Raw genomic sequence first — 54,092 nt, 5'->3', positions numbered from 1 at the left:
ATTTACCTGAAATTAGCCGACTAATAAAGTTCTCGATTATCGGCTGATATATTGGTGATAGGCACAACAAGGGGGCCGGCCGCTGCGCCGGCCTCTTCTTTTTTGCGGCGCCCGCGATAGCCGAAGGCGCCGGCCAATCGCCTCACAGGGGGAGGTTGGCTGATCGCCTACCTCTGCGCCAATCTCGCGCTTTCCACCGCGATGCCGAGCAGCGCCTGACGGGCCAGCGCCTCCGACAGGTCGGGCCGCTTGCGCGTCTGCAGCACAGCCGTCTGCAGCCGGTTCAGCGCGCGGCCGAGGGCTTCGCTGTTCCAGCGCTCGAGCGTCTTTTCCACCAGCTTGCGGCGCGAGAAGAAGACCGGCGGGCGCGCTCCCGCCACGACCGAGGCGGCATTGCGGCCGCCGGATTCCATCTGGCCGCGCATGACCTGGATCGCCTGCAATTGCCGCATCGCCGAGGACAGCACCAGGAAAGGATGGCCGCCGGACGCACAATGCCTGGTGAAGGCAATGTCGAAATCTCCGACCTTGCCGTCGAGCATCGCGTCGACCGCGCCGTCGAAGGAGGCGCCGGAGACATCGCCGGACAAGCCATTGACGTCGTCGAGGTCGATCTCCTTCTTGCCATGGGCGTAGAGCACCAGCTTGTCGATCTCGCCGCGCGAGGCCAGACGGTCGCCGCCGAGATTGCGGCGCAGCGCCTGGCGGGCGTCGAGCGTCATCGACATGCCGGCCTTGCGCAGCTCGTCGTCGATCACCGTGTCGAGATCGCGGGCCTCGTCGGCATAGCAGGGCAAGGCGATGGCGTTCCCGGCTGCCTCGACGATGGCCCGCAGGCCAGTGCCCTTCTTCAGGTCGCCCGCCTCGATGAGGATGAGAGCATCCGGCGCCGGCTCCGCCGTCAGCGCCTTGATGTCGTCGGCCAGCGCCTTCTGGCCGCTGGCGTTGCGGACCCAAAGCAGCCGCCGGTCGGAAAACATCGGCACGGTGCGCGCCTCGTCGAGCAGACGGCCTTCGTCGCGATCGACTTCCGCGCCATCCAGCTTGACCACTGAGAAAGGGTCGTCGAGCGGCAGCCCGGTCTTCAACGCGAAGGTCTTGGCCCGCTCGGCGACCAGGCCACGATCGGGGCCGTAAAGCAGGACGATGGCCATGGCCGGGTCCGGCCGCGCCAGCCACGAATCGACCTCGTATCCCTTCTTCTGTGCCATGCGGGGTGAGTTAGCATGAGGCGGAGACGGAGTGAACGGAGAAGCGGCCGGCCTCTCTTCATCCTCGGGCTTGACCCGAGGATCCATGCCGTGACTTTTGCCGGGGAGCGCCGGGGTGCAGAATATTCTCCAACCGCCGCAACGCGTCAACGTCGCGGCATGGATTCCAGGGTCTGCGCGCGTCGCTCCGCTCCTTGCTCCGCCCTGGAATGACGACCCTGAAGCAGAGTCTGTCACGCCCCTCTGCCCTGCCGAGCAACTCCCCACGAGGGTGGAGATTAGCTGCGTCGGCCGGCGCGCATGCCTTAATTGTCTTTTGTGGCGGCAAACGCTCCGCAAACTTCCGCCAAATTGCGCGACGCTTGCAAACATCGACAAGAAATTTCTGCGCCATATCTGCATCTTGTCGGCCATGTGCCGCATCGGCTCGACGAGGCTGATGACCGGGAGGACGGCCGCCATCTCGCCCGATGAAATGGCGGCGCGGATGTGCAAGTATCGCACCGGCAACATTGGAGGACGAAGGTCATGGCCGATGCTGGAATGTTGCGCTTTCATGTCCCCGAGCCCGAGGTTCGGCCGGGCGGCACGCCCGACTTCTCGAATGTGACCATTCCCAAAGCGGGGTCCGTGCCGCGGCCGGAGGTCGATGTCGATCCGCGCACCATCCGCGACATGGCCTTCTCCATCATCCGCGTACTTAACCGCGCCGGCGAAGCGGTCGGGCCATGGGCCGGGCTGCTCACCGACGAGGAGCTGCTCGAAGGCCTGCGCCATATGATGACGCTCAGGACCTTCGATGCGCGCATGCAGATGGCGCAGCGCCAAGGCAAGACCTCTTTCTACATGCAGCATCTGGGCGAAGAGGCGGTGAGCTGCGCCTTCCGCAAGGCACTCAAGCCTGGCGACATGAATTTCCCGACCTATCGGCAAGCCGGCCTGCTCATCGCCGACGGCTATCCGATGGTTGCGATGATGAACCAGATCTATTCCAACGAGGCCGATCCGCTGAAGGGCCGGCAGCTGCCGATCATGTACTCCTCGAAGGAGCACGGCTTCTTCTCGATCTCCGGCAATCTGGCGACGCAGTACATCCAGGCGGTCGGCTGGGCGATGGCCTCGGCGATCTCCAACGATTCCCGCATCGCCGCGGCCTGGATCGGCGACGGCTCGACCGCGGAGTCCGATTTCCATGCGGCGCTGGTCTTCGCCTCGACCTACAAGGCCCCGGTCGTGCTCAATGTCGTCAACAACCAGTGGGCCATCTCCACCTTCCAGGGCATTGCCCGCGGCGGCTCGGGCACTTTCGCCGCGCGCGGTCTCGGTTTCGGCATCCCGTCGCTGCGGGTCGACGGCAACGACTATCTCGCCGTCCATGCGGTAGCCAAATGGGCGATCGAGCGGGCGCGTCGCAATCTCGGGCCGACCCTGGTCGAATATGTCACCTATCGCGTCGGCGCGCATTCGAGCTCGGACGATCCGTCGGCCTACCGGCCGAAGGCGGAATCGGACGCCTGGCCGCTCGGCGACCCGATCATCCGGCTGAAGAACCATCTCATCCACAAGCAAGTCTGGACGGAACAGCGCCACATCCAGGCGGAAGCCGAGATCCTCGAAACCGTGATCGCGGCGCAGAAGGAAGCCGAAAGCCACGGCACGCTGCATGCCGGCGGCAAGCCGTCGACGCGCGACATGTTCGAGGGCGTCTATGCCGAAACACCGCCGCATCTCAGGCGTCAACGCCAGCAGGCGGGGGTCTGATCGATGCCCAGACGCACCATGATCGAGGCGATCCGCGACGCCATGGATGTCTCGATGGCGCGAGACGAGCGCGTCATCGTCTATGGCGAGGATGTCGGCTTCTTCGGCGGCGTGTTCCGCTGCACGCAGAGCCTGCAGGCCAAATACGGCAAGAACCGCTGCTTCGATGCGCCGATCAGCGAATCCGGCATTGTCGGCTCGGCCATCGGCATGGCCGCCTATGGGCTGCGGCCCTGCGTCGAGGTGCAGTTCGCCGACTATGTCTATCCGGCTTACGACCAGATCGTCTCGGAGGCGGCGCGGCTGCGCTATCGCTCCAACAACGATTTCACCTGCCCGATCGTCGTCAGGATGCCGACCGGCGGTGGCATCTTCGGCGGCCAGACGCACAGCCAGAGCCCGGAAGCGCTGTTCACGCATGTCTCCGGTCTCAAGACGGTGGTGCCGTCCAACCCGCATGACGCCAAGGGGCTATTGATCGCCGCGATTGAGGATCCGGACCCGGTGATCTTCCTGGAACCGAAGCGGCTCTACAACGGCCCCTTCGACGGCCATCACGACAACCCGGTGACGCCTTGGTCGAAGCACGAGCTTGGCGAGGTGGCGGATGGCCATTACACCATACCGCTCGGCAAGGCGGCGATCCGCCGGCAAGGCTCGGCGGTCACCGTGCTCGCCTACGGCACCATGGTCTATGTCGCGCAGGCCGCGGCCGCGGAAACCGGCATCGATGCCGAAATCATCGACCTGAGGACGCTCCTGCCGCTCGACCTCGACACGATCGTCACCTCGGTGAAGAAGACCGGGCGCTGCGTCGTCGTGCATGAGGCGACGCTGACCTCCGGCTTCGGCGCCGAGCTCGCGGCGCTGGTGCAGGAGAACTGCTTCTACCATCTGGAGGCGCCAGTGGCGCGGGTCGCCGGCTGGGACACGCCCTATCCGCATGCGCAGGAGTGGGAGTATTTCCCCGGCCCCGCGCGGGTCGGGCGCGCGCTCGTCGAGACCATGGAAGCCTGAGGGGGGCCGGACGATGGGCGAATATGTCATCAAGCTTCCCGATGTCGGCGAAGGCGTCGCCGAGGCCGAGCTTGTCGAATGGCATGTCAAGATCGGCGACCTGGTGCGCGAGGATGCGGTGCTGGCGGCCGTCATGACCGACAAGGCGACCGTCGAGATCCCCTCGCCGGTCGATGGCGAGATCCTCTGGCTCGGCGCCGAGATCGGCGACACGGTGGCGATCGGCTCGCCGATCGTGCGGCTTAAAATAGCCGGCGAAGGCAATGTGAAAGCAGGCAGCGGTGCCAAGGCCGCGCCGAAGGCAGAAGCGCCGGCCGAGCCCGTGGAGGCAAAGTCCCAACCGCTGTCGGACGCCTCGAAAGCGGCGCCGAAACCGGCACAGATCCCGGCCCAGCCTTCCGTCGCGGCACCGAAGGCTGGGCGCCCGGCGTCCGTCATCGGCGCGCCGCGCGCGGAAGGCGAAAAGCCGCTGGCTTCTCCTGCCGTCCGACTGCGCGCCAAGGAAGCCGGCATCGATCTGCGCCAGGTTGCAGGCAGCGGTCCGGCCGGGCGCATCAGCCATGAGGACATCGAGGCCTTCCTGGCGCGCGGCCCGCAGCTTGCCCGCGCCACCGGCCTTGCCCGCAAGGAGGGCATCGAGGACATCAAGGTCGTCGGGCTGCGGCGCAAGATCGCCGAGAAGATGGCGCTCGCAAAGTCGCACATTCCCCATATCACCTATGTCGAGGAGATCGACGTCACGGCGCTGGAAGAACTGCGCGCCGCGCTCAACAAAGAGAAGCGGCAAGACCGGCCGAAGCTGACGCTGCTGCCGTTCCTGATGCGGGCAATGGTCAAGGCGATCGCCGATCAGCCGAACCTCAACGCGCTGTTCGACGACGAGGCCGGCGTTATTCACCAACACGCGGGCATCCATGTCGGCATCGCCGCCCAGACGCCGACCGGGCTCGTCGTGCCGGTGGTCAAGCATGCCGAGGCGCGCGACCTCTGGGAAAGCGCCGCCGAGATCAACCGGCTTGCCGACGCGGCCAAGTCCGGCACGGCGACGCGCGATGAGCTTTCCGGCTCGACCATCACCATCACCTCGCTCGGGGCGATGGGCGGCGTGGCGACCACGCCGGTCATCAATTATCCGGAAGTGGCGATCGTCGGCGTCAACAAGATCATGGTTCGGCCGGTATGGGACGGCGCGCAGTTCCTTCCGCGCAAGATGATGAATCTGTCGTCCAGCTTCGACCATCGCGTCATCGACGGCTGGGACGCCGCGGTTTTCGTGCAGCGGATCAAGGCGTTGCTTGAGACGCCGGCGCTGATCTTCGTGGAATAGTCGTATGGATACGGACGACGTTGCCCCCTCGTCATCCTCGGGCTTGACCCGAGGATCCATGCCGCGACCTCGCCCGAAGGGCGCGGCGGACCAGAATTCTGGACCGTTGCAACGCCTTCACGTCACGGCATGGATCCTGGGGTCTACGCGCGTCACTACGCTCCTTGCTCCGCCCCAGGATGACGAGATTCCACGGATATCGGCCAATCGCCACGGTCTGCGTTCGCCAGGCCCTAACCCTCTGCCAAAATCCCCGTGCTCAGCAACGAGAAGCCCATGAAAGAGATCTCCTGCAAGCTGCTCGTCATCGGCGCCGGTCCGGGCGGCTATGTCTGCGCCATCCGCGCCGGGCAACTCGGCGTCGACACGGTGATCGTGGAGTTCGGCAAGCCGGGCGGCACCTGCCTCAATGTCGGCTGCATCCCGTCCAAGGCGCTCATTCACGCGGCGGAAGAGTTCGAGAAGGTCGCGCACATGGCCGGCGGCAAGGGGCCGCTCGGCATCGCGGTCGCCCCGCCGACGCTCGACCTGACCAAGACGGTCGCATGGAAGGACGGTATCGTTAGCCGGCTGAACAGCGGCGTCGCTGGGCTGCTGAAGAAAGCCAAGGTCAAGACAGTGCAGGGCTGGGCGACGTTCCGCGACGGCAAGACCGTCGAGGTCGAGACCGAGACGGGAAGCCAGGTGATCCGCGCCGAGGCGGTGGTGATCGCCAGCGGCTCGGTGCCGGCCGAACTGCCGTTCCTGCCCTTCGGCGGCCCGGTCATCTCGTCGACCGAAGCGCTGGCGCTGAGCGAGGTGCCGGACAAGCTCGCCGTCGTCGGCGGCGGCTATATCGGGCTCGAGCTCGGCATGGCCTTCGCCAAGATGGGCGCCAAGGTCGCCGTGGTCGAAGCCCTGCCGCGCGTGCTTGCGCAATATGATGCCGAGCTGACGCGGCCGGTGCTGAAGCGGCTCGGCGAGCTCGGCATCGAGGTGATGCTGGGTGCAAAGGCCAAGGGGCTGTCGACCAAGGGCGATGCGCTGCTGGTCGAGACGGCAGATGGCAAGAACGCCAAGATCGCCGCCGACAGGGTCCTGGTGACGGTGGGGCGCAAGCCGCTCACCGAGGGCTGGGGGCTGGAGCAGATCGACCTCGACATGGTCGGAAGATTCATCCGCATCGACGACCAGTGCCGCACCTCGATGCGGGGCATCTACGCTATCGGCGATGTCACCGGAGAGCCGATGCTGGCGCACCGGGCGATGGCGCAGGGCGAGATGGTGGCCGAGATCGTCGCCGGCCACAAGCGAGGCTGGGACAAGCGCGCGATCCCGGCGATCTGCTTCACCGATCCCGAGCTGGTCACCGCCGGCCTGTCGCCGGACGAGGCGAAGGCGCTCGCCGGCGAGATCAAGATCGGACATTTTCCGTTCGCCGCCAACGGCCGCGCCATGACCAGGCAAGGCGAGGACGGGTTCGTGCGCATCGTCGCCCGCGCGGACAACCATCTGGTGCTGGGCATCCAGGCGGTCGGGCAGGGCGTTTCGGAACTGGCCGCGGCCTTTGGCCTGGCGCTCGAAATGGGCGCGCGGCTGGAGGATATAGCAGGCACCATTCATGCGCATCCGACCCAGGGCGAGGGCTTCCAGGAAGCGGCGCTGAAGGCGCTCGGGCACGCGCTGCATGTTTAGAGGGAGCGTGATCTCCCCCCTTGAGGGGGAGATGGCCGGCAGGCCAGAGGGGGTCGCCGCGCGTGAAGCGCTGACTTCCTCTTTGGCTTTCACATGCGCTGCACTGGCTGAGAGGACCCCCCTCTGTCGCCTTCGGCGACATCTCCCCCTCAAGGGGGGAGATCACACAGCTCAGCCCGCCAGGCGGCTCGCCGTCTCGTGCTGGGCGTAGGCGCGGCCGAAGCGGTTGGCCAGAAATGCGTCGAGCGCGATGTCTTCCTGCCGGACGAAACCTTTCGCCGGCAGCGTGCCGTCGGCCAGCATGTCGAGCACGGCGCAGATGCCGGAGGCGGTGGTGATCTGGATGGCGCTGCGCACGACGTTGCCGACGCGGTGCGAATAGATCTTGTTGGCGTAGGTCTCCTGCAGCAGGCGGCCGTTGCGGCGGCCCGAGACGGTGACGAAGACGATGACGACATCCTGCAGCGTCGCCGGCAGGGCGCTCTCGAAAATGTCCTTCAGCACGTCGCGGCGGTGGCGCAGCCCGAGGTCGTTGAGCAGCGCCTTCATGATCGCGGCATGGCCGGGATAGCGGATGGTGCGGTAGTTCAGGGTCCGCACCTTGCCCTTCAGCGTCTCGGCCAGAGTGCCGAGACCGCCGGAGGTATTGAAAGCCTCATAAGTGACGCCGTCGAGCGAGAATTCCTCGCGCTCCTCCAGCGGCGGCACCTCGACCAGCTCGCCCTCGACGATCGCCTCGCAAGGCTCGCAATATTCGTTGATGACGCCGTCGGTGCTCCAGGTGAGATTGTAGTTCAACGCATTCGACGGATATTGCGGCAGCGCGCCGACGCGCATGCGCACGCTTTCCAGCGTGTCGAAGCGGCTGGCCAGATCGTTGGCGACGATCGAGATGAAGCCCGGCGCCAGGCCGCATTGCGGGATGAAGGCGCTCTTGCCCTCGCGCGCCAGCTCCTTGACCCGGCGGGTGCTGGCGACGTCCTCGGTGAGGTCGAGATAATGCACGCCCGCCTTCGCCGCAGCTTCGGCGATGCGGGTGGTGAGGTGGAAGGGCGCGGCGCTCAGCACGGCGAATTTGCCGGCAAGCGCTGCCTCAAGCGCGCCGGGCAGGGCGATGTCGAGCTCCTTGGTCTCGACGCCGGCCGGCAATTCGGCTGCGGCGAGCTGGGCCGCCGAGCGGTCGACCACCGTGACGCGATAGTCGCCCGTGGTGGTAAGCATTTCAGCGATGGTCGAGCCGATCTTGCCGGCGCCGACGACAACAATGTTTTTCATGACGATACCCCTGCCAGTTTGAATTGACAGGAATCATCGCAGCTTGCCTGTCGAAAGGAAGCTCGGAATCTGGCAAAATGAAACTCAGCATAGCGCAATTTGCCGAAGGGTTTCGTCGAAATGATCAGTGAAGCTGAACAGGCCCTGCTGACGCTGCTGCGCGCCAACGCGCGCGCCTCCACCGCCGAGCTGGCGAGAAAGCTCGGCGTGTCGCGCACCACGGTGCAGAGCCGGATCGAGCGGCTGGAGCAGCGCGGCATCATTACCGGCTACGGCGTCAGGCTGTCGCCCGACTATGAGCAGGGTCTGGTCAAGGCGCATGTGCTGCTCACCGTCACGCCGAAACTCGCCGACAAGGTGGTGCGTAGCCTGGAGGCGATGCCGCCGGTCCGGACGGTGCATTCGGTGAGCGGCAATTTCGACATGATCGTCATCGTCGACGCGCCGTCGATCCGCGATCTCGACGCGCTGCTCGATCAGATCGGGGCAATGGAGGGAGTGGAGCGGACGTCGTCGTCGATTATTTTGTCGACGCGGGTTGATCGGTGAGGGCAGCGAAACTAGTGATCTCCCCCCTTGCGGGGCAGGCCACAGGGGATCGCCTCGCGTGGAGCGCCAACCTCCATCTGCCGCAGCAGGCCGAGCCCAGTCGGACCGACCCCCCTCTGGCCGCTTTGCGGCCATCTCCTCCTCGAGGGGGGAGATTGGCGCTACGCCCTCCGTCTCTCCGGCCCGTTGTCCAGCCATTCCAGATCGTCCGGCGACAGGGCGATATCCAGCGCCTTGAGGCTGTCCTCCAGCTCGTCCAGCGTGCGCGGGCCGATCAGCGGAACGGACGGGAAGGGCTGCGCCAGGACATAGGCGAGCGCGACATGGATCGGGCTTTTGCCGAGCCTGCTTGCAAGTTCGATGGCGCGGTCGCGGCGGCCGAAGTTCTTTTCCGAATACCAGACCCGCACCAGCTCTTCATTGTCGGTGCGGTCGCGGCCGGCGCGGTCGGTGAAGAAGCCGCGGCCCTGGCTCGACCAGGCGAAGTTGGGCATCTGCCGCGCCGTCAGCCAAGCTTTCCAATCGTCGGTGGAAGAGGTGATGCAGCCGGCCCAGATCGGCTCCAGCATCTCGGCCAGCGAAAAATTGTTGGAAAGCGCGCCGGGCTTCTGCTTGCCGGTGCGTTCGGCATAGGCGATCGCCGCGTCCATACGCTCCATCGTCCAGTTGGAGCCGCCGAACAGGCCGCGGATGCGGCCGGCCTTGACCTCGCGGTCCATGGCATCGACGAACTCGCCGACCGGCACGTCCGGATTGTCGCGATGCATGAAATAAATGTCGACATGGTCGGTCTGCAGCCGGTCGAGCGTCTGGGCGAGCTGCTTGCCGATCACATCGGGATAGCAGAGCGGCGTGTGCGCGCCCTTGGCGATGATGACCGACTGCTGGCGCACGCCGCGATTGCTCAGCCATTGCCCAAGCAGCGTCTCGGTGTAGCCGGCGCCATAGACGAAGCCGGTGTCGAACAGGTTGCCGCCGGCTTCGAAATACGCGTCGAGCAGGATCGAGCCCGAGGAGAAGGTGCGGAAATCCTCGAAGCCGAGCGCCAGGCGCGAGACGGGCTTCGACAGGCCCGGAATCGCGCGTTTGCCGATGGCTGTGCCGTTGGCGCCGAGCGGCCGGCCGGAGATGGTGTTGACGCGCTTAGCCGGCCTTTCAATCTCGTATTCCAGCCCGACGGCGGCGCGCCATTTGTCGAGAACGCGCAACGTGCCCAGGCTGTCGGTCCAGCCCATGCCCGGCCAGGCGAATTCCTGGCGGCCGGCCAGGATCGCTTCGCCGGCGGCGTCAACCTCGAAGGAATAGAGGTGGCGGGTCTCGTTGACACTGATCACCTCGCGCATGCCGCCGGACCGGATCAGTTCGATCCGGCCCGGTCCGACATCGCGGTTGCCACCGGCGAACCAGAAGTCCGGCACCTCGATTTGGCCGTTGGTGCCGAAAATGCGCAGGACATTGTCCTGGTTGAGCGAGATGCTGCACGAGACCTCGGCGACGATGCCGCCGGGGAAATGGAGCAGCGCCGAGGCCCATTCATCGACGCCGGACTGGCCGAGATGGCCCGCACCGACGACCTTGTCCGGCTCGAGGAAAGGCTTTCCCGCCGCGGCGCCGGCAATCAGCCGCGCCATCGAGACCGGGTAGCCGCCGACGTCGAGGATGCCGCCGCCGGCCAGCTCGTTGGCGTAGAGCCGGTGCTCCGGCATGAAGCCCGGCATAGCGAAGCCGAAGCTCGACTTGATCATGCGGACCTCGCCGATGGCGCCCGATTTGATCAGCTCGACCAGCTGCAGCGTCTGCGGATGCAGCCGGTACATGAACGCTTCGCCCATGAAGGTGCCCGCTTTTCGCGCCGCATGCATCATGGCGTCGGCCTCGAAGGCGGTGAGCGCCAGCGGCTTTTCGCACAGCACATGCTTGCCGGCCTCTGCCGCCTTGATCGCCCATTCGGCATGGCCTGGATGCGGGATCGAAATATAGACCGCATCGACGTCCTCGTCGGCAAGCAGCGCGTCATAGCCGTCGAGGATGCGCGCGCCCGGAAAAGTCTCGGCAAGGCCCAGCTTGCCGGGATTGCGAGCGCCGAGCGCGACCAGCTCGCCGGTGCGCGACTGTGCCAGGCCGCCGGCAAAGGATTTGGCGATGCTGCCGGGTCCGAGAATGCCCCAGCGAATTTTTCCGGATGTCATGTCGAATTCTCCATGCGGTCGCCGCCACGCCTTCGCGATCGGGCAGAAAGGAAAGTCAGCGAATCCTCGAGCCTGTCTTGTCGAAGAGCAGCGAGCGCTCGGCCTTGATCGAGACGGTGAAGTGGTCGCTGCCGGCGCGCTGGCGCCTGGCCTCGCGCTCGATGATCAGCTCCTCCGGCCCGGCATCGGCGTAGACATAGCTGACCGAGCCCAGATGCTCGGCGACGTCGGCCTTCACCGGAATGTCGCAGTCGCCCTCGCCGGCCTCGAAGAAATGCTCCGGCCTGACGCCGAGCACGACCTCCGCGCCGGGCGCCGGCAAGGGGCCGCAGAGCGGCTTGCGCAGCCTGGCGCCGCCATGATTGACGAGCTCGACGGTCGCGGCGCTGTTGGACAAATCGACGACCTTCGCCGCGATGAAATTCATCTTCGGGGAACCGATGAAACCGGCGACGAAACGGTTGGCCGGATCGTCGTAAAGGTCGAGCGGGGCGCCGATCTGCTCGACATTGCCGGCCTTGAGCACGACGATGCGGTCGGCCAGCGTCATCGCCTCGGTCTGGTCGTGCGTCACATAGATCATGGTGACGCCGAGCTCCTTGTGCAGGCGCGAGATCTCGACACGCATCTGCACCCGCAGTTCGGCGTCGAGATTCGAAAGCGGCTCGTCGAACAGGAAGACCTGCGGCTCGCGCACGATGGCGCGGCCGATGGCGACGCGCTGGCGCTGGCCGCCGGACAATTGCTTCGGCCGACGCTGCATCAGCTCGTCTATGCAAAGAATTTCGGCGGCGCGCTTGACCCGCCGTTCGGTGTCGGCCTTCGGATTGCCGTTCATGCGCAGGCCGAAGCTCAGATTCTGCTCCACCGTCATGTGCGGATAGAGCGCGTAAGACTGGAACACCATGGCGATGCCGCGGTCGGCCGGCTCGACATCGTTGACCACCTTGCCGCCGATGGCGATCTCGCCGCCGCTGATGTCCTCCAGCCCGGCGACCATGCGAAGAAGCGTGGACTTGCCGCATCCCGACGGGCCGACGAAGACGACGAACTCGCCATCGGTAATGTCGATATTGGCGCCATGGACGACCTCGAAGGTGCCGAAACGCTTGACGACATTGGTGAGGGTGACGGCGGCCATCTCGTTCCTATCCTATTTGACCGCGCCGGCGGCGATGCCGGCGATGAAATGGCGCTGCAGCAGCACGAAGACGATCAGCATCGGCACGGTCAGCATGACGGCGCCGGCCATGATGCCGCCCCAGGACACCTTGGTCAGGCCGATCAGGGTGCCGAGCGCCACCGGCGCCGTCATCGCGCCGGGCTGGCTGTTGATCAAAAGCGGCCAGAGATAGTTATTCCACGAGGCGAGGAAGAGGATGATGGCGAGGGCCGCCAGCATCGGCCGCGCCAAAGGCAGCGCCACGAACAGAAAGATGCGCCATTCCTTCACGCCTTCGACCCTCGCCGCGTCGAACAGCTCGGCCGGCATCATCGAAAAGGCCTGGCGCATGAAGAGCACGCCGAGCGAATTGAACAGCGGCGGCACGATCAGCGCGATCCAGGTGTTGGCGAGCTGGAAGTCGCGCGCCACCATGATGAATTGCGGGATCAGCACCACGGCGTAGGGAAGCGTGATGGTGCCGAAGATGATCGCCACCACCATGCCCTTGCCGAGGAAGTCGTAGCGCGCCAGCGCCCAACCGGCCATCGAGGTGAGCAGCACCGAAAGAAAGGTGTAGGTCACAGCCACCGAGACCGAGATGCCGATCGCGCCAACGAAATTGGTGTCGCGCTGCAGATTGTTGAAATTGTCGAGGAAGCCGTCATGCGGCAGAAGCACGATGCCGGGGCTGAAGATGCCGTTGTCGGGCATGGTGGAGAACACCACCATCATCCACAGCGGGAACAGCCAGATCAGCGCCAGCGGCGTCAGGACGAGATGCAGCAGGATGCTGCGTCCGAGCCGCCTTTGCGAGCGCGAGGTCATTTCGGCTCCCTCGTCAGCCAGAGCTGCACTAGCGTGATTGCGATGGCGAGGCCCGCCATGGTGTAGGCGATCGCCGAGGCATAGCCGAAATTGAGCGAGCGGAAGCCCTGGCGGTAAAGCAAGAGGCCAAGGGTTTCGGTGCCGCCGCCCGGCCCGCCGCGTTCGGTGATCAGGAAGGGCTCGGTGAAGAGCTGCATGGTGCCGATGATCGACAGCACGGCGCAAAAGACGATGACCGGCTTCAACAGCGGCAGGGTGATGTAAAAGAACTGCTTCACCTTGCTGACGCGGTCGAGCGTGGCGGCCTCGTAGACGTCATCGGGAATGGATTGCAGGCCGGCAAGAATGATGATGGCGTTGTAGCCGGCCCAGCGCCAGGTCACCGCGATCATGATCAGCGCCATGGCCGGCGTGACGTTGGAGAACCAGTCGATCTTCTCCAGGCCGACGCTGCTCAACAGCTTGTTGACGATGCCGAAATCGAGGCTGAACATCAGCCGGAACACCGCCGAATAGGCGACCTCGCCGACCACGACGGGGGCGAAGAACGCAAAGCGGTAGAGGCCGCGCGCCTTGAGCAGCGGCGAATTCAAAAGCACCGCCATCACGACCGCCAGCGAGATCATCACCGGAACCTGGATGACGAGGATAAGCAGCGTGTTCTTCAGCGCGTTGAAGAAGGCGGGGTCGCCGATCAGGCGGCCCCAGTTGAAGGTCGGCGCGAAGCGCCACGGCACGGTGCGGGTCGCCTGGAAGGAGATCAGGAAGGAGCTGATGATCGGCCAGATCCAGAAGATGGCGAAGATCAGGAGATAAGGCGTGAGGAAGCGATACGCGGTGGCGTTGCGGTAGCGCATCGTGTTCCTCCTCCTTCCAGTTTCGGGTCGCGCCTTCCTAGCGGGCGCGGTGTTGATCATCTGTTGAATTGCTGGAGCAGTGCCAATGGTCGATGCAGGCGCTGCCCTGTCTTGCCTTCTCCCCTTGTGGGAGAAGGTGGCCGCGAAGCGGCCGGATGAGGGGTGATCCAGCTTGGCAACGACGGCGATCCGTCCAACACCCCCCTCCGTCTTGGCGCTACGCGCCAATCCACCTTCTCCCACAAGGGGAGAAGGAAAAGCGACGCTCATTTAACCGGCAGGCCGGTCGCAGAGGCGATCTGGCTGGCGGCGTCGTCGAGCGCGGCCTTGGCATCGGGATAGCCGCCGGCAAGATACTTGGTCTGCACGGCCCGCACGATGATCTCGGCATCGCTCTGGAACTGCGTGCCGCGGCTCGGCACGACCTTCGGCAGCGTGGCGAGGATATCCTTCCAGACCGCCTGGCCGCCCCAATAGGGCTGGCCCTGCGCGACGTAAGGATCGTCGAGCGCGGAAATCAGCGACGGCACCAGGCCGAAATCCTTCAGCATGGTGATCTGGCCTTCATTGGTCTCCAGCGTGTATTTCAGATAGGCATAGGCCGCTTCCTTGTTCTTGCTGGCCGAGGTGATGGCCAAAGAGGAGCCGCCGAGATTGGCGGCGCGCGGGCCGTCGGCGGTCAGGCTCGGCATCAGGTAGACGCCCCATTTGCCGCTTTCCTTCGGCGATTCGGTGCGGATCGTGCCCTCATACCAGCCGCCATAGACCTGGGTGGCGACCGTGCCGGCGGTGTTGTTGGTGATCTTGGTCGACCAGTCGGCGGAAGAAACGATGCCGGCGTCCTTCATTTCCTTGACCTTGGTCATGGCGTCGACGCATTTCGGCTGGTTGACCGTGATCGACTGGCCGTCCTCGGCGAAATAGGCGCAGCCCTGCTCGTTGGAGATCATGCGGAAGAATTCGGTATCGCCGTTGAAGTCGGCGTTGGTCATTGTGACGCCGGGGTTGGCGGCCTGGATCTTCTTGCCGGCGGCGATGAAATCATCCCAGGTCTTGATCGATGCGGGGTCGACACCCGCCTTCTCGTAGAAGTCGCGGCGGTAGAAGACGGCGACCGGGCCGGAATCCCAGGGCATGGCATAGGCCTTGTCGCCAACCTCGAGCTCGGTGCGCTTGAAATCGGGGAATTTCTTCTGGTCTTCCGCGCTGTAGCCCAGCGTGTGCAGGTCGACGAAGCAGTCCGGGAACTGGCTCCAATAGTTCTCGGCCTCGCCGTTCTCGATCGAGACGATGTCGGGCAGGCCGACACCACCGGCGGCGCAGCCGGCGATCGACTTGTCATAGGTCGGCTGGTTGCCGAGGTCCTGAACGGTGACCTTGATGTCGGGGTACTTCTTGTTGAAGCCCTCGACGGTGGCCTTCAGCGACGAAGCGGCGATGTTCCAGCTCCAGATCGTGAGTTCGCCGGATTGCGCCAAAGCGGGGCCGGAGCCCAGGGCAAGCAAAAGCGCGGCGCAGGTCAGTGTGGTGCGCATTGAAATCCTCCCATTTCGTTTGCTCTCTCACCGTGAGCCTGGCTAGATTATGCGGCGCGGAAGGCTTGTCCCCGACAAAGGGAATAAGAAATTGGCGGAAAGTAAGATGCCGGAGCGTCCGTTCTACCAGCCAGGCGCGAGCAGCGTCGAAGGCCTGCCGCTGGCCTTGCAGATGTTCCACAACCAGCCGTTGGTGATGCTGAAGCCGCATTGGCACGCCCAGGTCGAGGTCAACTTCATCGTGCGCGGCAGCGTGCACTACCGCATGGCCGAGCATGAGATCGCGCTCTCTGCCGGTGAGATGTGCCTGTTCTGGGGCGGGCTGCCGCACCAGATGGATGATCTCACCGATGACGCGATCTATGCCGGCGCGCATCTGCCGCTGGTGCATTTCTTCAGGCTGCATCTGCCGGCCGATGTCCGGCACCGGCTGATGACGGGCGCGACGCTGGTGACGAATGCCACCGACCAGTCCGACAACGACAATTTCAAGCGCTGGAACGAGTATGCGCGCTCGGGCGATGCGGCCAAGGCCGAACACGCCGTCAACGAGCTGCTCTTGCGGTTGGAGCGGGTGCGCTTCGAGCCGTACCGGCTGGTGCCGGCAACCGCGTCCGGCCACGGCGCCGGCAGCGCCTTCGACCAGCAGTCCTCGCGCAATGTCGGGCGCATGTGCGATTTCATCGCCGAGAATTTCCTCTACGACATCGACTGCGTGAACATCGCGGCGGCGGCCGACATCCATCCGAAATACGCCATGAGCCTGTTCAAGAAATCGACCGGCATGACGCTCAACGAATATGTCAATCTGCTGCGGCTGAGCTATGCCCAGGCGCTTTTGATGCATGAGGGCGCCAATGTGCTGAAGGTCGCTATGGACTCGGGCTTCGGCTCGCTCAGCGCCTTCAACAAGTCGTTCCGCAAGCTTGCCGGCATGTCGCCCTCCGATTTCCGCAGGGCGGGCGTGCGCTGAAGCCTGCCCGTCAGGCGGCGGGCTCCCTCACCGCGGGGAAGTCGACGATGACGGCGAGCCCTGGATGATTGTCCTCCAGCGTGATTGACGCGCCATGCAGGTCGGCGACCGCCTTGACGAGGCTCAAGCCAAGGCCGCTGCCCGGCGTCGTGCGGCTGGAATCCAGCCGGTAAAGCCGCTGAAAGACCTTTTCGCGCTCGCCGGCCGGAATGCCGGGTCCATCGTCGCGGACATGGACGAGGACACGGTCGCCCTGCGTTGTCACCGACAGCTCGATCGCTGTGCGCGGTGGACAATGCCTGAGCGCGTTCTCGACCAGGTTGGCGAGCATCTGCATCAGCAGGTCGCGGTCACCGTGGACGTACCATTTCGTCTCCGGAACGAGGTCTGTCGACAAGGACTTCCCGTCATCCTCGGCGACGTCGGCATAGACCTCGCCGATGGTGTCGACGACACTGCCGACGTCGAGATCGACGAAGCGCGCCCTGCGCGCGCCGGCCTCGATCTGGGCGATGCGCAGCAGCGCATCGAAGGTGTCGTTGATCTGCCGGCTTTCGCTGCGCGCATCGGCCAGCTCGGCCGAAACGGTCTCGCCGGAGGCGGTCTTGTCGGCGGCCTGCTCCAGGATCATCTGCAGGCGGTTGAGCGGCGTCTTCAGGTCGTGCGCGATGTTGGCGCTCACCTCCCGCATGCCGTCGACCAGGCCCGACAAGCGGTCGAGGGCTGCGTTCACCTGGATGGAAACGGCGTCGATGTCGTCGCCATTGCCGGTCAACGGGATGCGCGCGTCGAGCCGTCCGTGCGAGACGTCGACCATGGTGGCGGCAATGCCGTCGAGCCGCCGCTGGACGCGCGAGGCGAGCAGGGCGCCGCCGGCAATGGCGAGCCCGGTGATGACCAGCGTGCCCCAGCCGAAGCTCATCAGCACGATGGTCTTCAGCTCGTCCGTCTCGGCGAGCGAGAAGGCGACCGTCAGATTGTTGCCGCCGACCTCGCCGGTATAGGCGCGGTACATCGTGTCGGGCGGCACACCCGGCAATCTGGCGGCGAACATCGAGAAACCGTCGGGCAGGCCGGAGGCGGTGAAATTGCCCGCCAGACGGTTGCCGGCGCGGTCGGTCAGCGAGAAAAGCTGGTCCTTGTCGGGGCTGAGGTCGGCGTTGTTGTTGACCGAGGCGACAAGATCTTCCTTGTCGTTGGCGGCATAGGTCAGGGCAACGACCGAATAGGTTTCCTTGATGGACTTATCGAGCCGTCTCGCCAGATCGGCGCTCATCAACTGATAGACGACCGCGCCGGACAGGATGAAGGCGAGCACGAACAGGAAGGCAAAGGTAAGCGCCAGGCGGAACGGCGTGCTGCGCAGCAGGCTGGGGCGTGCTTCCTTCATCGTTTCAGGCGGGGCTCGGCCAGAACAGCCATAGCAGGGCCAGGGCCGCCACGATCCAGACGGCAATCATGAAGATCAGACCGGTCAGGCTGACCGGCCGGGTGCTGCGCGTGGCGGTGTCGCGGAATTCCCGCATGAGCCCGGCCGGAACCAGCTTTACCGCAAGCAGGATGCCGAGCGGAACGATTACAAGATCGTCCAGATAGCCGATGATCGGAATGAAATCCGGAATGAGGTCGACAGGGCTCAGCGCATAGGCCGCGACCGCGCCGGCCACGACCTTTGCGTACCAGGGGACGCGTGGATCGCGGGCGGCAAGCCAGAGCGCCACGACGTCGCGCTTCATGCGAAGCGCCCATTGCCTTGTGGAGTCCAGCATCGCCATGTCGCTTATATACGGACAGCCGGCCGGAGGCGCGAGATGCGATCAGGCATGGATCGTCAACCCTGCGCGTGCAGGCTGTAGCCGGTGTTGCGCACGGTATGGATGAGCGGCACGTCGAACGGCCTGTCGACCTTGGCCCTGAGCCGGCTGATATGGGTTTCGACGACGCTGGTCTTGGGGTCGAAATGGAAGTCCCAGACGCGCTCCAGAAGCATGGTGCGGGTAATCACCCGGCCCTCGCCGCGCATCAGCACTTCGAGCAGGCTGAACTCCCGGGGCTGCAGGTCGATGGTCCTGCCCTGCCTGGTCACGCGCCGCATGATCAGGTCCATTTCGAGGTCGGCAACACGAAGGCTGGTCTTCTGCTCCTGCGCCGCCGGCCTCCGGCCGAGCGCGTTGATGCGGGCAAGCAGTTCGGAAAAGGCGAAGGGCTTGACCAGATAGTCGTCGCCGCCGGCCTCCAGCCCTTCCACCCGGTCGTCGACGCCGCCGATCGAGGTCAGGAATATCGCCGGCGTCTTGATGCCCGCCGCTCGCACCGCCTTGATCATCGACAGGCCGTCGAGACCGGGGACCATACGGTCGGCAACGATGACGTCATAGGCATTGCGGGTTGCCGCGGCGAGCGCTTCGTGGCCATTGCGCAGGAGATCGCAGGCGTGCCCGGCCTCGCTCAGTCCCCTGACGATGTAGTCGGCAGTCCTTGGGTCATCCTCAACCAGCAGCAGTCGCATCTTGGCCTATCGTCCGGTGTCGAGTTCAAGCGGCACGGTAGCATCGGCGAGGCCCCATTCCCACAAGCCGGACTTACGCAGGCCTGTCCGGGTCCTTACAAATTCGTAAGAATGATCGAAAATAATGGGAAGACCTCGCCGCCGGGCGCGAGAAAGGTTAGGGGAGCGCTGGCCCGGCCGGAGTGACTCAAATCGAATGGCTTACACATCGCTCAAGTCAGCGCCAAAGGCCTTCGACCAGCACAAGCGCCTGATCGTCGTCCAGGTCGCCGCAGTGACGGCCATCGTCTTGCTGCTGTTTGCCAAGCCGTTCCTCAGCGAGGGCTCGAGCGGACACGAGCTGATGGAGACGGCCGGCTTCGGCTTCGTGCTCGTCTGCTTTCTCGGCCGGCTGTGGAGCATTCTTTATGTCGGCGGCAGGAAGAACGACGAGCTGGTCGTCTCCGGTCCGTTCTCGATGAGCCGCAATCCGCTCTATTTCTTCTCGATCATCGGAGCGGTGGGTATCGGGCTGATGTTCGGATCGGTGCTGGCCGCGGCGATGCTTGGGCTTGCAAGCTTCCTCGTCTTCCGGTTCACCGCCGGCCGGGAGGCCGAGTTCCTGTCCGGCAAGTTCGGCGCCGCCTACACGGCCTATGCCGAGCGGACGCCGCGTTTCTGGCCGAATCCGATGCTCTACCGCGACGAGGACCACTGGGTCTTTTCCACCAGCGCGCTGAAAAGCACGTTCCGGGACGGCCTATATTTTCTGGCCTTCTTTCCGCTTATCGAGGCGGTCGAGCATTTTCGTATGATCGGCATGCTGCCGACCTTGTTCACAATCTACTGATTGCGATTGGGCGTTTCGCTGCCCGAGCTAAAAAGCCCAGCGATTGCACCCAAAAGAAGTCAGGGGCAATGCCTTGAGTCCGAGCTGGCGAAGCATATACCTCTTTATGACTTGGGCTGTTGGGCTGCGTGATGGAAATTCGCACGTCGAAACACGATACGCTCGGACGGTTGTCGGTGTTTGAACTCGACGCGTTGCGGGAAGCTTTCAAGCGATCGGTTCGCGAGAACAACGTCACAGAAATCCAGTGGGCCGAGCACGCCGAGCTTTTCGTCAAACGCGCGATCGGCGAGGAAAGTCGCGCCCTCCGAGCCTAAAGCGCGTCGCGTCGAATTGGCCCGCGCCACCCATCAGGCCGGCTTAGCCTTTGCCTCCGCCGCGCGCGCCGCGCCTCGTGCTTTCCAAAAGGATCGCCAGGCAGCCGATCAGGATCAGGACAGCGCCGAGGAGCGGCGGCAGCGCCAGAAGCTTCACGGCGCCGGCGACCAAAGCGATCAGAAGCAGTGCCAGAAGCGCAAGGCTGCCGTCGTCGACGAACATGCCGACGAGCTCCTTCAGGACGAGGCGGACGATTTTCATCGGGCAATTCCCTTCGAGCGGTTCACCATTTCACGGAAACGGCAAGCCGCTCTGTTTCTTTTTGACCGCAATTCCGGACGGAAACCGTTTCACACTTTTCCTGGAATTGCTTTGGCAGCAGCCACGTGGGCGTTGCGCAGCCAGCGCACCATGGCGAAGGATGCCGCGGCGATGACGACGAAGATGGCAAGCAGCGCAAAATCGTCGCCCGGCCATTCGGCGCCGAGGCCTTCGCCTGTCCAGAACACGCCGAAACTGGTCAGCATCAGGCCGACCACGAATTTGAGCGCATTTTCCGGCACCCGCGCCAGCGGCCGGTGCATGGCGAGGCCGATCAGCATCACAAGCACGAATGCGGCCAGCGCTCCGAGATCGGCATAGAGCGTCTGGCCATGCGCGGTCCCGACCGCAATAACGATGAACACCACCTCGACTCCTTCGAGCAGCACCGCCTTGAAGGCCGCCACGCCGGCCAGATAGCCGGCGCGACGATCGTTGGCGTAGCGGGTCAGCGCGTCGGTTTCCCTGGAAAAGGCTGCCTCTTCGTCGCGGAGCGCGATGATCCCGGCGCTGCGCAGGATCGCCTTGCGCAGCCAGCGCATGCCGAACAGGATAAGAAGCACGCCGACCACGAATTGCAGGAGCGTGATCGGGATCAGCTGCAGCAGCGGTCCGAAAGCCAGCACCAGCGCCGCCAGCACGGCGAGCGCCGAGACGGCGCCTGTCAGCGCCGGCCGCCAGCCGCGCGTCACGCCGACGGCCAGCACGATGGTGAAGGCTTCGACCACCTCGACAAAGGACGCCAGGAACGAAGCGGCCACGGTGGAGAGAACGGGCGTCAGGTCATGCATGAATGGCTACCGAGGTCCGTGTTTCGCCGCCCTTTTCGGAAGGCGGGGCCGGTTCAGCCTTGTTCAACAGGCGATGACGCACAAAGTATGGCGGATGGACAAATCAGCCGTCGCCGGCTGCACATTCTCGACCGCGGCGGCGAACTTGCGCCCGTGCGCAGGCCGGTGGCATAAGGCCATGCTCATCAGAGGAAGCGGCTTCAGATGACGTTATCGGTGAGAGACCTTCCCCTGCGCACGCCGATCGACGGCCGGCACCGGCAGATGATGATCGACGGTGAGTGGCGCGATGCGGTGAGCGGCCGGACTTTCGAGACGCGCAACCCCGCCACCGGCGCGGTGCTGGGCACCGTGCCGCTTGCGGATTCCAAGGACGTCGACCTGGCAGTGGCCGCCGCGCGGCGCGCCTTCGAGGGACCGTGGAGCCGCCTCAAGCCCTATGAGCGCCAGCTGCTGCTGTTGAAGATCGCCGATCTCATGGAACGGCATTGGGAAGAGTTGGCGCTTTCCGACACCACCGACATGGGCATGCCGATCACCCGCACTTTGGCCAACCGCAACCGCGTGCTCGGCATGCTGCGCTTCTATGCCGGCATGGCGACGTCGATCCACGGCCAGACGATCGGCAATTCGCTGCCCGGCGAGATCGTCTCCTACACGCGCAAGGAGCCGGTCGGCGTGGTCGGCGCGATCATTCCGTGGAATGCGCCCACCGCCGCCTCGATCTGGAAGATCGGCCCAGCCCTGGCCACCGGCTGCACCATCGTGCTGAAACCGTCGGAAGAGGCACCGCTGACGCCGCTTCTGATCGCCGACCTGATGCAGGAGGCCGGCGTGCCGCCGGGCGTCGTCAACGTCGTGACCGGCACGGGCGCGGAAGCCGGTGCGCCGCTCGCGGCGCATATGGATGTCGACAAGGTGGTCTTCACCGGCTCGACCGCCACCGGCCAGGCGATTCTGCGCGCCTCGGCCGCCAACATGAAGCGCGTGTCGCTGGAGCTAGGCGGCAAATCGCCGGTGATCGTGCTCGCCGATGCCGACATCGAGCGCGCCGTGCCGGTGGCGGCCATGTCGGTCTTCGCGAATTCCGGCCAGGTCTGCATCGCCGGCTCCCGGCTCTTCGTCGAACGGCCGATCTATGACGAATTCGTCGAACGCGTCGCGGCCTTCGCGGCAAAGCTGCGGATCGGCGACGGCGCCGACCCCGAGACCGAGATCGGACCGCTGATCTCGCCAAGACAGCTCGAGCGCGTGACGGGCTTCATCGCGGACGGCGCGCGCGAGGGCGCGCGGCTGGTGACAGGTGGTGAGCGCATCACCAAGGGCGCGCTGGCCGCAGGCAATTTCATGACGCCCGGCGTGTTTTCCGGCGTCACCGACGGCATGCGCATCGCGCGCGAGGAAATCTTCGGGCCGATCATCTCGGCGCTGCCCTTCGACACGCTGGACGAAGCGGTGCGGCGCGGCAACGACACGCCCTACGGTCTCGGCGCCGGCGTGTTCACCAAGGATGTCGGCAAGGCGCACCAGCTCGCCAACCGGCTGCGCGCCGGCTCGGTCTGGGTCAACACCTATCACGCGATCGACCCGGCCGTGCCGTTCGGAGGCTACAAGATGAGCGGTTACGGCCGCGAGGGCGGCGCCGAGCATCTCGACGAATATCTCAACACCAAGGGCGTCTGGATCCGGATCGATTGACGGTCTGTATCCGGTCGCGTTTCGTTGAATAGCCGCACGGCTTCAACTATTTGCGTTGCATTGCGCAATTCCGCGGCGGAACGCCGTCGCACGTTTTCCTGGTATTGCGCTGGAGCAACACAAGAACACGAGCGGTTCAGCGGGCCGCCCGACGCGGAACGGAGCGCATGAAGAAGATCGGATTTCTGTCGTTCGGGCACTGGTCGCCCGCCCCGCAATCGGGCACGCGCTCGGGCGCCGACGCGTTGCTGCAGTCGATCGACCTTGCAGTCGCGGCCGAGGAGCTCGGCGCCGACGGCGCCTATTTCCGCGTCCACCATTTCGCCCGCCAGCTCGCCTCGCCGTTTCCGCTGCTTGCCGCGGCCGGCGCGAAGACCAAGCGTATCGAGCTCGGCACCGCCGTCATCGACATGCGCTACGAGAACCCGCTCTACATGGCCGAAGATGCGGGTGCGGCCGACCTCATCGCCGGCGGCCGGCTGCAGCTCGGTATCAGCCGCGGCTCGCCCGAGCAGGTGATCGATGGCTGGCGCTATTTCGGCTACGTGCCGGAAGAGGGCAAGACCGATGCCGACATGGCGCGCCGCCACGCCGAGATCCTCCTCGATCTGTTGCGCGGCGAAGGCTTCGCCCAGCCCAATCCGCGGCCGATGTTTCCCAATCCCCCTGGGCTGCTCAGGCTCGAGCCGTTCTCGGCCGGCCTGCGCGAACGCATCTGGTGGGGCGCGGCCACCAACGCCACCGCCGAATGGGCGGCCAAGCTCGGCATGAACCTGCAGAGCTCGACGCTGAAATTCGACGAGGGCGGCCAGCCGCTGCACATCCAGCAGGCTGAGCAGATAAGAGCCTTCCGCGCAGCCTGGAAGGAAGCCGGCCATGCGCGCGAGCCGCGCGTGTCGGTGAGCCGCAGCATCTTCGCCTTGGTCAACGACATGGACCGCGCCTATTTCGGCGGCAGCGAGGGCGAGGATCATTTTGGCTATATCGAGCCGGAAAAGCGCGCCGTTTTCGGCCGTACCTACGCCGCCGAGCCGGATCTGCTGGTTGAGCAGCTCAGGCAAGACGAGGCGATCGCCGAGGCCGACACGCTGCTTCTCACCGTGCCCAACCAGCTCGGCGTCGACTACAACGCCCATGTCATCGAGGCGATCCTGAAGCACGTCGCGCCGGCACTCGGCTGGCGGTGATCAATCGAGCGATTCGACGGCCGCGAGGCGAGACCAAACTCGATTTCGGGGCCATGATCGAATCGGCGCACCCGATGCTTTGAGGCACTGCCACCGGCAATCAGCTCGCTGCGCCAGTGTACCGCTCGCGCACGATCCGGGTGATGTGGACCACGTTCAGGCCGATGAAGAAGACGTTCCATGCCACGACGTTCAACATCGGGACGGGCTGGCAGTAGAAGTATACTGCCAGGCAGGTTGCCGCCGTCAGGGTGAGCATTCGCAGGCGCAGCATGTCCATCGTGAAGTAGGCAATCACGTAAAGAATGTTCGCCGCGTTGATGAGCAGTTCCATGAGAGTTCCCATGTGGTGGGGCATGCAGGAAGGGGCGGTGCCCGGTTGAAACGCCGGGCACCGCCTGCCGTCAGTCGCCGCCAAATTCGGTCTTGAAGGTTTCGAAGTCGATCTGCAGGCCATTCAGCACGGCGCTCCAGTGCCGGACGTAGCCGGCATGGGCGACGGCTTCGGCGACCTCCTCGTCGGTGGCGCCGCGGTCCTTGGCCATCTTGGTTTCCAGCCAGATGCAGTAACGGCACGGAATCTGCGCCGCCACCGCGACGTTGATGAGCGACTTTACCTTCGGTTCGAGAGCGTTGTTCTTGGGTTGAAGCTCGAGACCCTTGAACATCGCCCAAGCGCCGGCGACTGCCGACTTTGGATAGGCCTTGATATGGCTCGGCACGATGCCGAGCGTCGCCTCGATTTCCTTGTAGGTCTGCTCGGCCGCCGGCAGTTCCTGCGCAACGGCGAGCGGTGCGGCAAGTACGGTAGCGATGGCGAAGCCTATGCCTGCGAGAATGTTTTTCATGATCAGTCTCCTGTTTGTTGAGATCGAAGGGATGGCCGCCCGCCCCGCGCCCCCTTTGCGCCGCGAGGCCGGAAGTCGTCCGCTGCGACCGCCGGGTGTTAGCTTTCGAAGGTCAGAGCCGGGCCTCGAGGACCAAGTTGAACGGCGTCTCGAAGGCACGACGGAAACGGGTGAACCCGGCCTTGCGGAACACTTCCGCCAGCCGTGCCTCGCCGGCCTGGGCGCCCAGCACGAGGCGGCCGCCGTCCGAAATAGCGTGGGCGCAGCAGATGGTGGTGGAGGCCGCGTAATACATTCTCGCCACCGGCGAGATGTTGTCCTCGACCCGGTCATTGGCGAAAGGCTCGACCAGCATCACCGTCCCGTCCGGCGCCAGCGCCTTTGATGCATGCACTGCCGCGGCGACAGGATCGCCCATGTCATGCAGAGCATCAAAGAAGCAGATCAGATCGTAGCCGCTGCCCGGGTAGTCGTCGGCCCGCGCCTTTTCGAACGCCACGCGCCCTTCCAAGCTCTGCTTGGCGGCGCCGCGACGGGCCTCCACCAGCGAGTCTTCGTGATTGTCGAAGCCATGGAAGCGGGAAGCCGGAAAGGCCTTTGCCATGAGCGCCGTCGAATGGCCGTGACCGCACCCGATGTCGGCGACAAGCGCACCAGTCCTGAGCTTCTCGACGACGCCCTCCAGGGATGGCAGCCATTCGCTCACGAGACTGGCCTTGTAGCCGTTCCGGTAAAAGGCGGCCACGCCGCAGGCCAGGCGTCCGTCATGATCTCCCCAGGCGATGCCCTTGCCGGTGCGGAAAGCCTCTACGGCCTTCTCTTCGTCGGCCCACATCGAAGCGGGCACCGCCCAAGCGTTGGGAATGAAGACGGCGCTGTCCTCGTCGGCGAGCACGACTTCCTGTTCGGGTGTCAACTCGTAGGTGTCGCTGACCGGGTGGTAGACGATATAGCCGCCCGCCACTTGGGAATTGAGCCATTCGCGTACGTAACGTTCGGCACAGCCGGCCCGCCCCGCGAGCGCGCGGGCACTGAGGGGTCCGAGGCCCGCCATGGCCTTGTAAAGACCGAGACGGTGGCCGAGGCTGATCATGACTCCGCCGTAGCCGGCCGAAATATCACCGATCGCTCGCGCGACGAGCGCATCGAGTTTTGCCGGATCGATCTTATGGTTGTGGGTATGCTCCATGTCCAAGTCTCCTGTCCAAGCGCTCGGGCAATCCCGAGGCAGCGGCTGAATCGCAGGAACAGGGAAGAAACGGGAGAGCGCGACTCTCCAGAATCGGGCCATTTGTGCCACTGGCCCGTCGTCAGGAGAGAAACTGGCGGCCGCGCGCGCCGGGCGCTATGGTTGCGGCACCTGCGACATGGATTAGCCGACATGCATCGTCACTTCACCACTGCCGCATCCGAGCCGCTTCACGTGAGTCTGGTGGCGATTCCAGAGGCCGTGGTGTCCACGTTGTCGGGCATCTTCGACGTGATGAATGCCTTCAAAATAATGCCGCTGCCGGGCAGTGAGCCGCGCCAGGCTCCGCCCTTCGAGATTGAGATCGTCGGCCTCGAAACGGGCGCTCTGGAACTGGCCAGCCGCGTGCCGGTCATGGTTCAGCGAAGCGTGGCGGAAGTGGATATGACCGACATCGTCATTGTTCCTTCGATCCTGCTTGGGCCGAACGGCTGGCGAAAGGACCTGCATCCGGAACTGATCGAGTGGTTCCGCGCCATGCATGGCCGCGGCGCGCTCTTATGCTCGGCGTGCTCAGGCATCTTCCTGCTTGCCGAAACCGGTCTGTTCGATGGCGTGGACGCGACCGTGCATTATGGCTACGCCGGCGACTTCGGCCGGACGTTTCCACAAGTGCCTATCCACCCGGATCGTGTGCTGGTGGTGTCGGGCAAGCGAGAGGAGCTCATCTCCTCGGGTGCTTCCATGACCTGGCATGATCTGGTGTTGTACCTGATCGCCCGACACGCCGGCGCGACCGCAGCCCAGGCTGTGGCGCGCTCATTCGCGCTGCAGTGGCATCAGGACGGTCTTGCGCCCTACATCATCTTTGAGGGTCGCAAGGATCATGGCGATCTTGCCGTTCAGGCGGCGCAGGACTTGATCGCCACCCGATTTTCGGTCGCCAATCCCATAGAAGAGATGATCCGCTGCGCCCAGCTCACGGAGCGCACCTTCAAACGCCGGTTCACGAGCGCGACCGGCCTGAGCCCGATCGCCTATGTACAGCGCTTGAGGATCGAGGACGCCAAGCGCCGACTGGAGCGCACCGACGCGTCAATCGACGACGTCAGCTGGCAGGTCGGGTACGAAGAGGCTGCGTTCTTCCGTCGCTTGTTCAAACGTGTGACGGGGCTGGCGCCCGGCGCATACCGCAAGCGGTTCAAGATCCCCGCCTATGCGCAAAGGCATTTGCCCGACGAGAGCGTCGAACTCCGGCTGGGAAATAGCCAGCGGCAGACCTAAGCCGGGCCGACGCTGCGATATCCGCCCGGCAGGCCGCTCGGGGTACGCTTCCTCCGCGAGCGTGTTGACATCCGACGAAGACAAGCAGTAGTTTTTTGCGTAATCGGTTACGTAACCGATTACGCCCATTCAGGAGGAGGAAAGTATGAGCAAGGTTTCAAATACCCGCGGGCTCGACCTGGGATCGTTCTCGCGTCGTCGGTTCCTCAAGACAAGCGCGCTGGCGGCCGGCGCGCTTGCGCTGCCGTTCGGTCCGGCGTTTGCGGCCGACAAGCCGAAGGTAGGCTTGGTCATGAAGTCTTTGGCCAACGAGTTCTTCAAGCAGATGCAGGCCGGCGCGGAGGACTATGCGGCCAAGAACAAGGACAAGTTCGATTTCGCCGCCGTCGGCATGAAGGACGAGCGCGATTTCGCCGCGCAAGTCGATGCGATCGAGAACTTCATCACCCAGAACTACAACATCATCGTCGTGGCGCCGGCCGATTCGAAGGCGATGGTCACGCCGATCGCCAAGGCGCTGAAGGCCGGCATCAAGGTCATCAACATCGACGTCGCGCTCGACGATGAGGCCAAGAAGAAGGCCGGCATCGACCTTGCCTTCTTCGGGCCGGACAACCGCGCCGGCGCCAAGCTCGCCGGCGACGCGCTCGGCAAGGCGCTGGGCAAGGGCGGCAAGGTCGTCATCCTCGAAGGCAATCCGGAAGCCGACAACGCCAAGCAGCGCAAGCTCGGCTTCGACGATTCGGTGAAGGAGCACGGCCTCGACCTGCTCGATTCGAAGACCGCGCATTGGGAGACCGAGGAAGCCAACACGCTGATGACCAACTTCCTCACCCAGCACCCGGACATCCAGGGCGTGATGGCGGCAAACGACTCGATGGCGCTCGGCGTGGTCAAGGCGATCGACGCGGCCGGCAAGTCGGGTCAGATCAAGGTGGTCGGCTTCGACAACATTCCGGCCGTCGGCCCGCTGCTCAAGGAAGGCAAGATGCTCGCCACGGTCGAGCAGTATGGCGCGCAGATGGCGGCCATGGGCATCGACTACGGCCTGCGCGAGCTTGCCGGCGAGAAGTTCTCGGGCTGGGTCAAGACCGACGTCAAGCTGATCACCGCCTGAGGCGAGCACAGGCGCCGGGACTCCCTCTGGCGCCATCCATTCGCTTGTCTCATCATCGCCGCCGGCAAGCAGCCGGCGGCGATGAGCGCCATTCAGGATTGCTGCATGGACGATGTGGTTCTTTCCCTTGAAGGGGTAGGAAAAATCTTTCCCGGCGTGGTCGCGCTGAGCGACGTCTCGCTGTCGATCGCGCGCGGCGAGACGCATATCGTCCTCGGCGAGAACGGCGCCGGCAAATCGACGCTGATCAAGCTCTTGGCCGGCATTTACCAGCCGGACAGCGGGACGATCGCCTTCAACGGCCAGCCCTATCAGCCGAAGACGCCGCATGACGCGCAGCTAAGCGGCATCCGCATCGTGCACCAGGAGCTGAACCTACTGCCCTATCTCAGCATCGCCGAGAACCTGATGCTGGAAAACCTGCCGCGCCGCGCCTTCGGCATCGTCGACCGCAAGGCGCTAAACCGGCGCGCCGTCGCGCTGCTCAAGGAAGTCGGGCTCGATGTCGATCCGAGGACGCGGGTCGAAGCGCTTGGCGTCGCGCAGATGCAGCTGGTCGAGATCGCCAAGGCGCTGAGCTACGACAGCAAGCTGCTGGTGCTCGACGAGCCGACGGCGACGCTGACGCCGCCGGAGATCGGGCGGCTGTTCGCTATCATTAAGCGGCTGAAGGCCAGGGGCGTCACCATCATCTACATCTCGCACCGGCTGCACGAAGTGTTCGAGATCGGCGACCGGGTGACAATCTTGCGCAACGGCAGGCTGGTCGCGACCCGCGACCTCCACGGCCTCAGCGTGCCGGATGTCGTGCGCATGATGATCGGCCGCGACATCGCCGACGAATTCGGCTTCGACGCCTCGATCGTGCCGGGCAAGGTCGCGCTCAGCGTCACCAATCTGAAGCGCAGCGCCGTGACGCCCGAAATTTCCTTCAACGTCCGCCACGGCGAGATCTTGGGCGTGGCCGGTCTGGTCGGCAGCGGCCGGACCGAAGCCATGCGGGCCCTGTTCGGCGCCGATCCGAGGCTCGACGGCGTCGTCGAGATCGACGGCAAGCCGGTGGCGATCACGGCGCCCAAGGATGCCGTGCGGCATGGGCTCAGCCTGCTTACCGAGGATCGCAAAGGCCAGGGCCTGCTGCTCGATCTGGCCGTGGACAAGAACATCACCATCACCGATCTCGGCAAGGTGTCGCGCCACGGGCTGGTCAACCGCCGGGCCGAAGCTGCGGCAGCGAACGATCTCATCGGCCAGCTGCGCGTCAAGGCAAGCTCGATCGAGCAGGCGGTGCGCAACCTCTCGGGCGGCAACCAGCAGAAGGTGGTACTGGCCAAGTGGCTGTTCCGCGGCACCTCGACGCTGATCCTCGACGAGCCGACGCGCGGCGTCGACATCGGCGCGCGGCGCGAGATCTACCAGCTTCTGTGGATGCTGGCGGCGGCTCAAAAAGGCATCATCATGGTGTCTTCCGACCTGCCGGAGCTGATGGGCATGTGCCACCGCATCATCGTCTTTTCCAAGAACAAAATCGTCGGCGAGGTGCCGCGAGCCGAATTCGACCAGGAGCGCATCCTGTCGCTCGCCTACCAGGAGTATGTGCGACCATGAGCGAGACGTCCGAAACCCTCGTGTCGGCGCCTGTTTCTCCCGGCAAGGCGAAGTTCCTGCGCGTCCTGATCCGCGACGCCGGCGTGCTTCTGGCGCTGGTGCTGATCACGCTGTTCTTCTCGCTCACAGCGCCTTACTTCGCCACGCCCGGCAACGCGCTGAAGATCTTCGTGCAGATCGCCATAAACACCGTGCTCGCCGCCGGCATGACCTTCGTCATTCTCACCGGCGGCATCGACCTTTCGGTCGGCTCGGTGCTGGCGCTCTGCACCGTGGTCGGCGCCACCGTCATGATTGACGAAAGCCTGTCGCCGGCCGTCGCGATCACTTTGGCGCTGCTCGCCTGCATGGCGACCGGTGCTGCCTGCGGCTTCCTCAACGGCTGGATCTCGACGCGCTGGAAGATCCCTTCCTTCATCGTCACGCTCGGCATGCTCAACATGGCGGCGGGCGCCGCTCGCGTGGTCAGCGACAATTCGACCATCACCGGCCTGCCGCAGAGTTTCGTCGATTTCGGCAATCTGATCATCGGCGGCTTCCTGCCGTCGATCTTCCTGGTCGCGGTGCTGGTGATCGCGGCCGGCTGGTTCGTGCTGCGCTTCACCGTGTTCGGCCGCATGATCTTCGCCGTCGGCACCAATGACGAGGCGGTGCGCCTCTCCGGCCACAATCCGGATTTCTACAAGGTCGCGGCCTTCACCATCAGCGGCCTGACGGCCGGCATCGCGGCCATGGTCTATCTGCTGCGCTTGAACATCGGCAGCCCGATCGCAGGCGTCGGCTACGAGCTCAATGCAATCGCCGCCGTCATCATCGGCGGCACCAGCCTCAGCGGCGGCAAGGGCTCGATCATCGGCACGCTGGTCGGCGCCTGCATCCTGCAGGTGCTCAGCACCGGGCTGCAGTTGCTCGGCGTCGGCGACAATTTCAAACCGATCGTGATTGGCCTTGTCATCGTGCTCGCCGTCATCCTAGACGCTTATCGGGAGAGGCTGTTGCGGAGGATCCGCTAGAGGGTCAGAGGGAACCATGACCACAATTGCCGATGTCGCGCGCTATGCGGGGGTGTCCGTCGCAACGGTCTCGCATGTGATGAACCGCACGCGTCATGTCGAGCCCGAGACGGCCGAGCGCGTGCGCGCGGCGATCACCGCCCTGCGCTACAGCCCGAACTCGCTGGCGCGGAGCCTGAGGCGCGGTGAGACCAAGACCATCGGCCTGCTGCTCCCGGACAATTCCAACCCGTTCTTCGCCAGCGTGGCGCGCCAGATCGAGGATGCCGGCTTCGTGGCCGGCTATACGGTGATCCTGTGCAACTCGGATGGCAGCGCCGAGAAGGAAGAGCGCTATCTGTCGGTGTTGATGGCAAAGCAGATCGACGGGCTGATCTTCGCCGGTTCGTCCGACCATGCGCGGGTGTTCTCGCACCTGTCCGCCGCCCTGCCGGCGGTGCTGCTCGACCGCGAGATCCATTCTGTCCATGTCGATTCCGTGCTGGTCGACCACGATCACGGCGGCTATCTCGCCGGGCGCCATCTGGTCGGGCTCGGCCACAGCAAAATCGGCGTCATCGGCGGTCCGCGCGATTCGAGCTCCAGCCCGGCCCGCCTGCGCGGTTTTACCCGGGCACTCGCGGAGGCAGGTATCGACCTGCCTGCCTCGTGGGTGGTCGATTCCGACTATCATTTCGCCGGCGGACGCCTGGCGATGGAGCGGCTGATGGCGCAGGCGCCGGAGATCACGGCGGTGTTCGCCTGCAACGATTTGATGGCCATGGGCGCCATCACCGCGCTGCGCACGCGCGGCTTGCGGGTGCCCGACGACATGTCGCTGATCGGTTTCGACGACATCCCCTATGCGGTCACCACATGGCCGCCGCTAACGACGATCGCGCAGCCGGTCGAAAAGATCGGAACGCGGGCGGTGAGCCTGCTGCTCGAGCGCGTCGGCGAGCCGGAGGCGCCGTCGCGCCGCGAGGTGCTGGCGCCAGTGCTGGTGGAGAGGGAAAGCTGCGCGGCTTTGCAGAAGTAGCGTGTAATCTCCCCTCTTGAGGGGGAGATGTCGCCGAAGGCGACAGAGGGGGTCGGTCCGACTGGAGTCGGCCTGCTGCGGCAGATGGAGGTTGGCGCTCCACGCGAGGCGACCCCCTCTGGCCTGCCGGCCATCTCCCCCGCAAGGGGGAGATCACGCGCTCATTCCCTCACGCCGCCGGCTGCATGGCGGCCCTGAGCAGCATGCCGAACAGGTCGCGCGGCTGGTCGGGGTCGGCGAGCAGGTCGAGCTCCTCGTAGAGGCCGGTCGCCTGGAGCTGGTCGCGGACATAGCGCAGCGCGGAAAAATCCTCCGTGGCGAAGCCGACGGAATCGAACAGCGTGATCTGCTCCTTCGCCTTGCGGCCCTCGGCCTGGCCGGTCATGACCTGCCACAGCTCGGTCACCGGATGATCGGCCTCAAGCTGCTGGATCTCGCCCTCGATGCGCGTCTGCGGCGGAAACTCGACGAAAATGTCGGAGCGCAACAGGATATCGCGGTGCAGCTCGGTCTTGCCGGGACAGTCGCCGCCGACGGCGTTGATGTGGACGCCGGAGCCGACCATGTTGTCGGTGAGGATGGTGGCGTACTGCTTGTCGGCGGTCACCGTGGTGATGATGTCGACGCCTTCCACCGCGTCCTGCCCGGTCGAACAGATGGTGATGTCGAAGCCCTTGCCGGCGAGGTTGCGGGCGCATTTTTCGGAAGCAGAGCGGTCGATGTCGTAGAGCCGCAGCCGGTCGATGCCGAGCAGCGCCTTGAACGCGACGGCCTGGAACTCGGACTGGGCGCCGTTGCCGATGATGGCCATGGCGCGCGACCCTTTCGGTGCCAGATATTTGGCGGCAACCGCCGAGGTCGCGGCGGTGCGCAGCGCCGTCAGGATCGTCATCTCGGTCAAGAGCATCGGATAGCCGGAGCCGACATCGGCGAGCACGCCGAAGGCGGTGACGGTCTGGCGGCCTTCGCGCATGTTCTTCGGGTGGCCGTTGACATATTTGAAGCCGTAGAGGCGGCCGTCGCTGGTCGGCATCAGCTCGATGACGCCGTCATGGCTGTGCGAGGCGACGCGCGGCGTCTTGTCGAACAGCTCCCAGCGGCGGAAATCCTCCTCGATATAGCCGGCAAGCTCGGTGAGGAAGCGCTCGAGGCCGATGGCGAGCACAAGCTTCATCATGCGGTCGACGCTGACGAAGGGGACGATGGCAAGGCGGGACGGCTGGGTCATGATCAGAGGCTTCCGGAATGGCTGCGGGTCGGGCGGTCCATGATGCGGCGGCCCATCAGGCTGGCGGTAAGGTCGACCATCAGGGTCGCGGTACGGCCGCGTTCGTCGAGGAACGGGTTCAGTTCGACCAGGTCGAGGCTGGAGACCAGGCCGCTGTCGGAGAGCATCTCCATCACCAGATGCGCCTCGCGGAAGGTGGCGCCGCCGGGAACCGTGGTGCCGACGGCCGGCGCGATCGAGGGGTCGAGGAAGTCGACGTCGAGGCTGACATGCAGCAGCCCGTTTGCCTCTTCGATCCTGGCCAGGAAAGCGCGCAGCAGCGGGGCGATGCCGTGCTCGTCGATGGCGCGCATGTCGTGCACGGTCACACCCGCTTCCTTCAGCGCGCGGCGCTCGGCAGAATCGACGCTGCGCAGGCCCATGGTGCAGACGCGGGCCGGGTCGACTGCGGCGGGCAGGTCGGGGAAATAGCCGTTGAAGCCGGGACGGCCGCTGGCATAGGCGAGCGGCACGCCGTGCAGATTGCCGCTGGTGGTGGTGTCGAGCGTGTGGAAATCCGGGTGGGCGTCGAGCCACAGCACGAAGAGCGGCCGGCCGCGGTCGGCGGCGCGGCGCGCCACGCCGGAGACCGTGCCGGCGGAGATCGAGTGGTCGCCGCCGAGGAAGATCGGCATGGCATCCTTCGACGCGGCGTAGGCGGTCTCGGAAATCGCCGCCGTCCAGGCGGAGATTTCGGGCAGCGCCTTCAGGGCGAGATTGCCATGAGCGACAGGGCGCGCCGCCGCCTTCTCAACCGCCCCCCAGTCCTCGACCTCATGGCCAAGCTCCGACAGCACCGAGACAAGCCCTGCGGTGCGCAGCGCGCTCGGCCCCATCTCGCATCCCATCCGGCCCGCGCCGTCCTGCACCGGCGCGCCGACGATCCTGCAGCGCATCACTTCTTTCCGCTTTTGCGTTTGATTTGCCGAAGTGAACCACCGCTGCCTGGCGGTTTGAACAAGGTAAATTGGCATTTCGAAAAGGTCGATTTATCATAGTGGGCATATCGGCTGCTCGAAATGGTCAAAATGGACGCGCTCGACGAGAGACTGGTGACGCTTCTGAGGCACGATGCGCGGCGCAGCGTCTCCGATCTTGCGCTCGATCTCGGCGTCTCTCGCGCGACGGTCAGGGCGCGGATGGAGCGGCTGGAAAAGTCCGGCGAGATCATCGGCTACACGGTGGTGCTGCGCGCCGACGCGGTTGACCAGAGGATACGCGGCGTGATGATGATCGAGATCGAGGGCCATGCCGCGGACCGCGTGATCAGGGCGCTCGGCGGCTTTCCCGAGGTGTCGACCATCCACACCACCAACGGCCGCTGGGACCTGGTGGTCGAACTCGGCACCGCCTCACTCACGGACTTCGACGCCGTGCTGCGTCGCATCCGGCTGATCCCCGGGATCACCGGCAGCGAGACGAGCCTGCTGTTGGCGACGCCGAGGACGACGAGGGCGAGGCTTGGGTAGAGCGGTTCGTTTTATGGAAACGCCGAACCGCTCGACTTCCTTTTTTGCGCAATTCCGGACTGAAGGCTTCGGCGAGGAGGAAGAGCCGTTAGGGACTTTCCTGGAATTGTTCCAGCAAAGGCGCCAAACCGTCAGGAGTGGGCGGCAGGGCGCTTCCTTTCCGTCGCGACGTTCCTCTATTTTGCCCGGCCAGCATGGGCCGAGCCACAGATCGCGGAGAGCAGCGTCATGCTGAAGACAATCGCGGCCGGCGTCGGCCTGGGCCTTGTCGGGTTCCTCATCGCGCTTTTCACGATGGGCGCAGGGCACGGAACGAACGTTCCCGGTTTCGTCGTGGTCCCCTGGATGATGCTGCTGATGATGGCGGGCGCTGGCGCTTTGCCTGGGCTGCTCGCGGCATGCGCCCAATTCACGATCTATATCCTTCTGATCCGCTCCAAGCCGTTGCTGGCGCTGCCGATCGGGATCGTTCACTGCGTCGCCACAGTATGGGGGACGGCGCGCAACGGAATCTTGTTCTGAAGGCTACAAACGCGAAAAAGCCGCGGCGAACCGCGGCTTTTCGTTTGCTTGATTCCCTGAAGGAAACTGGAGCGGGTGAGGCGATTCGAACGCCCGACCCCAACCTTGGCAAGGTTGTGCTCTACCCCTGAGCTACACCCGCTCGCGCGGCCTTGGGCCGCAAGCCGCGCCTATATGGCCGAAGAGCGCGGCGATTGCAACAGGGAAATGACGGTCTTTTTGGAGCTAGCTCTTCCTATAGGGAAGGTTGGTTTCGAGCCGGCGGATTGCGTTGGCCCAGCCGGGCGATCTTGCCCCAAGGGCATCGTTGGCCGTAAACGGCACAAGCTTTCCCGATGATGCGAGGACCGATGCCGAAGACCGAAGCCGAGCTTAACGCCTTTCTTGCCGATCTCGGCATTTCCGTCTCGACGGTGCGCCACCCGCCCTTGTTCACGGTCGCCGATTCGCAGGCGCTGCGCGGAGAGATCCCGGGCGGCCACACCAAGAACCTCTTCCTCAAGGACAAGAAGGACAATTACTTTCTCGTCACCGTCGGCGAGGAGGCCGTGGTGGACCTCAAGCAAATCCACCATCTGATCGGCGCCGCCAGCCGCGTCTCCTTCGGCAAGCCGGAAATGCTGATGGAGCTGCTCGGCGTCATTCCCGGCGCGGTTACCATCTTCGGCCTGATCAACGACACGGCCGGGCGAATCAAGGTGGTTCTGGACCAGGAATTGATGAGCCACGACGTCATCAACGGCCATCCGCTGACCAATGAGGCGACGACGGCCATCGCCGCTGCCGATCTCGTCAAATTCGTCGAGGCAACGGGCCACGATCCTGTTATCTTGAAAGTCTCGGGCTGATCGCCACATGGATGGCGAAACCGAAATCCGATAATAACGCGCCGCACCCCGAAGCCGGCGACGACGCGACCGAAAGGGCGACGACATGAGTGACAACAATCCGTTCAGCGGCTCATTTGGCGGCAATGCCGGCCAGTACGCCCAATCCGTGCAATATGGCGGGGCGGACCGCGGCAAGGTCTCGCTCGGCGAGGCGCCTGCGGCCACGGATGTCGTCAAGGACACGACGACCGCGACGTTCGCGGCCGACGTCATCCAGGAATCGCGCCGCCAGCCGGTGCTGGTCGACTTCTGGGCGCCCTGGTGCGGCCCGTGCAAGCAGCTGACGCCGCAGCTCGAAAAGGCGGTCAAGGCTGCCGGCGGCAAGGTCAGGCTGGTCAAGATGAACATCGACGACCATCCCTCGGTCGCCGGCCAGCTCGGCATCCAGTCGATTCCCGCGGTCATCGCCTTCAAGGACGGCCAGCCGGTCGACGGCTTCATGGGCGCCATTCCGGAAAGCCAGATCACGCAGTTCATCCAGAAGGTCGGCGGCAAGGGCGGCGGCGGCGCGCCGCAGATCACCGAAGCGCTGGCCGCGGCCGCCGAGGCGCGCGAGGCGGGCGACACCCAGACTGCGGCCGACATCTATGATGCGATCCTCGAGCAGTCGCCCGAAACCATCGAGGCCATCGCCGGGCTCGGCGAGATCCTTTTCGAGGCCGGCGACAGCCAAGGCGCCGAGGCGGTGCTTGCCAAGGCGCCGGAGGGCAAGAAGGATGCGCCGGCGCTTGCCGCTCTGCGCGCCAAGATGACGCTCGCGGCGGAAGCCGCCGCGCTCGGCAATCCGGCCGAGTTCGAACGCCGGCTCGCCGCCAATCCAAACGATCACCAGGCGCGGTTCGACCTGGCGATGGTGCAGAATGCGCGCGGCGAGCGGATGCAGGCCGCCGACAACCTGCTGGCGATCGTCAGGGCCGACCGGACGTGGAACGACGATGGCGCGCGTGCGCAGCTCTTGAAGTTCTTCGAGGCATGGGGGATGACCGACGAGGCGACGCTGTCGGCGCGGCGCAAGCTGTCGTCGCTGTTGTTCTCCTGAGCGTTTTGCCGGCTTTGCTGCTGGCCCCTTTTGCCAGGAGGTCTTGCGCAAGGCGCCAACTGCGCCAGATAGGCGGCAGCGGCTTGCCCCTGCCGGTTGAGGGTTTAAACAGGCTTGGGTTGCGTAAGAGGAGATCGCAGATTGATACGCTGCCCGGCGACGCTTTCGAGAGTTGAAGTGCAGGCGGAGGGTTGAGGTGCAGGTCGGAAACGCCCGCTACCGGCTCGCCAGGGATCTGCCGTCGAGGATCCCGGTGTTTCCGCTCGCCGGGGCGCTGCTGCTGCCCGGCGGCCGCATGCCGCTCAACATTTTCGAGCCGCGCTACCTGGAGATGATCGATGAGGCGATGGCCGGGCCGCGGTTGATCGGCATGATCCAGCCCAGCCTCGACGGCGCGTTGCGCGACGACGGCGAGCCCGAGCTTTGCAGCGTCGGCTGTGCCGGGCGCATCATCTCGCTTGCCGAGACCGGCGACGGGCGCTACCTGATCTCGCTGCAAGGCGTCTGCCGCTTCCGCGTCACGGATGAGCTGGCGGTCAAGACGCCGTTCCGGCAATGCCGGATGGCACCCTTCCTCGCCGATCTCGAGGAGGATCCGGCCGGTGCCGAGGTCGACCGCCCTGCCCTGCTCAAGGCGTTCCGCGCCTATCTGCAGGCCAACGACCTCGAGGCCGACTGGGAAAGCGTGAGCCGCGCGGAGAACGCCATGCTGGTCAACGCGCTGTCGATGATGGCGCCCTATGGGCCGGCCGAGAAGCAGGCCCTGCTCGAGGCGGCGGACCTGAAGACGCGCGCCGAGACGCTGATCGCCATTACCGAAATTACGCTGGCGCGCGAGGATGAGGATTTTGGCTCGAGCCTGCAGTAAGCGCAATGATTCAGGTGAAATCGGCCTGACCTGAATCTCAACACTTAGGCCGGCGGCAGTTGGACAATGGAAAAGCGAGATGGCGGACGGACGTGACGGGCGCAAAGCCACGGTCGACCCGAAATTGCTGGAACTGCTCGCCTGCCCGCTGACCAAAGGACCGTTGACCTGGGACGCCGAGCGCAGCGAACTGATCTCGCGCGTGGCGAAGCTTGCCTATCCGGTGCGTGACGGCATCCCGATCATGCTGCCTTCGGAAGCGCGCACGATCTCGGCCGAAGACGCGCTCAAGCCGCCGCCGCGGCTCGGCGGTCCGTCGTGAATCGCGCCGGCGGGCCGGTTGCCGCTACTGGAAATTGCGCCCCTTGGGCATGACCCGTTGCGCCGCGCCCGACAGGGCGTCGACATCCTCCCGCTCCACCGGCAGGCTGCGGTTCGCGGAGCGCTCCGGTCCATTCGATGACCCGGCGGGCTGATGCTCGATGGTGGGCGGCTCCTGCAGGAGGACGCTCAGCCAGGGCGTCAAATCCTCGATCCTGTCGGCGACGATGTGGATGACATCCGATTCCTGCTGCAGCTTGCCGGTGACGCGGATGAAGCGTGCGCCCATCACGATAGAGCGGAAGCGGTCGAAGACGCGCGGCCAGATGATGACATTGGCGATCGCCTTTTCGTCCTCCAGCGTTAGGAAGATCGCATTGCCCTTGCCGGGGCGCTGGCGCACCAGCACTAGGCCGGCGACGGTGACGCGGCGGCCGTCGCGCACCGACGGCAGGCGGACATTAGGGGTGATGCCGGCGCGGTCAAGCCGCTCGCGCAGGAAGGCGACGGGATGTTCCTTCAGCGACAGGCCGAGCGAGCGATAGTCGTGGACGACATGCTCGCCGAGCGGCATTTTCGGCAGCTTCGTCTCGGGCTCCAGCTCGCGCAAGCGGAGCGTGGGCTGGTCGAACAGCGGCAGTTTCTCGGCTGCGCTCCTGCCGTCCAGCGCGCGCACCTCCCAGAGCGCCGCGCGGCGGTCGAGGCCGAGCGAGCGGAAGGCGTCTGCCTGGGCCAGCCTTTCGATCTCGCCAACATCGAGGCCCGAACGCAGCCAGACATCCCTGACCGATCGATAGCCGTCGCCGCGCCGGGCGACGGCGGCCTCCATCCCTTCCTCCGAAAGCCCCTTGATCTGACGGAAGCCAAGCCGCACCGCATGAGCCGTCTCGATGACGCCGCGCATCGAGGCATGGCGTTCGAGGATGCGCGAAGGATCGAAACCGGCCTCCTCCAGCCTGCAATCCCAGACGGAATGGTTGATATCGACCTCGCGCACCTCCACGCCATGGTCGCGCGCGTCGCGAACCAGCTGGGCGGGCTGATAGAACCCCATCGGCTGCGAGTTCAAAATCGCGGCGCAGAAGACGTCGGGATAGAAGGTCTTGAACCAGCAGGAGGCATAGACCAGCAGCGCGAAGGAGGCGGCATGGCTTTCCGGAAAGCCATATTCGCCAAAGCCTTCGATCTGCTTGAAGCAACGTTCGGCGAATTCCTTTTGGTAGCCCTTGTCGACCATGCCGTCGATCATGCGCTGGCGGTAGTTGCCGATCGTGCCGGTGCGCTTGAAGGTGGCCATGGCGCGCCGCAGCTCATCGGCCTCGCCCGGCTGGAAGCCGCCGGCAACGATGGCGATCTTCATCGCCTGCTCCTGGAACAGCGGCACGCCCAGCGTCTTGCCGAGAATCTCCTTCAATTCCGGCTTCGGGTATTCGGCTTTCTCCTTGCCCTGCCGTCTACGCAGATAGGGGTGCACCATGTCGCCCTGGATCGGGCCGGGCCGCACGATCGCCACCTCGATGACCAGATCGTAGAACTCACGCGGTTGAAGCCGCGGCAGCATCGACATCTGGGCGCGCGATTCGATCTGGAAGACGCCCAGCGTGTCGGCCCGGCAGATCATGTCGTAGACGCGAGGGTCCTCCGGCGGCAGCGAGCTCAACTGATGCGGCCGGCCGTATTTGTCACGCGCCTGCGGATAATGATGCGTGAGCAAGGTCAGGGCTCGCTTCAGGCAGGTCAGCATGCCGAGCGCCAGCACATCCACCTTGAGGATCTTCACCGCGTCGAGATCGTCCTTGTCCCACTCGACCATCTTGCGCTCTTCCATCGCCGTCTTGACGATGGGCACGACCTCGTCGAGCCGGTCGCGGGTGATGACGAAGCCGCCGACATGCTGGGAGAGATGGCGGGGGAAGCCGATGATCTCGTTGGCGCGTTCCAGCACCTGCCGCGACAGCGGATCGGCGCGGTCGAGGCCGCCGGCATTGGCTTCCCTTTCGCCGAGCTCCGAGGTCGACCAGCCCCAGATGGTGCTCGACAGGGCGCTCCGGACGTCTTCGGACAAGCCCATGGCCTTCGCCACCTCGCGCAGGGCGGAGCGGCCGCGATAGCTGATGACGGCGGCGGCCAGCGCCGTGCGCTTGGCGCTGTATTTCTCGTAAATATAAGCGATGACCTCGTCGCGCCGTTCATGCTCGAAGTCGACGTCGATGTCGGGAGGCTCGTTACGTTTCTCGGAGATGAAGCGCTCGAAGAGGGCATCGATCCGGTCAGGGCCGACCTCGGTGATGCCGATGCAGAAGCAAATGACCGAATTGGCGGCCGAGCCGCGCCCCTGGCAAAGGATGCCCTTGCTGCGGGCGAATTTCACGATGTCGTGGACGGTCAGGAAATAGCGCGCATAGTTCAGCCGCTCGATCAAAGCGAGCTCGCTGCCGATGCGCCGCAGCACTTCTTCCGGGATTCCGGCCGGATAGCGCACGGCCGCTCCTTCCCGCGCCAGGCGTTCGAGCTCGGCCTGCGGTCCGAGCCCGGATTCCGTCGGCTCGTCCGGATAATTGTATTCGAGGTCGCTGAGCGAGAAGGTGAGCTCGTCGGCGAAGCGCAGCGTCTCCGCCAGCGCTTCAGGGTGCCGGCGGAAAAGCCGCGCCATCTCCAGCGGCGTCTTCAGATGACGCTCGGCATTTGCCGTCAGCTCCAGCCCGACCTCGGAAACCGGCGTGTTGAGGCGGATCGCGGTCAGCACGTCCTGCAGCGGTCGGCGGTCGGCGGCATGATAGAGCACGTCGTTGGTCGCCATCAGCGGGATGTGCAGATGTTCGGCCATCGCCGCCGCCTGCTCGATACGGAAGCGGTCGTTGCCGCCGTAATCAGGCGCCACGGCAAGCCGAAGCGCGGTGCCGAAACGATCCTTAAGCCGGCTAATGAGCGTCAGATTGTCTTCCGCGCCTCCCGACAGGTTGGGCAGGATCGCCAGCGACATCAGATCGCCCCATTCGAGAAGGTCGCTGAGTTCGAGCAGCGTCGCGCCCTTCTCGTTCTCGTCGCGCAGATTGGCCTGCGTCAGCATGCGGCAGAGATGTCCCCAGCCCTTGCGGTCGCGGGGGTAAGCCAGAATGTCCGGCGTGCCGTCGCAGAAAACCAGGCGGCAACCGGGATGATAGGGCAGCTTCTCGACCCTGGCCTGCTGCCAGGCCCGCACGACGCCGGCGACCGTGTTGCGGTCGGCAAGGCCGATCGAGGAAAAGCCGTAGAATTTCGCCGTGACCACCAGCTCCTCGGGCTTGGAGGCGCCGCGCAGGAAGGAAAAGTTCGACTGGATGCCGAACTCGGCATAGGGGATGGCGGTCAGCGCGTTCATGCGAAGACGCCGTGCATGAACCAGCGCGGCGCGGCCTGCGAGGCGCTGCTGTAGAGGCCCTGGCGGTAGAGCCAGTAGCGGCGTCCCTCGCTGTCCTCGATACGGTAATAGTCGCGTGTCGGCGCCTCTTCCTCGCCGGGCAGCTGCCGCCACCATTCGGCGGCGATGCGCTCCGGCCCTTCGGCGCGGGCGACGCGGTAAAGCGCGCGCCGCCAGCGGAAATTCATCGGCGGGCCTTCGGGGATCTCGGTCGCCGGCACCTCGATCGGCTCGGGCGAGCGGAACAGCCGTACCGGCCGCTCCGGCGGGAAGATGGTCATCGGAGGTGCTGTCCGGTCGGGCTTCGGCGGCATGCGCCTTTGCGGCGCCTCCGCGAAAGGAACCGTGGTAACGGCGCGCTCCGGCAGGTGGCTATCGACGATGACCGGCTTCAGCACGGCGGCTTCGCCGAGGCGGGCACGCACGCGGTCGGCGAATAAAGCGATGTCGGCGTCATCGTCGCTTGTCTCGCCGGTAAGGTCGCCCTGCAGCATGTCGAAGGCGGCGACCGAAAGCACCGACAGCCGCACGAGGTCGAAGCCGAAGCCGGCATCGATGGTCTGTTCCAGCGCGGTCAGCCGTTCGTGAAACAGCTTTCGGATCAGCTGCGGCTCGCGCATGGGGCGCGAGGTGCCGACCGCGATGCGGCTGACGAGGCCGTCGACGCGAAAGAGGAGAAGGGCGAGCGCCCGCGCGCCTTCGCCGCGGCGCTCGAGGTCGGCCTTCAAGGCCACGGCAAGCCGGCTCACCAGCCGCTCGATGTCGTCGGTGAGCACGATCGGCTCGGCAAGATGGCGCTCGACCGAGAGCGGCGCCACGGGAAGGCGCGGCGACACCGCCTCGTCGAGCCGGCCGAGCGCCTGGTCGAGGCGCAGAAGCAAGGTGGCGCCGAAGCGGCGGGCGAGCGGCGCGCGGGGTGCGGCCATCACCGCCCCCGCCGTGCGCAGGCCGACGCTTTCCAGGCTGGCGCGGGTTTCCGGCGCGATGCGCAGCGCCGAAAGCGGCAGGGGCGAAAGCAGCGCCGCCTCCTCGCCGCCGGCAACGATGCGGTCGCCGTGGAAGCGCGCCGCCGCCCAGGCGGCGCCCGGCGTCGAGGCGAGGCCGGCGCGAACATCGAAACCCTGCTGGAAGAAACGGGTGAGGATCTCGTCCTGCATGGCCCGCTCGCCACCAAACAGGTGCGTGCAGCCGGTGACGTCGAGAAACAGCCCGTCCTCGCCGTCGATCGCCACCAGCGGCGTGTAGCGGTCGCACCAGTCGGCGAGGCCTTCGAGCAGGCGGCGGTCGGCCTCCGGGTCGGCCTCCACCACATCGATCGACGGATGCATGGCGCGCGCGTCGGCAATGCCCATGCCGCGCTTCAGCTTCAGCGCCTCAGCCCGCTCGTCGAGGGCTGCGATGCGCTGGGCGTTGCTGTCGCGATGGCTGATCACAAGCGGTGGGCAAGATGGGGGCAGGTGATGCGAGGGCCGGGAACGCCAGGACCGCCCCAGACGCTGGCGCAGGATCCGCTCCGCGCAAAGATAGGGGAACCACAGCGACAGAATTCGCTGCCCGCTCTTCCTCGGGCCTTCTTTCGGCAAAAGCGTGCTCATCGGGGTTCCACTCCAGTGTGAATTGTCCGGGCAGGGCCGTGCGGCTCTTGCCGATATCGACGGTGAAGGCGGGGCGGCCGATCGAGCCGGCCAGCGCGCCGGCGAGCGTTTCGCGGCTCGCCGCGGGCGCTGCCGAAACAATGAGGCGCACGGGCGCCGCGGTGGGCTCGGCCTGGCCGGCCTGACGCAGCAAAAACACCGGCCGGCCGGCGCTCTGGGCGCGGGCGTGCAGCCGCCGCGTCGCGGTAAGGTCGAGAAGCCGCGGGCTGCCGCGGATCTCGAGGAGGACGGCGGCGAAGGCCGTCATGCGGGCGGCCTCCTCGGCGATCCACAGCGCGTCGACCAGTTTCGGCGCTTCGGAAAACAGCAATTGTTCGGGCTCGATGCCGAAGAAGGCGTGGAGGCCCCTGGCATAGGGAAAGCCGGCCTCGCGGAAAATCTCCGCCGTTCCGATCCAGAGGACCGGCAGGCCCTGCTTCTGTTTGAGGATCAGGCTGGCGAGCGACAGCGCAAAGCCGGCCACGGCGCCGGCATCGCGGGTCTCCAACCCATGGATTTCACTGAGCGCCGCCTTGGGCACGCCGCCGCCGAGGGCAGTGTCGAGGCGTTCTATGCCGGTATGCAGGAAGGCATCCGGCGAGGCCACAGCGAGGCCGCGCCGGACGATGGTGATTTCGGGGGTGACATCCGATCCCGCGGCATCGCCAGCTATTTGTTTTTTTGCAAGTCCGGACGGAAAACCGCTTCGCACTGTTCCTGGAATCGCTTTTGGCGCGCCGGAAGCCGGCGCTTCCAGGCGCTCGGGCAGCGTTCCCTCGATCTTCGCGATCTGGCGGCGCAGGGCAAAAACAGTTTCCCGCGCCACGACGCTTATCGCCATGACGTTCACTTCCGGCAGTGGTTGTTCCTGTTATGTTCTTATAGATTCCAGAGGGGCCTGGAAGAGTCAAGCGGAGTCGCAAGGAATTTATTCCTTCTGCTTTTCAGCTTCCAAGATCCAGCCAGCCGGCCCATTTGCCTCGACAGGCGCGAAAGCCTATATGCCGAGGTCAAAGGAAACCTCATGGCCCGCATCTACAAGACCCGCATCTGGCATGACCAACTCTCGCCATCGATGGATGAGATGGAACTTCTGGCGCTGGAGGCCTACGCCCATCTGCCGGAGGAGTTCCGCAAGCTCACCGGCGAGATCATCATCCAGATCGCCGATTTTCCGACCGACGAGATCATGGACGACCTGTCGCTGGAGACGCCCTTCGATCTGCTTGGCCTGTTCGAGGGGCGCGGCATCGCCGAGCGCTGGAACCCGCAAACCGGCGAGGGGCCGAACCGCATCACGCTCTACCGCCGCGCCATCCTCGACTATTGGGCCGAGAACGAGGAGACGCTGGGCGACATCGTCACCCACGTGCTGATCCACGAAATCGGCCACCATTTCGGCCTGTCGGACGACGACATGGAGCGGATCGAGGAAGCGGCCGAGCAGGCAGCGGCGGGGTGACGAATGAGAGGGCTGCCGTCCTTTCCTACCAATCGCTGAGCTTGGTGTCCGAGGTGTATTCCTGGCCCTCGATATCCTTCACCACGGCCTGGCCGCAGCGCATCGACTTGGTCGTCTTGTCATAGGCATAGGTCGGCGAGCCGAACAGGTGCCAGCCTTTGTTCAGGGCCGCCGTCACCTTATGGCAGAAAGTGGAATCGTCCGGACCGGACAGAAAGCGGTAGAGTTTCATTTTCGACCCTGTCGTGACCAATGCTTGTCTATCTTTCCTGGAATCGCTCGAGCGCATCATGCGCCGATGATTGCGGCCTTCGCCAGAAGTTTCTCGGCATCCGCCAGATGCAGCCGCTCGACCATGCGGCCGTCCAGCGCAATGACGCTTTTGCCGGCATTTTCGGGCCGTGAGAACGCCTCCCTGATCGCCCGCGCCCTGGCCAGCGCCTCCGGCGCCGGCGCAAAGGCGCGGTTCGCGGGCTCGATCTGGGCGGGGTGGATCAGCGATTTGCCGTCAAAACCCATGGCGGCCGCCTCGGCGCATTCCCGCGCGAGGGCGTCGAGGTCGCGAAAATCGTTGGCGACGCCGTCGATCACGTCGAGGCCGCCGGCGCGGGCGGCGAGCACAAGCTGCAGCAGCCAGGGCGTGAGATAGCGCCGGTCGGGCGTTGCCGAAATGCCAGTTGCCTTCACCAGATCGTTCGTTCCGGCGACGAAACAAGCGAGGCGGGAAGAGGGATCGCGGCCAAGCTCGGCGATGGCGCCGACGTTGAGCAGCGCCTTGGGCGTCTCGATCATCGCCCAGAGTTTCACGATATCCGGCGCGAAATTGTCGTCGAGCAGGTCGCCGGCCTCGAGGATGCGCGCGGCGTTCCGATCTTGGGCAAAAGAATGCTGTCGGGCTCTGCCTTGGCGACGGTCAACAGGTCGTCGATGCCCCATTCACTGCCGAGCGGATTGATGCGCACCACCATCTCGCAGCGGCGCGCCGGCCGCGCGGCGAGGATGCCGGTAAGCTTGTCGCGGGCGGAAACCTTGTCGGCCAGCGCCACGCCATCCTCGAGGTCGATGATGACGGTATCGCAGGCGAGCGAGGCGATCTTGGCCAGCGCCTTGTCGTTCGAAGCGGGCACGTAGAGCACCGAGCGGCGCGGGCGGTAGGTGTCAGAGGTCATGGCCGATCTATGCAGGCTGGAGACGAGTGAGGCAAGGCGCGGCACCATAGAACTCATTTGCGTTCTGGCTAATTGTCGAAGCCGGCGCCGCCCCTCATTGCCCTGCCGGGCATTTCTCCCCGTATAGTGACGGGGAGAAAGGGCCTGGCCGCGATGTCGGCTCCTGCAATGCTGGCGATTGGCGAAGCCGGCGATGGCAGCGCCCCTCTCCCCGTCACTATACGGGGAGAGGATGCCGGCAGGCAGGTGAGAGGCGGCGCCAGCCTGAAACGACTTTGCTCCTGCACGAAATCTGCAAATCCTTGCGGAAAACCTCCTCCAATCCGCCGCGCGCTTTCCGCAGCCGCCGGCGAAACAGGCGGCATGCGAACACATCACAGATCCCGCTGGTCCCTGCCCCGGCGCCTCCGCAACGAAGGCTGGTGGTTGGTCGAGCCGCAGAGGCCGCGCATCACGGCGGTCATGCTTCCTTTCATCCCAAGATCACGGCTGCGGCATGCCATGCGAGCGGCGGCGCTCGGGACGGTTCGGTCTTGACGCCAGCTTTCACGACTGGCGGCCTTTGCGCGCTCTCGACAAGCACGACCCGCTTGCTAATCCTGTCATGACAAAACCGTATTCAGCGAGCTGCCGATTCCATGCCGCACAACATCCTCGTCGCCGACGACGATCCGCATATCCGCGAGATCATTTGCTTCGCGCTGGAAAAGGCCGGCATGAAGACGGCCGCCGTCGCTGACGGCGCCGCCGCGCTGCAAGCGGTCGAGCGCCGCGCGCCCGACCTCATCGTGCTGGACATCGGCATGCCGGAAATGGACGGGCTGGAGGTCTGCCGCAGGCTGCGGCAGCGCTCCGACGTGCCGGTGCTGTTCCTGTCGGCCCGCGATGAAGAAATCGACCGCATCCTCGGCCTTGAAATGGGCGGGGACGACTATGTGACGAAACCGTTCAGCCCACGCGAGCTGGTTGCCCGCGTCAACGTCATCCTGCGGCGGGCGCGCCCGGCGGTGGTGGAGGAAGACGCCGACGACCGTCAGTTCGCGCATGGCAAGCTCGTGCTGGTTCCGGCAAGTCATGCTGCGAGCTTTGAAGGCAAGCCGCTCACCCTAACAGCGATCGAGTTCGCGATTCTGAAAGGTTTTCTTGGCCGCCCGCAGCATGTGCTTGGCCGCGATGCGGTGATGGCCAATGCCTACCAATCCAACATCCATGTCTCGGAACGCACGGTCGACAGCCATATCCGCAACATCCGCGCCAAGTTGGCGGCGGTCGGCTGTTCGGATGCGATCGCGACCGTGCATGGCGTCGGCTTCCGGCTCGGCCGATGCGGTGGCTGAGCAAGGAGAAATGGCGGCCCAGGCTCGCCACCGTGGTCGTCGCCATCCTAATCGTGGTGATGGCGCTGCCGCTGGTCGGCCTGTTCTTCTTCCGGCTCTATGAAAACCAGCTGATCCGCCAGACCGAGGGCGAGCTCATCGCACAGGGCGCGGTGATTGCCGCCGTCTATGCCGATGCGGTGCGCGCGGCCGGCATTGCACCGGAACGGTTGGGAACGCCGATCTCGGCGGATCCGGCAAGGGACAATAATTACCCCTATCAGCCGATCGAGCCGCAGCTCGACCTTGCCTCCGACAATGTCATGCCGTCGCGACCGGCGGCCGTTCCCGCCACCGCCGATCCGGACTTCGCGGCCATAGGCGCAAAGCTCGACGGCATTCTGGACGAGGCGCAGAAGACAACGCTTGCCGGCTTCCGGCTGCTCGATCCGCATGGCGTGGTGATTGCCGGCGGCGGTGAGGTCGGACAGTCTTTCGTTGCGGTCGAGGAGGTGCGGCAGGCGCTCGCAGGCGCCTATGCAAGCGAGCTTCGCCTGCGGATCCCCGACCAGCCGCCGCCGCCGCTCTATTCGGTGAGTCGCGGCACCAAGGTGCGCGTCTTCGTCGCCTTGCCGGTCGAGCTCGACGGCAGGGTCGCCGGCGTGGTCTATATGTCGCGAACGCCGAACAACATCGTGAAACATCTCTATGGCGAGCGCGGCAAGGTCACGCTCGCGGCGATCGCGATTCTCGGCGGCACGCTGCTGATCGCGCTGGTGTTCATCCGCACCGTCAGCCGGCCGATCTACGCGCTGATCGAGCGCACCAAACGCATCGCTGCCGGCGACCGCGAGGCAATGCGGCCGCTCGCCCATCACGGCACGCGCGAGATGGCGGCGCTGTCGGCCGCCTTCCTCGACATGGCGCAAAAACTCCAGGCGCGCTCCGACAGCATCCAGACCTTCGCCACCCATGTCTCGCATGAGCTGAAATCGCCGCTGACGGCGATCCAGGGCGCGGCCGAGCTGCTCAGGGATTCCGGCGGGACGATGGACGAGGACGAGCGACGGCGTTTTTCCAATAACATCGTCACCGATGCCGGACGGCTCAATCTGTTGGTACGCCGGCTGCTCGAACTGGCGCGCGCGGAAAACCTGGCGCCGAGCGGCGAAAGCACGACAATCGGCGCGGCGCTGGCGCTGCTGCCGGTCGACGCCAGGCTGGAGGTACGCGTCGAATCGGGCAGCGATATCGGCCTCGGCATCTCGGGCGAGAATCTCGCGATCGTGCTCGCCAATCTCATCGACAATTCCGCACGGCACGGCGCGAAGCAGGTGACGGTCGGCGCCGAAAAGGCGGGCGAAAGGGTGGCCCTCCACGTCGACGACGACGGCGGCGGCATTTCGGCGGCCAATCGCGCAAGAATATTCGAGCCGTTCTTCACCACAAGACGCGAGGCCGGCGGCACCGGCATGGGCCTCGGCATCGTGCTGGCCCTCCTGAAAGCACATGATGGCACGATAACGCTGGTTGACTCCGAACGCGGCGCGCGCTTCGAGATCAATTTGCCGGTCGCGTGAGGACCGGTGAATCGGAGAACAAAGTGCGTTACGACATCGTCATCATCGGCGGCGCCATCGTCGGGTCCTCGGTCGCCTACTATCTGCGCGAAGAAGGTTTTACCGGCTCCATCGCGCTGATCGAGCGCGATCCGCAATTCTCGCAAGCGGCGACGACGCTGTCCCTGGCCTCGATCCGCCAGCAATTTTCCATTCCTGAAAACATCCGCCTGTCGCAATTCACGCTGAAGCTGTTCCGGCGACTGAAAGAGACTTTCGGCGCCGATGCCGATATCGGCTTTCGCGAGGGCGGCTATCTGATCCTCGCCGGCGAGGCGGGGCTGCCGATCCTCAAGGCCAATCACGAGGCGCAGATCGCCGAAGGCGCCGATATCGTGCTGGAGGATGCAGGCCAGCTCGCCCGCCGCTTCTCCTGGCTTTCAACCGAAGGCATTTCCGCGGGCGCCTATGGCCGCGGCGGCGAGGGCTGGTTCGACGCGCATGCGCTGCTGATGCTGTTCCGTAAGGCGCTGCGCGAGAGGAGGATCGACTTTATCACCGCGTCGGTCACCGGTATCGCGCGCCAGGGCAGTCGCGTCACCGGCGTCGCCCTCGACAATGGCGAGACGCTGGAGGCGGGTATCATCGTCAATGCCGCCGGTCCGAACGCCGGCAAGGTGGCCGCCCTTGCGGGGCTCGCGCTGCCGGTCGAGCCGCGCAAGCGCAACGTCTTCGTCTTCGAGGCACGGGAAAAATATGCCGACATGCCGCTGCTGGTCGATCCCTCCGGCATCTATGTGCGGCCGGAAGGCTCGGTCTATCTCACCGGCGGCGCCGAGCCGGAGGAAGGCGACCATGCACCCGATCCAAACGATTTCGAGGTCGAGTGGCCGCTGTTCGAGGACGTGATCTGGCCGACTTTAGCCACCCGCGTCCCAGCCTTCGAGGCGATCAAGCCGACGCGCGCCTGGGTCGGGCATTATGATTACAACACGCTCGACCAGAACGCGGTTATCGGGCCGCATCCGGAGGTGGAAAACTTCCTCTTCGCCAACGGCTTCTCCGGCCATGGCCTGCAGCAGGCGCCGGCGGTGGGCAAGGCGCTCTCGGAACTCATCGTGCATGGCGGCTATCGGACGATCGATTGCACGGCGTTCGGATATGAGCGCGTCGCGGCGGGGCGGGCGTTCAGGGAATTGAACGTCATCTGACGCATAATCGCATCGACCGCCAGCGCGTTGCCGAGCGCATGCCCGCGCGCCGTATTGTCGAAAATGCACCACACCTCGGTGGCTGAGGCGCCCGCGTCGGCGAGCTGGGCGCTGATTTCCAGCAGCCGGCCGGCGTCGTAGTCCGAAAAATAGACATGCGGCGCGCCGTGAAAGCGGAAATAGGCGAGCTCATGCCAGCCGCCGGGCGCGGAACCGGCGGGAACTGAGGCAGGGTCCGCCGCCACGCGCCCGACGCGGAGGCGGCTCAGCAAAGCGTCTGCTCCCGGCTCGAACCAACTGGCGTGACGCGGTTCGCAGACCAAGCGGCAGTCGGTCTTGTCGTGCAACAAAGCGAAGAACTTTTTGGCTATCTGCCTGTCGAATTGCAGACTGGGCGGCAGCTGGACCAAGAGGGCGGACAGCTTCTCACCGAGACCTCCGACCTCGCCCATGAAAGCATCCAGAAGATCATGGCAATCTATGAGGCGGCGCTCATGAGTCGCGGCTTTGGGCACTTTAACGGAGAACCGAAAATGATCCGGGACCGAGCACGCCCAGCGCTCATAGGTTTCGCGCTGATGCGGTTTGTAGAAGGAGGAGTTGATCTCCACGACAGTAAGACGCGAAGCGTAACGCTCCAATTGCGAGCCCGTCGCCGGAACAGAGGACCTGTGCGCTGCCGGTATGGTCCATCCGGCTGTTCCGACAAAAGGTTTGTTTTCGGCCATGTCGACAATCTGGACAGGCGCGCCTGCAGGTCAAGGTGGGGCTCAGGCGGCGAGGCGGCAGCCCAGATGTGCCTGTAGCCAGCCGAGCACGCGCGCCCAGCCTTCGGCGTGCTCCGCCGCGGCGTCCGGGAAGCCGGCGAAGCCGCCATGGCAGACGGTGAGCCGCGTGCCGGCAGAGGTCGGTTCCAGCAGATAGGCAACTGTCGTTTCGTGACGGCCGAGCGTCGGGTGATCCCAATCGTAGCGCCTCGTCTGCACGACCCTGCGCCCCGTCTCGATCTCGAGGAAGCTGCCGCTGGCGGGCAGGGTCCTGCCGTCGGCCGTCCTCACGATGACGCGCCACGATCCGCCGACGCGCAGATCGGCGGCCCAGCCGATCACCCGGTAGGTCTCGGCCGACCCCCACCAGCGCTCGACGTCGCTGGTGAGAAGCGCGGTGACGACTTGTTGCGGCGAAGCGGGAAGTTCCGCCGAAGCCATGACCGTCTCGGTGTTCGCCATGGCGCGCGGCCAGCCATGCGGCAGTATCATTGCCAACCTCCTCCGCGGCCGTTCAATACCTGATTCAGACCTTCGATGGCGGGCGCTCGAAACCCTTGCCGGTCTCCAGCAGGCTCTTGAGGCTCGCCAGCACCAGCGGCCAGCCCTTGGACACGTTCGGAATCAGCCGGTGCGGGCCGTCGGCCTCGTGGGTGACGGCAAGCTTCATCAGCTCGCCGTCCTTTTCGATGGTGAAGGTACAGCGCGTGTAGCCGTCTTCCTTCACCTCGGGCAGCCATTCGTTGCGCCATTTGATGACCAGACGCCGGGGCGGATCGATCTCGAGGATCTCGCCCGAGTCGGCCACGCGGCCGTCCGGGAAGATCAGCTTCCAGCTCGAACCCACCTTCCAGTCGCTCTCCTGGTAGGAGCAGAGGAAGAACTGCCGGTTGAACTCCGGATCGGTCAGCGCCGTCCAAAGCTTTTCGGGCGTGGTGCGGATGTAGGTGACGTAGACGAAAGTGTTGTCGCTCACGGCTCTTCCCTTTCAAGTCGTTTCTTCAGGTCGCTCAAGGCATCCAGCCGATGGCGCTCGAATTTGCCGATCCAGCGCTCGGCGATCTCGTTGATCGGCACGGGGTTGAGGTAATGCTCCTTCTCGCGGCCGCGGCGAACGGTGGCGACAAGGTTCGCCTCCTCGAGAATTGCCAGGTGTTTGGTCACCGCCTGGCGCGTCATGTCCATGTGCTCGCAGAGCGCGTTCAGCGTCTGTCCGTTCCTGGCATAGAGGCTGTCCAGCAATTGGCGGCGGGTCGGGTCGGCCAAAGCGCGAAAGACGGCATCCATGGTCATGGCCTTAATAGGCAACCATTTGGTTGCATGTCAAGCTGCAAAGTTTATTCGACGAGAAAGACGGTGCAGGCACCCCGGCCTGCTTGCCGACGATGCATTGCGACTGCTACTGGAATTCATCTTCTGAATAATAGACGGTATGGTTCTTGCAATGAAAGGTTGGATCGGATGCCTCTCATTTACGACTATGACTTTCAGTCCATTTTCCCTTTAGCTGTATACAAGGACGACACGTGCCAGCGACTCTTGGCGCGGGCCGGCATTGCTCACAACATTAAGGGTAATTACGTCGCGCTGTTTCGCGATCCGGTTACGGTTGCCGCACTTTGGGCGGCGCCGGACACTGTCAAGGCGGCCGTTTTGAAGTCGGATTTCGGCATCCTGCTGTTCGAAGGCGAATCCGATTCGACCCGCGATAAAGCCGAGTTCATCAAAAAGACTCTGCTCGAACATGCCGCACAGAGCATCAGCGCCAATTGGGATGACCGAACGGTCAAGATGGCCGTCTTCAAGCTTCACATGTTCTGCAAATCGATCACTAAGGGAGAATTGGTGGACGAAAGGGGCAAGATTCGGTGCTCAAACTGGGTTGAGCAGCAAGTCAGGGCGGCCCGGGTCACCGAACCGTTTGACGTCAGCCAGGCCTTGGATGCGATGATCAGTGACGTAGTAGGCCGCACTGCTGGGGGGCGGCCGACGCCGCCGACACAGACAGCGAGACCTACGCCGGCTCCTGCGCCGAGAATATCGTTGCGTTCGATTTTCGGGCGCTGGCGTCAATAGCGGTTGACATCAGCGCGTCAGCGCTTGCGGGAGAACCAGAAGGCGTCGGTCATGCGTGTCATGCCGATGCGCTCGTAGAAGCCGACGGCATCGGGCATCGAGATCAGGCTGATGGCGACCGAAGGGCCGAGCTGGCGGCGCGCCTCGTCCATCAGGCCTTTGCCGATGCCGAGCCCTTGCGCCGAGGCGGACACGGCGAGCTCGGAGATATAGCAGACCCAGGAGAAGTCAGTCACCCCGCGCGCGACGCCGACAAGCGGCTTGCCCTCGCTGTCGAGACGCGCCGTCAGCACCAGGTTGGCATTACTGAGCATCGTCTTCAGGCGCGCCTCGTCATCGATCGGGCGCGTTTCGCCGAGGCCGGATTCGACCAGCACGCGGCGGAATTCGGCGACATTGAGGGCGGGCTCGCTGGCGTAGAGGACTTTGGAAGGACGGGCCATGGTCGCAGACTGCACCGGCCGCACAGAATTTCGAAGCCGTTTTTTGAGGTGTTCCAGTTCCGTCCACCCTGCCCGCCTTTGGCCCAAGGGCAGTGCACGAACAGTTGCCTTTCATTTGCCGCCGGCTTTGTGTAAAGCCGTGCGCAAAATTCCCCGCAGAGAGAAGACGGGTAAGGACCATGGACAAATTCACCAAGCTCACCGGCGTCGCGGCGCCCATGCCGATCGTTAACGTCGATACCGACATGATCATCCCGAAGGATTATCTGAAGACGATCAAGCGCACCGGGCTTGGCACCGGCCTGTTCGCCGAGATGCGCTACAAGGACGACGGCTCGGAGAACGCGGATTTCGTGCTCAACAAGCCGGCCTATCGCAAGGCGCAGATCCTGGTCGCCGGCGACAATTTCGGCTGCGGCTCGAGCCGCGAGCACGCGCCCTGGGCGCTGCTCGATTTCGGCATTCGCTGCGTCATCTCGACGTCGTTCGCCGATATTTTCTACAACAACTGCTTCAAGAACGGCATCCTGCCGATCACGGTCAGCCCGGAAGACCTCGACAAGCTGATGGACGACGCCTCGCGCGGTTCCA

The 54,092-nt window shown here is 64.9% G+C and carries 53 protein-coding genes, 1 tRNA gene and 1 pseudogene (1 of these 55 running past the window's edge); 27 read left to right on the top strand and 28 right to left on the bottom strand.

Translation table 11 applies throughout. The annotated features are described in order from the left end of the window. Positions 1-167: 167 nt before the first annotated feature. A complete protein-coding gene (gene holA / locus P9228_RS01395) occupies positions 168-1,211 on the bottom strand; it encodes a DNA polymerase III subunit delta (protein WP_127247390.1) in 1,044 nt (347 codons plus the stop codon). Between the two features lie 528 nt (positions 1,212-1,739). On the opposite strand from holA, the gene P9228_RS01390 reads away from it, so the two are divergent. The 4 genes from P9228_RS01390 to lpdA all read left to right on the top strand — a co-directional run bounded on the left by P9228_RS01390 (position 1,740) and on the right by lpdA (position 6,990). Beyond that, positions 1,740-2,972 carry a 3-methyl-2-oxobutanoate dehydrogenase (2-methylpropanoyl-transferring) subunit alpha gene (locus P9228_RS01390; protein ID WP_066991510.1) on the top strand — a complete coding sequence of 411 codons (1,233 nt, stop codon included), beginning with the start codon at positions 1,740-1,742 and terminating at the stop codon, positions 2,970-2,972. A gap of 3 nt (positions 2,973-2,975) precedes the next feature. Further along, complete coding sequence (locus P9228_RS01385) at positions 2,976-3,989, top strand: alpha-ketoacid dehydrogenase subunit beta (RefSeq protein WP_278051940.1); 1,014 nt, start codon at positions 2,976-2,978, stop codon at positions 3,987-3,989. 13 nt (positions 3,990-4,002) lie between these two features. After that, positions 4,003-5,316 carry a dihydrolipoamide acetyltransferase family protein gene (locus P9228_RS01380; RefSeq protein WP_095827374.1) on the top strand — a complete coding sequence of 438 codons (1,314 nt, stop codon included), beginning with the start codon at positions 4,003-4,005 and terminating at the stop codon, positions 5,314-5,316. A gap of 276 nt (positions 5,317-5,592) precedes the next feature. After that, the gene (lpdA, locus tag P9228_RS01375; RefSeq protein ID WP_278051936.1) at positions 5,593-6,990 is read left to right on the top strand and encodes a dihydrolipoyl dehydrogenase; all 1,398 of its coding nucleotides are present in this window, start codon (positions 5,593-5,595) and stop codon (positions 6,988-6,990) included. A gap of 171 nt (positions 6,991-7,161) precedes the next feature. On the opposite strand, the gene P9228_RS01370 is transcribed toward lpdA, so the two are convergent. Next, positions 7,162-8,265: a saccharopine dehydrogenase family protein gene (locus P9228_RS01370; protein WP_278051934.1), complete on the bottom strand. Its 1,104-nt coding sequence runs from the start codon at positions 8,263-8,265 to the stop codon at positions 7,162-7,164. 120 nt (positions 8,266-8,385) lie between these two features. On the opposite strand from P9228_RS01370, the gene P9228_RS01365 reads away from it, so the two are divergent. After that, positions 8,386-8,814, top strand: a complete 429-nt coding sequence (locus P9228_RS01365; protein WP_127242181.1) for an Lrp/AsnC family transcriptional regulator — start codon at positions 8,386-8,388, stop codon at positions 8,812-8,814. Between the two features lie 161 nt (positions 8,815-8,975). Here the strand turns inward: P9228_RS01365 and P9228_RS01360 are convergent, their stop codons facing one another. The 5 genes from P9228_RS01360 to P9228_RS01340 form a co-directional block, all read right to left on the bottom strand. Beyond that, positions 8,976-11,003, bottom strand: a complete 2,028-nt coding sequence (locus P9228_RS01360) for an aldo/keto reductase (RefSeq protein WP_278051930.1) — start codon at positions 11,001-11,003, stop codon at positions 8,976-8,978. 55 nt (positions 11,004-11,058) lie between these two features. Continuing rightward, on the bottom strand, positions 11,059-12,144 hold the full coding sequence (gene ugpC, locus P9228_RS01355) for a sn-glycerol-3-phosphate ABC transporter ATP-binding protein UgpC (RefSeq protein WP_278051928.1): 1,086 nt from the start codon (positions 12,142-12,144) through the stop codon (positions 11,059-11,061). A gap of 12 nt (positions 12,145-12,156) precedes the next feature. Beyond that, on the bottom strand, positions 12,157-12,993 hold the full coding sequence (locus P9228_RS01350) for a carbohydrate ABC transporter permease (protein ID WP_127247382.1): 837 nt from the start codon (positions 12,991-12,993) through the stop codon (positions 12,157-12,159). Further along, on the bottom strand, positions 12,990-13,850 hold the full coding sequence (locus tag P9228_RS01345) for a sugar ABC transporter permease (RefSeq protein WP_127214479.1): 861 nt from the start codon (positions 13,848-13,850) through the stop codon (positions 12,990-12,992). Before P9228_RS01345 ends, P9228_RS01350 begins: the two co-directional genes overlap by 4 nt. 266 nt (positions 13,851-14,116) lie before the next feature. Then, a complete protein-coding gene (locus tag P9228_RS01340) occupies positions 14,117-15,385 on the bottom strand; it encodes an ABC transporter substrate-binding protein (RefSeq protein WP_127214477.1) in 1,269 nt (422 codons plus the stop codon). Positions 15,386-15,491: 106 nt separating this feature from the next. Here P9228_RS01340 and P9228_RS01335 point away from each other — a divergent pair, with 106 nt between their 5' ends. Then, entirely contained in the window at positions 15,492-16,358 is an 867-nt protein-coding gene (locus P9228_RS01335; protein ID WP_067323547.1) for a helix-turn-helix domain-containing protein, read from the top strand. A gap of 10 nt (positions 16,359-16,368) precedes the next feature. Here P9228_RS01335 and P9228_RS01330 read toward each other — a convergent pair whose 3' ends face one another. Genes P9228_RS01330 through P9228_RS01320 form a run of 3 tightly spaced genes read right to left on the bottom strand, consistent with a single transcriptional unit; the run spans position 16,369 to position 18,867 of the window. Then, positions 16,369-17,748 (bottom strand): HAMP domain-containing sensor histidine kinase, encoded by a 1,380-nt coding sequence (locus P9228_RS01330; protein WP_278051922.1) that lies wholly within the window; start codon positions 17,746-17,748, stop codon positions 16,369-16,371. A 4-nt stretch (positions 17,749-17,752) separates the two neighbouring features. After that, complete coding sequence (locus P9228_RS01325) at positions 17,753-18,133, bottom strand: YkvA family protein (protein ID WP_095799568.1); 381 nt, start codon at positions 18,131-18,133, stop codon at positions 17,753-17,755. 56 nt (positions 18,134-18,189) lie between these two features. Then, complete coding sequence (locus P9228_RS01320; protein WP_066991553.1) at positions 18,190-18,867, bottom strand: winged helix-turn-helix domain-containing protein; 678 nt, start codon at positions 18,865-18,867, stop codon at positions 18,190-18,192. A gap of 196 nt (positions 18,868-19,063) precedes the next feature. Between P9228_RS01320 and P9228_RS01315 the strand changes: the two genes are divergently transcribed. Both P9228_RS01315 and P9228_RS01310 read left to right on the top strand, forming a co-directional pair. Further along, positions 19,064-19,696 carry an isoprenylcysteine carboxylmethyltransferase family protein gene (locus P9228_RS01315; protein ID WP_095825125.1) on the top strand — a complete coding sequence of 211 codons (633 nt, stop codon included), beginning with the start codon at positions 19,064-19,066 and terminating at the stop codon, positions 19,694-19,696. 131 nt (positions 19,697-19,827) lie between these two features. Then, a complete protein-coding gene (locus P9228_RS01310) occupies positions 19,828-20,013 on the top strand; it encodes a hypothetical protein (RefSeq protein ID WP_095799570.1) in 186 nt (61 codons plus the stop codon). Between the two features lie 43 nt (positions 20,014-20,056). Here P9228_RS01310 and P9228_RS01305 read toward each other — a convergent pair whose 3' ends face one another. After that, positions 20,057-20,275 carry a hypothetical protein gene (locus tag P9228_RS01305; protein WP_066991559.1) on the bottom strand — a complete coding sequence of 73 codons (219 nt, stop codon included), beginning with the start codon at positions 20,273-20,275 and terminating at the stop codon, positions 20,057-20,059. Positions 20,276-20,364: 89 nt separating this feature from the next. Continuing rightward, positions 20,365-21,126, bottom strand: coding sequence for a COG4280 domain-containing protein (locus P9228_RS01300; protein WP_278051914.1), 762 nt, complete (start codon positions 21,124-21,126; stop codon positions 20,365-20,367). A 204-nt stretch (positions 21,127-21,330) separates the two neighbouring features. On the opposite strand from P9228_RS01300, the gene P9228_RS01295 reads away from it, so the two are divergent. Together P9228_RS01295 and P9228_RS01290 are read left to right on the top strand one after the other, a co-directional pair. Continuing rightward, complete coding sequence (locus P9228_RS01295; protein ID WP_127324328.1) at positions 21,331-22,824, top strand: aldehyde dehydrogenase family protein; 1,494 nt, start codon at positions 21,331-21,333, stop codon at positions 22,822-22,824. Positions 22,825-22,991: 167 nt separating this feature from the next. Continuing rightward, positions 22,992-24,011 (top strand): LLM class flavin-dependent oxidoreductase, encoded by a 1,020-nt coding sequence (locus P9228_RS01290; RefSeq protein ID WP_095825128.1) that lies wholly within the window; start codon positions 22,992-22,994, stop codon positions 24,009-24,011. A 100-nt stretch (positions 24,012-24,111) separates the two neighbouring features. On the opposite strand, the gene P9228_RS01285 is transcribed toward P9228_RS01290, so the two are convergent. From P9228_RS01285 to P9228_RS01275, 3 genes are all read right to left on the bottom strand, one after another. Beyond that, complete coding sequence (locus P9228_RS01285; protein ID WP_164746687.1) at positions 24,112-24,345, bottom strand: hypothetical protein; 234 nt, start codon at positions 24,343-24,345, stop codon at positions 24,112-24,114. Between the two features lie 70 nt (positions 24,346-24,415). Further along, complete coding sequence (locus P9228_RS01280; protein WP_127214463.1) at positions 24,416-24,859, bottom strand: carboxymuconolactone decarboxylase family protein; 444 nt, start codon at positions 24,857-24,859, stop codon at positions 24,416-24,418. A gap of 112 nt (positions 24,860-24,971) precedes the next feature. Continuing rightward, positions 24,972-26,048, bottom strand: a complete 1,077-nt coding sequence (locus P9228_RS01275; protein ID WP_095825130.1) for a class I SAM-dependent methyltransferase — start codon at positions 26,046-26,048, stop codon at positions 24,972-24,974. A gap of 192 nt (positions 26,049-26,240) precedes the next feature. Between P9228_RS01275 and P9228_RS01270 the strand changes: the two genes are divergently transcribed. The 5 genes from P9228_RS01270 (at position 26,241) to P9228_RS01250 (ending at position 32,088) form a co-directional block, all read left to right on the top strand. Beyond that, positions 26,241-27,332, top strand: coding sequence for a helix-turn-helix domain-containing protein (locus tag P9228_RS01270; protein ID WP_278051901.1), 1,092 nt, complete (start codon positions 26,241-26,243; stop codon positions 27,330-27,332). 145 nt (positions 27,333-27,477) lie between these two features. Further along, a complete protein-coding gene (locus tag P9228_RS01265) occupies positions 27,478-28,449 on the top strand; it encodes a sugar ABC transporter substrate-binding protein (protein WP_095776731.1) in 972 nt (323 codons plus the stop codon). A gap of 105 nt (positions 28,450-28,554) precedes the next feature. Further along, positions 28,555-30,057 (top strand): sugar ABC transporter ATP-binding protein, encoded by a 1,503-nt coding sequence (locus tag P9228_RS01260; protein WP_127214487.1) that lies wholly within the window; start codon positions 28,555-28,557, stop codon positions 30,055-30,057. After that, positions 30,054-31,070: an ABC transporter permease gene (locus P9228_RS01255; RefSeq protein ID WP_095825133.1), complete on the top strand. Its 1,017-nt coding sequence runs from the start codon at positions 30,054-30,056 to the stop codon at positions 31,068-31,070. The genes P9228_RS01260 and P9228_RS01255 overlap by 4 nt, the downstream gene beginning before the upstream one ends. Positions 31,071-31,086: 16 nt before the next feature. Next, a complete protein-coding gene (locus P9228_RS01250) occupies positions 31,087-32,088 on the top strand; it encodes a substrate-binding domain-containing protein (protein WP_095825134.1) in 1,002 nt (333 codons plus the stop codon). Positions 32,089-32,257: 169 nt separating this feature from the next. Here the strand turns inward: P9228_RS01250 and P9228_RS01245 are convergent, their stop codons facing one another. Beyond that, on the bottom strand, positions 32,258-33,316 hold the full coding sequence (locus tag P9228_RS01245; RefSeq protein WP_278051895.1) for an ornithine cyclodeaminase: 1,059 nt from the start codon (positions 33,314-33,316) through the stop codon (positions 32,258-32,260). A 2-nt stretch (positions 33,317-33,318) separates the two neighbouring features. Continuing rightward, on the bottom strand, positions 33,319-34,251 hold the full coding sequence (gene rocF / locus P9228_RS01240; RefSeq protein WP_095825136.1) for an arginase: 933 nt from the start codon (positions 34,249-34,251) through the stop codon (positions 33,319-33,321). A gap of 132 nt (positions 34,252-34,383) precedes the next feature. On the opposite strand from rocF, the gene P9228_RS01235 reads away from it, so the two are divergent. After that, on the top strand, positions 34,384-34,824 hold the full coding sequence (locus P9228_RS01235) for an Lrp/AsnC family transcriptional regulator (RefSeq protein ID WP_066991897.1): 441 nt from the start codon (positions 34,384-34,386) through the stop codon (positions 34,822-34,824). A 228-nt stretch (positions 34,825-35,052) separates the two neighbouring features. After that, entirely contained in the window at positions 35,053-35,346 is a 294-nt protein-coding gene (locus P9228_RS01230; RefSeq protein WP_095825137.1) for a hypothetical protein, read from the top strand. 67 nt (positions 35,347-35,413) lie between these two features. Here the strand turns inward: P9228_RS01230 and P9228_RS01225 are convergent. Next, positions 35,414-35,488, bottom strand: a tRNA-Gly gene (locus P9228_RS01225). A gap of 208 nt (positions 35,489-35,696) precedes the next feature. Between P9228_RS01225 and P9228_RS01220 the strand changes: the two genes are divergently transcribed. The 4 genes from P9228_RS01220 (at position 35,697) to P9228_RS01205 (ending at position 38,465) form a co-directional block, all read left to right on the top strand. Continuing rightward, complete coding sequence (locus P9228_RS01220; RefSeq protein WP_095799582.1) at positions 35,697-36,194, top strand: prolyl-tRNA synthetase associated domain-containing protein; 498 nt, start codon at positions 35,697-35,699, stop codon at positions 36,192-36,194. 85 nt (positions 36,195-36,279) lie between these two features. Beyond that, on the top strand, positions 36,280-37,275 hold the full coding sequence (gene trxA, locus P9228_RS01215; protein WP_278051893.1) for a thioredoxin: 996 nt from the start codon (positions 36,280-36,282) through the stop codon (positions 37,273-37,275). Between the two features lie 196 nt (positions 37,276-37,471). Next, positions 37,472-38,143: an LON peptidase substrate-binding domain-containing protein gene (locus P9228_RS01210; protein WP_095777066.1), complete on the top strand. Its 672-nt coding sequence runs from the start codon at positions 37,472-37,474 to the stop codon at positions 38,141-38,143. A gap of 79 nt (positions 38,144-38,222) precedes the next feature. Next, complete coding sequence (locus P9228_RS01205; RefSeq protein WP_067323589.1) at positions 38,223-38,465, top strand: Trm112 family protein; 243 nt, start codon at positions 38,223-38,225, stop codon at positions 38,463-38,465. Between the two features lie 24 nt (positions 38,466-38,489). Here P9228_RS01205 and P9228_RS01200 read toward each other — a convergent pair whose 3' ends face one another. From P9228_RS01200 to P9228_RS01190, 3 genes are read right to left on the bottom strand one after another with little or no spacing between them, the layout of a single operon-like run. Next, positions 38,490-41,825, bottom strand: coding sequence for an error-prone DNA polymerase (locus P9228_RS01200; protein WP_278051892.1), 3,336 nt, complete (start codon positions 41,823-41,825; stop codon positions 38,490-38,492). Further along, entirely contained in the window at positions 41,822-43,297 is a 1,476-nt protein-coding gene (locus tag P9228_RS01195) for a DUF6504 family protein (RefSeq protein WP_278051891.1), read from the bottom strand. The genes P9228_RS01200 and P9228_RS01195 overlap by 4 nt, the downstream gene beginning before the upstream one ends. Further along, positions 43,239-44,339: a hypothetical protein gene (locus P9228_RS01190; protein WP_127243099.1), complete on the bottom strand. Its 1,101-nt coding sequence runs from the start codon at positions 44,337-44,339 to the stop codon at positions 43,239-43,241. Before P9228_RS01190 ends, P9228_RS01195 begins: the two co-directional genes overlap by 59 nt. 183 nt (positions 44,340-44,522) lie before the next feature. On the opposite strand from P9228_RS01190, the gene P9228_RS01185 reads away from it, so the two are divergent. Beyond that, the gene (locus P9228_RS01185; RefSeq protein WP_066991616.1) at positions 44,523-44,960 is read left to right on the top strand and encodes a metallopeptidase family protein; all 438 of its coding nucleotides are present in this window, start codon (positions 44,523-44,525) and stop codon (positions 44,958-44,960) included. A gap of 25 nt (positions 44,961-44,985) precedes the next feature. Here P9228_RS01185 and P9228_RS01180 read toward each other — a convergent pair whose 3' ends face one another. Further along, complete coding sequence (locus tag P9228_RS01180; RefSeq protein ID WP_095776719.1) at positions 44,986-45,192, bottom strand: DUF1737 domain-containing protein; 207 nt, start codon at positions 45,190-45,192, stop codon at positions 44,986-44,988. 56 nt (positions 45,193-45,248) lie between these two features. Further along, positions 45,249-46,129: pseudogene (locus P9228_RS01175) on the bottom strand (CoA ester lyase). 638 nt (positions 46,130-46,767) lie between these two features. Here P9228_RS01175 and P9228_RS01170 point away from each other — a divergent pair. The 3 genes from P9228_RS01170 to P9228_RS01160 are packed head-to-tail and all read left to right on the top strand — an operon-like array spanning position 46,768 to position 50,215. Further along, positions 46,768-47,466, top strand: coding sequence for a response regulator transcription factor (locus P9228_RS01170; protein ID WP_067323595.1), 699 nt, complete (start codon positions 46,768-46,770; stop codon positions 47,464-47,466). Further along, positions 47,454-49,025: a HAMP domain-containing sensor histidine kinase gene (locus P9228_RS01165; protein WP_278051890.1), complete on the top strand. Its 1,572-nt coding sequence runs from the start codon at positions 47,454-47,456 to the stop codon at positions 49,023-49,025. The genes P9228_RS01170 and P9228_RS01165 overlap by 13 nt, the downstream gene beginning before the upstream one ends. Positions 49,026-49,048: 23 nt before the next feature. Then, positions 49,049-50,215 (top strand): FAD-binding oxidoreductase, encoded by a 1,167-nt coding sequence (locus P9228_RS01160; protein ID WP_278051889.1) that lies wholly within the window; start codon positions 49,049-49,051, stop codon positions 50,213-50,215. On the opposite strand, the gene P9228_RS01155 is transcribed toward P9228_RS01160, so the two are convergent. Genes P9228_RS01155 through P9228_RS01140 form a run of 4 tightly spaced genes read right to left on the bottom strand, consistent with a single transcriptional unit; the run spans position 50,134 to position 52,275 of the window. Further along, positions 50,134-50,943: a DUF72 domain-containing protein gene (locus P9228_RS01155; RefSeq protein WP_278051888.1), complete on the bottom strand. Its 810-nt coding sequence runs from the start codon at positions 50,941-50,943 to the stop codon at positions 50,134-50,136. The two genes, P9228_RS01160 and P9228_RS01155, sit on opposite strands and share 82 nt — an antisense overlap. A gap of 42 nt (positions 50,944-50,985) precedes the next feature. Next, positions 50,986-51,474, bottom strand: a complete 489-nt coding sequence (locus P9228_RS01150) for an SRPBCC domain-containing protein (protein ID WP_278051887.1) — start codon at positions 51,472-51,474, stop codon at positions 50,986-50,988. Between the two features lie 34 nt (positions 51,475-51,508). Then, positions 51,509-51,958: an SRPBCC family protein gene (locus tag P9228_RS01145; protein ID WP_066991633.1), complete on the bottom strand. Its 450-nt coding sequence runs from the start codon at positions 51,956-51,958 to the stop codon at positions 51,509-51,511. Beyond that, a complete protein-coding gene (locus P9228_RS01140) occupies positions 51,955-52,275 on the bottom strand; it encodes a metalloregulator ArsR/SmtB family transcription factor (protein ID WP_127240943.1) in 321 nt (106 codons plus the stop codon). The genes P9228_RS01145 and P9228_RS01140 overlap by 4 nt, the downstream gene beginning before the upstream one ends. Before the next feature lie 168 nt (positions 52,276-52,443). Between P9228_RS01140 and P9228_RS01135 the strand changes: the two genes are divergently transcribed. Then, a complete protein-coding gene (locus tag P9228_RS01135; protein ID WP_278051881.1) occupies positions 52,444-53,058 on the top strand; it encodes a hypothetical protein in 615 nt (204 codons plus the stop codon). Between the two features lie 17 nt (positions 53,059-53,075). Here the strand turns inward: P9228_RS01135 and P9228_RS01130 are convergent, their stop codons facing one another. Continuing rightward, on the bottom strand, positions 53,076-53,501 hold the full coding sequence (locus P9228_RS01130) for a GNAT family N-acetyltransferase (protein WP_278051879.1): 426 nt from the start codon (positions 53,499-53,501) through the stop codon (positions 53,076-53,078). A 179-nt stretch (positions 53,502-53,680) separates the two neighbouring features. On the opposite strand from P9228_RS01130, the gene leuD reads away from it, so the two are divergent. Then, a protein-coding gene (gene leuD, locus P9228_RS01125; protein ID WP_278051877.1) for a 3-isopropylmalate dehydratase small subunit crosses the window boundary here: on the top strand, positions 53,681-54,092 show its 5' portion. 194 nt of this gene lie beyond the right edge of the window; 412 of the gene's 606 nt are visible here — the first part of the coding sequence; it begins with the start codon at positions 53,681-53,683; its stop codon lies beyond the right edge, outside the window.

It is taken from the genome of Mesorhizobium sp. WSM4898 (genome assembly GCF_029625845.1).
Classification (GTDB): Bacteria; Pseudomonadota; Alphaproteobacteria; order Rhizobiales; family Rhizobiaceae; genus Mesorhizobium.
Note: the sequence above shows the minus strand (reverse complement) of the source record. Positions and strands in the feature narration are given on the sequence as shown.

What these genes read in the sequence shown, in the direction of transcription:
- holA (WP_127247390.1), bottom strand. Translation starts at nt 1,211, where the DNA reads ATGGCACAGAAGAAGGGATACGAGGTCGATTCGTGGCTGGCGCGGCCG.
- P9228_RS01390 (WP_066991510.1), top strand. Translation starts at nt 1,740, where the DNA reads ATGGCCGATGCTGGAATGTTGCGCTTTCATGTCCCCGAGCCCGAGGTT.
- P9228_RS01385 (WP_278051940.1), top strand. Translation starts at nt 2,976, where the DNA reads ATGCCCAGACGCACCATGATCGAGGCGATCCGCGACGCCATGGATGTC.
- P9228_RS01380 (WP_095827374.1), top strand. Translation starts at nt 4,003, where the DNA reads ATGGGCGAATATGTCATCAAGCTTCCCGATGTCGGCGAAGGCGTCGCC.
- lpdA (WP_278051936.1), top strand. Translation starts at nt 5,593, where the DNA reads ATGAAAGAGATCTCCTGCAAGCTGCTCGTCATCGGCGCCGGTCCGGGC.
- P9228_RS01370 (WP_278051934.1), bottom strand. Translation starts at nt 8,265, where the DNA reads ATGAAAAACATTGTTGTCGTCGGCGCCGGCAAGATCGGCTCGACCATC.
- P9228_RS01365 (WP_127242181.1), top strand. Translation starts at nt 8,386, where the DNA reads ATGATCAGTGAAGCTGAACAGGCCCTGCTGACGCTGCTGCGCGCCAAC.
- P9228_RS01360 (WP_278051930.1), bottom strand. Translation starts at nt 11,003, where the DNA reads ATGACATCCGGAAAAATTCGCTGGGGCATTCTCGGACCCGGCAGCATC.
- ugpC (WP_278051928.1), bottom strand. Translation starts at nt 12,144, where the DNA reads ATGGCCGCCGTCACCCTCACCAATGTCGTCAAGCGTTTCGGCACCTTC.
- P9228_RS01350 (WP_127247382.1), bottom strand. Translation starts at nt 12,993, where the DNA reads ATGACCTCGCGCTCGCAAAGGCGGCTCGGACGCAGCATCCTGCTGCAT.
- P9228_RS01345 (WP_127214479.1), bottom strand. Translation starts at nt 13,850, where the DNA reads ATGCGCTACCGCAACGCCACCGCGTATCGCTTCCTCACGCCTTATCTC.
- P9228_RS01340 (WP_127214477.1), bottom strand. Translation starts at nt 15,385, where the DNA reads ATGCGCACCACACTGACCTGCGCCGCGCTTTTGCTTGCCCTGGGCTCC.
- P9228_RS01335 (WP_067323547.1), top strand. Translation starts at nt 15,492, where the DNA reads ATGCCGGAGCGTCCGTTCTACCAGCCAGGCGCGAGCAGCGTCGAAGGC.
- P9228_RS01330 (WP_278051922.1), bottom strand. Translation starts at nt 17,748, where the DNA reads ATGAAGGAAGCACGCCCCAGCCTGCTGCGCAGCACGCCGTTCCGCCTG.
- P9228_RS01325 (WP_095799568.1), bottom strand. Translation starts at nt 18,133, where the DNA reads ATGGCGATGCTGGACTCCACAAGGCAATGGGCGCTTCGCATGAAGCGC.
- P9228_RS01320 (WP_066991553.1), bottom strand. Translation starts at nt 18,867, where the DNA reads ATGCGACTGCTGCTGGTTGAGGATGACCCAAGGACTGCCGACTACATC.
- P9228_RS01315 (WP_095825125.1), top strand. Translation starts at nt 19,064, where the DNA reads ATGGCTTACACATCGCTCAAGTCAGCGCCAAAGGCCTTCGACCAGCAC.
- P9228_RS01310 (WP_095799570.1), top strand. Translation starts at nt 19,828, where the DNA reads ATGGAAATTCGCACGTCGAAACACGATACGCTCGGACGGTTGTCGGTG.
- P9228_RS01305 (WP_066991559.1), bottom strand. Translation starts at nt 20,275, where the DNA reads ATGAAAATCGTCCGCCTCGTCCTGAAGGAGCTCGTCGGCATGTTCGTC.
- P9228_RS01300 (WP_278051914.1), bottom strand. Translation starts at nt 21,126, where the DNA reads ATGCATGACCTGACGCCCGTTCTCTCCACCGTGGCCGCTTCGTTCCTG.
- P9228_RS01295 (WP_127324328.1), top strand. Translation starts at nt 21,331, where the DNA reads ATGACGTTATCGGTGAGAGACCTTCCCCTGCGCACGCCGATCGACGGC.
- P9228_RS01290 (WP_095825128.1), top strand. Translation starts at nt 22,992, where the DNA reads ATGAAGAAGATCGGATTTCTGTCGTTCGGGCACTGGTCGCCCGCCCCG.
- P9228_RS01285 (WP_164746687.1), bottom strand. Translation starts at nt 24,345, where the DNA reads ATGGAACTGCTCATCAACGCGGCGAACATTCTTTACGTGATTGCCTAC.
- P9228_RS01280 (WP_127214463.1), bottom strand. Translation starts at nt 24,859, where the DNA reads ATGAAAAACATTCTCGCAGGCATAGGCTTCGCCATCGCTACCGTACTT.
- P9228_RS01275 (WP_095825130.1), bottom strand. Translation starts at nt 26,048, where the DNA reads ATGGAGCATACCCACAACCATAAGATCGATCCGGCAAAACTCGATGCG.
- P9228_RS01270 (WP_278051901.1), top strand. Translation starts at nt 26,241, where the DNA reads ATGCATCGTCACTTCACCACTGCCGCATCCGAGCCGCTTCACGTGAGT.
- P9228_RS01265 (WP_095776731.1), top strand. Translation starts at nt 27,478, where the DNA reads ATGAGCAAGGTTTCAAATACCCGCGGGCTCGACCTGGGATCGTTCTCG.
- P9228_RS01260 (WP_127214487.1), top strand. Translation starts at nt 28,555, where the DNA reads ATGGACGATGTGGTTCTTTCCCTTGAAGGGGTAGGAAAAATCTTTCCC.
- P9228_RS01255 (WP_095825133.1), top strand. Translation starts at nt 30,054, where the DNA reads ATGAGCGAGACGTCCGAAACCCTCGTGTCGGCGCCTGTTTCTCCCGGC.
- P9228_RS01250 (WP_095825134.1), top strand. Translation starts at nt 31,087, where the DNA reads ATGACCACAATTGCCGATGTCGCGCGCTATGCGGGGGTGTCCGTCGCA.
- P9228_RS01245 (WP_278051895.1), bottom strand. Translation starts at nt 33,316, where the DNA reads ATGACCCAGCCGTCCCGCCTTGCCATCGTCCCCTTCGTCAGCGTCGAC.
- rocF (WP_095825136.1), bottom strand. Translation starts at nt 34,251, where the DNA reads ATGCGCTGCAGGATCGTCGGCGCGCCGGTGCAGGACGGCGCGGGCCGG.
- P9228_RS01235 (WP_066991897.1), top strand. Translation starts at nt 34,384, where the DNA reads ATGGACGCGCTCGACGAGAGACTGGTGACGCTTCTGAGGCACGATGCG.
- P9228_RS01230 (WP_095825137.1), top strand. Translation starts at nt 35,053, where the DNA reads ATGCTGAAGACAATCGCGGCCGGCGTCGGCCTGGGCCTTGTCGGGTTC.
- P9228_RS01220 (WP_095799582.1), top strand. Translation starts at nt 35,697, where the DNA reads ATGCCGAAGACCGAAGCCGAGCTTAACGCCTTTCTTGCCGATCTCGGC.
- trxA (WP_278051893.1), top strand. Translation starts at nt 36,280, where the DNA reads ATGAGTGACAACAATCCGTTCAGCGGCTCATTTGGCGGCAATGCCGGC.
- P9228_RS01205 (WP_067323589.1), top strand. Translation starts at nt 38,223, where the DNA reads ATGGCGGACGGACGTGACGGGCGCAAAGCCACGGTCGACCCGAAATTG.
- P9228_RS01200 (WP_278051892.1), bottom strand. Translation starts at nt 41,825, where the DNA reads ATGAACGCGCTGACCGCCATCCCCTATGCCGAGTTCGGCATCCAGTCG.
- P9228_RS01190 (WP_127243099.1), bottom strand. Translation starts at nt 44,339, where the DNA reads ATGGCGATAAGCGTCGTGGCGCGGGAAACTGTTTTTGCCCTGCGCCGC.
- P9228_RS01185 (WP_066991616.1), top strand. Translation starts at nt 44,523, where the DNA reads ATGGCCCGCATCTACAAGACCCGCATCTGGCATGACCAACTCTCGCCA.
- P9228_RS01180 (WP_095776719.1), bottom strand. Translation starts at nt 45,192, where the DNA reads ATGAAACTCTACCGCTTTCTGTCCGGTCCGGACGATTCCACTTTCTGC.
- P9228_RS01170 (WP_067323595.1), top strand. Translation starts at nt 46,768, where the DNA reads ATGCCGCACAACATCCTCGTCGCCGACGACGATCCGCATATCCGCGAG.
- P9228_RS01165 (WP_278051890.1), top strand. Translation starts at nt 47,454, where the DNA reads ATGCGGTGGCTGAGCAAGGAGAAATGGCGGCCCAGGCTCGCCACCGTG.
- P9228_RS01155 (WP_278051888.1), bottom strand. Translation starts at nt 50,943, where the DNA reads ATGGCCGAAAACAAACCTTTTGTCGGAACAGCCGGATGGACCATACCG.
- P9228_RS01150 (WP_278051887.1), bottom strand. Translation starts at nt 51,474, where the DNA reads ATGATACTGCCGCATGGCTGGCCGCGCGCCATGGCGAACACCGAGACG.
- P9228_RS01140 (WP_127240943.1), bottom strand. Translation starts at nt 52,275, where the DNA reads ATGACCATGGATGCCGTCTTTCGCGCTTTGGCCGACCCGACCCGCCGC.
- P9228_RS01135 (WP_278051881.1), top strand. Translation starts at nt 52,444, where the DNA reads ATGCCTCTCATTTACGACTATGACTTTCAGTCCATTTTCCCTTTAGCT.
- P9228_RS01130 (WP_278051879.1), bottom strand. Translation starts at nt 53,501, where the DNA reads ATGGCCCGTCCTTCCAAAGTCCTCTACGCCAGCGAGCCCGCCCTCAAT.